Origin of the sequence: Vreelandella aquamarina (genome assembly GCF_900110265.1) — a bacterium.
In the GTDB taxonomy this organism is placed as follows: domain Bacteria; phylum Pseudomonadota; class Gammaproteobacteria; order Pseudomonadales; family Halomonadaceae; genus Vreelandella; species Vreelandella aquamarina.
Window position 1 is genome coordinate 1 of record NZ_FODB01000024.1, and the last position, 50,307, is coordinate 50,307.

The 50,307-nt window shown below is 57.4% G+C and carries 49 protein-coding genes and 1 pseudogene; 33 read left to right on the top strand and 17 right to left on the bottom strand.

Annotated elements, in window-relative coordinates; genetic code table 11:
• From BMY49_RS08250 to BMY49_RS08255, 3 genes and pseudogenes are all read left to right on the top strand, one after another.
• Positions 1–167 (top strand): zinc ribbon domain-containing protein (locus BMY49_RS08250; RefSeq protein WP_143058118.1); only part of this gene is annotated, 167 nt, incomplete at its 5' end.
• A 149-nt stretch (positions 168–316) separates the two neighbouring features.
• Positions 317–460, top strand: a pseudogene (locus tag BMY49_RS17810) (CNNM domain-containing protein); the annotation flags it as partial.
• Positions 461–565: 105 nt separating this feature from the next.
• The gene (locus tag BMY49_RS08255; RefSeq protein WP_062374024.1) at positions 566–1,216 is read left to right on the top strand and encodes a peroxiredoxin; all 651 of its coding nucleotides are present in this window, start codon (positions 566–568) and stop codon (positions 1,214–1,216) included.
• 59 nt (positions 1,217–1,275) lie between these two features.
• Here the strand turns inward: BMY49_RS08255 and BMY49_RS08260 are convergent, their stop codons facing one another.
• Complete coding sequence (locus BMY49_RS08260; protein WP_082051476.1) at positions 1,276–1,545, bottom strand: sigma factor; 270 nt, start codon at positions 1,543–1,545, stop codon at positions 1,276–1,278.
• Between the two features lie 56 nt (positions 1,546–1,601).
• Between BMY49_RS08260 and BMY49_RS08265 the strand changes: the two genes are divergently transcribed.
• Positions 1,602–2,378 (top strand): ZIP family metal transporter, encoded by a 777-nt coding sequence (locus tag BMY49_RS08265; RefSeq protein WP_044630269.1) that lies wholly within the window; start codon positions 1,602–1,604, stop codon positions 2,376–2,378.
• A 2-nt stretch (positions 2,379–2,380) separates the two neighbouring features.
• On the opposite strand, the gene BMY49_RS08270 is transcribed toward BMY49_RS08265, so the two are convergent.
• Complete coding sequence (locus tag BMY49_RS08270; RefSeq protein WP_074210197.1) at positions 2,381–3,394, bottom strand: isocitrate dehydrogenase; 1,014 nt, start codon at positions 3,392–3,394, stop codon at positions 2,381–2,383.
• A 502-nt stretch (positions 3,395–3,896) separates the two neighbouring features.
• On the opposite strand from BMY49_RS08270, the gene BMY49_RS08275 reads away from it, so the two are divergent.
• The 3 genes from BMY49_RS08275 to cfa all read left to right on the top strand — a co-directional run bounded on the left by BMY49_RS08275 (position 3,897) and on the right by cfa (position 7,576).
• Positions 3,897–5,387: a SulP family inorganic anion transporter gene (locus tag BMY49_RS08275; protein WP_089675374.1), complete on the top strand. Its 1,491-nt coding sequence runs from the start codon at positions 3,897–3,899 to the stop codon at positions 5,385–5,387.
• 19 nt (positions 5,388–5,406) lie between these two features.
• Positions 5,407–6,264, top strand: a complete 858-nt coding sequence (locus BMY49_RS08280; RefSeq protein WP_058577479.1) for a universal stress protein — start codon at positions 5,407–5,409, stop codon at positions 6,262–6,264.
• Positions 6,265–6,421: 157 nt separating this feature from the next.
• Positions 6,422–7,576, top strand: coding sequence for a cyclopropane fatty acyl phospholipid synthase (gene cfa, locus BMY49_RS08285; RefSeq protein ID WP_054641161.1), 1,155 nt, complete (start codon positions 6,422–6,424; stop codon positions 7,574–7,576).
• Between the two features lie 93 nt (positions 7,577–7,669).
• On the opposite strand, the gene crcB (BMY49_RS08290) is transcribed toward cfa, so the two are convergent.
• Together crcB (BMY49_RS08290) and crcB (BMY49_RS08295) are read right to left on the bottom strand one after the other, a co-directional pair.
• Positions 7,670–8,065: a fluoride efflux transporter CrcB gene (gene crcB, locus BMY49_RS08290; RefSeq protein ID WP_089675375.1), complete on the bottom strand. Its 396-nt coding sequence runs from the start codon at positions 8,063–8,065 to the stop codon at positions 7,670–7,672.
• A 13-nt stretch (positions 8,066–8,078) separates the two neighbouring features.
• Positions 8,079–8,456: a fluoride efflux transporter CrcB gene (gene crcB / locus BMY49_RS08295; protein ID WP_058577481.1), complete on the bottom strand. Its 378-nt coding sequence runs from the start codon at positions 8,454–8,456 to the stop codon at positions 8,079–8,081.
• 177 nt (positions 8,457–8,633) lie between these two features.
• On the opposite strand from crcB (BMY49_RS08295), the gene BMY49_RS08300 reads away from it, so the two are divergent.
• Entirely contained in the window at positions 8,634–9,488 is an 855-nt protein-coding gene (locus tag BMY49_RS08300) for a universal stress protein (RefSeq protein ID WP_058577482.1), read from the top strand.
• A gap of 56 nt (positions 9,489–9,544) precedes the next feature.
• Here the strand turns inward: BMY49_RS08300 and BMY49_RS08305 are convergent, their stop codons facing one another.
• The gene (locus tag BMY49_RS08305; RefSeq protein WP_089675376.1) at positions 9,545–11,230 is read right to left on the bottom strand and encodes a 2-isopropylmalate synthase; all 1,686 of its coding nucleotides are present in this window, start codon (positions 11,228–11,230) and stop codon (positions 9,545–9,547) included.
• 197 nt (positions 11,231–11,427) lie between these two features.
• Here BMY49_RS08305 and BMY49_RS08310 point away from each other — a divergent pair, with 197 nt between their 5' ends.
• Both BMY49_RS08310 and BMY49_RS08315 read left to right on the top strand, forming a co-directional pair.
• Positions 11,428–11,904 (top strand): Lrp/AsnC family transcriptional regulator, encoded by a 477-nt coding sequence (locus BMY49_RS08310; protein ID WP_044630259.1) that lies wholly within the window; start codon positions 11,428–11,430, stop codon positions 11,902–11,904.
• 81 nt (positions 11,905–11,985) lie between these two features.
• Positions 11,986–12,345, top strand: coding sequence for a RidA family protein (locus BMY49_RS08315; protein ID WP_044630258.1), 360 nt, complete (start codon positions 11,986–11,988; stop codon positions 12,343–12,345).
• Positions 12,346–12,358: 13 nt separating this feature from the next.
• Here BMY49_RS08315 and BMY49_RS08320 read toward each other — a convergent pair whose 3' ends face one another.
• The 4 genes from BMY49_RS08320 to BMY49_RS08335 all read right to left on the bottom strand — a co-directional run bounded on the left by BMY49_RS08320 (position 12,359) and on the right by BMY49_RS08335 (position 19,036).
• Entirely contained in the window at positions 12,359–13,222 is an 864-nt protein-coding gene (locus tag BMY49_RS08320) for a MurR/RpiR family transcriptional regulator (RefSeq protein WP_054641164.1), read from the bottom strand.
• Entirely contained in the window at positions 13,212–14,981 is a 1,770-nt protein-coding gene (locus BMY49_RS08325; RefSeq protein ID WP_089675377.1) for a GGDEF/EAL domain-containing response regulator, read from the bottom strand. Before BMY49_RS08325 ends, BMY49_RS08320 begins: the two co-directional genes overlap by 11 nt.
• A complete protein-coding gene (locus BMY49_RS08330; RefSeq protein ID WP_089675378.1) occupies positions 14,978–17,608 on the bottom strand; it encodes a GAF domain-containing protein in 2,631 nt (876 codons plus the stop codon). The genes BMY49_RS08325 and BMY49_RS08330 overlap by 4 nt, the downstream gene beginning before the upstream one ends.
• A gap of 72 nt (positions 17,609–17,680) precedes the next feature.
• Positions 17,681–19,036 carry an aldehyde dehydrogenase family protein gene (locus BMY49_RS08335; RefSeq protein ID WP_058577486.1) on the bottom strand — a complete coding sequence of 452 codons (1,356 nt, stop codon included), beginning with the start codon at positions 19,034–19,036 and terminating at the stop codon, positions 17,681–17,683.
• Positions 19,037–19,207: 171 nt separating this feature from the next.
• On the opposite strand from BMY49_RS08335, the gene BMY49_RS08340 reads away from it, so the two are divergent.
• The 12 genes from BMY49_RS08340 (at position 19,208) to lpxL (ending at position 29,822) form a co-directional block, all read left to right on the top strand.
• The gene (locus tag BMY49_RS08340; RefSeq protein WP_089675379.1) at positions 19,208–20,356 is read left to right on the top strand and encodes a GNAT family N-acetyltransferase; all 1,149 of its coding nucleotides are present in this window, start codon (positions 19,208–19,210) and stop codon (positions 20,354–20,356) included.
• An 82-nt stretch (positions 20,357–20,438) separates the two neighbouring features.
• A complete protein-coding gene (gene ftsB, locus BMY49_RS08345) occupies positions 20,439–20,801 on the top strand; it encodes a cell division protein FtsB (RefSeq protein ID WP_044630252.1) in 363 nt (120 codons plus the stop codon).
• Positions 20,798–21,508: a 2-C-methyl-D-erythritol 4-phosphate cytidylyltransferase gene (gene ispD / locus BMY49_RS08350; protein WP_089675380.1), complete on the top strand. Its 711-nt coding sequence runs from the start codon at positions 20,798–20,800 to the stop codon at positions 21,506–21,508. Before ftsB ends, ispD begins: the two co-directional genes overlap by 4 nt.
• Entirely contained in the window at positions 21,508–21,996 is a 489-nt protein-coding gene (gene ispF / locus BMY49_RS08355; protein ID WP_054641165.1) for a 2-C-methyl-D-erythritol 2,4-cyclodiphosphate synthase, read from the top strand. The genes ispD and ispF overlap by 1 nt, the downstream gene beginning before the upstream one ends.
• On the top strand, positions 21,989–23,029 hold the full coding sequence (gene truD / locus BMY49_RS08360) for a tRNA pseudouridine(13) synthase TruD (protein ID WP_074210203.1): 1,041 nt from the start codon (positions 21,989–21,991) through the stop codon (positions 23,027–23,029). Before ispF ends, truD begins: the two co-directional genes overlap by 8 nt.
• Before the next feature lie 21 nt (positions 23,030–23,050).
• Entirely contained in the window at positions 23,051–23,797 is a 747-nt protein-coding gene (gene surE / locus BMY49_RS08365; protein WP_058577490.1) for a 5'/3'-nucleotidase SurE, read from the top strand.
• On the top strand, positions 23,784–24,461 hold the full coding sequence (locus BMY49_RS08370; protein WP_062360988.1) for a protein-L-isoaspartate(D-aspartate) O-methyltransferase: 678 nt from the start codon (positions 23,784–23,786) through the stop codon (positions 24,459–24,461). The genes surE and BMY49_RS08370 overlap by 14 nt, the downstream gene beginning before the upstream one ends.
• Positions 24,458–25,423 (top strand): DUF368 domain-containing protein, encoded by a 966-nt coding sequence (locus BMY49_RS08375; protein ID WP_089675381.1) that lies wholly within the window; start codon positions 24,458–24,460, stop codon positions 25,421–25,423. Before BMY49_RS08370 ends, BMY49_RS08375 begins: the two co-directional genes overlap by 4 nt.
• A gap of 28 nt (positions 25,424–25,451) precedes the next feature.
• The gene (locus BMY49_RS08380; protein WP_062360994.1) at positions 25,452–26,486 is read left to right on the top strand and encodes a peptidoglycan DD-metalloendopeptidase family protein; all 1,035 of its coding nucleotides are present in this window, start codon (positions 25,452–25,454) and stop codon (positions 26,484–26,486) included.
• A gap of 153 nt (positions 26,487–26,639) precedes the next feature.
• Complete coding sequence (rpoS, locus tag BMY49_RS08385; protein WP_044630278.1) at positions 26,640–27,614, top strand: RNA polymerase sigma factor RpoS; 975 nt, start codon at positions 26,640–26,642, stop codon at positions 27,612–27,614.
• A gap of 180 nt (positions 27,615–27,794) precedes the next feature.
• Positions 27,795–28,895 carry an alanine racemase gene (alr, locus tag BMY49_RS08390; protein ID WP_058577492.1) on the top strand — a complete coding sequence of 367 codons (1,101 nt, stop codon included), beginning with the start codon at positions 27,795–27,797 and terminating at the stop codon, positions 28,893–28,895.
• Positions 28,896–28,907: 12 nt separating this feature from the next.
• Positions 28,908–29,822 (top strand): LpxL/LpxP family Kdo(2)-lipid IV(A) lauroyl/palmitoleoyl acyltransferase, encoded by a 915-nt coding sequence (gene lpxL / locus BMY49_RS08395; RefSeq protein WP_054641168.1) that lies wholly within the window; start codon positions 28,908–28,910, stop codon positions 29,820–29,822.
• A 78-nt stretch (positions 29,823–29,900) separates the two neighbouring features.
• Here lpxL and speD read toward each other — a convergent pair whose 3' ends face one another.
• The 4 genes from speD to BMY49_RS08415 all read right to left on the bottom strand — a co-directional run bounded on the left by speD (position 29,901) and on the right by BMY49_RS08415 (position 33,106).
• The gene (gene speD / locus BMY49_RS08400; RefSeq protein ID WP_062373986.1) at positions 29,901–30,695 is read right to left on the bottom strand and encodes an adenosylmethionine decarboxylase; all 795 of its coding nucleotides are present in this window, start codon (positions 30,693–30,695) and stop codon (positions 29,901–29,903) included.
• 227 nt (positions 30,696–30,922) lie between these two features.
• Positions 30,923–31,342, bottom strand: coding sequence for an OsmC family protein (locus BMY49_RS08405; protein ID WP_054641169.1), 420 nt, complete (start codon positions 31,340–31,342; stop codon positions 30,923–30,925).
• Between the two features lie 94 nt (positions 31,343–31,436).
• The gene (murU, locus tag BMY49_RS08410; protein WP_062361000.1) at positions 31,437–32,099 is read right to left on the bottom strand and encodes an N-acetylmuramate alpha-1-phosphate uridylyltransferase MurU; all 663 of its coding nucleotides are present in this window, start codon (positions 32,097–32,099) and stop codon (positions 31,437–31,439) included.
• Positions 32,096–33,106 carry an aminoglycoside phosphotransferase family protein gene (locus tag BMY49_RS08415; RefSeq protein WP_089675382.1) on the bottom strand — a complete coding sequence of 337 codons (1,011 nt, stop codon included), beginning with the start codon at positions 33,104–33,106 and terminating at the stop codon, positions 32,096–32,098. The genes murU and BMY49_RS08415 overlap by 4 nt, the downstream gene beginning before the upstream one ends.
• Positions 33,107–33,176: 70 nt before the next feature.
• Between BMY49_RS08415 and BMY49_RS08420 the strand changes: the two genes are divergently transcribed.
• The 7 genes from BMY49_RS08420 to BMY49_RS08450 are packed head-to-tail and all read left to right on the top strand — an operon-like array spanning position 33,177 to position 40,960.
• Positions 33,177–35,624: an LPS-assembly protein LptD gene (locus BMY49_RS08420; protein ID WP_074210209.1), complete on the top strand. Its 2,448-nt coding sequence runs from the start codon at positions 33,177–33,179 to the stop codon at positions 35,622–35,624.
• 37 nt (positions 35,625–35,661) lie between these two features.
• Positions 35,662–36,702 carry a peptidylprolyl isomerase gene (locus BMY49_RS08425; RefSeq protein WP_054641172.1) on the top strand — a complete coding sequence of 347 codons (1,041 nt, stop codon included), beginning with the start codon at positions 35,662–35,664 and terminating at the stop codon, positions 36,700–36,702.
• Positions 36,702–37,745: a 4-hydroxythreonine-4-phosphate dehydrogenase PdxA gene (gene pdxA, locus BMY49_RS08430; protein WP_058577497.1), complete on the top strand. Its 1,044-nt coding sequence runs from the start codon at positions 36,702–36,704 to the stop codon at positions 37,743–37,745. Before BMY49_RS08425 ends, pdxA begins: the two co-directional genes overlap by 1 nt.
• 26 nt (positions 37,746–37,771) lie before the next feature.
• The gene (rsmA, locus tag BMY49_RS08435; RefSeq protein WP_054645097.1) at positions 37,772–38,620 is read left to right on the top strand and encodes a 16S rRNA (adenine(1518)-N(6)/adenine(1519)-N(6))-dimethyltransferase RsmA; all 849 of its coding nucleotides are present in this window, start codon (positions 37,772–37,774) and stop codon (positions 38,618–38,620) included.
• On the top strand, positions 38,617–38,994 hold the full coding sequence (gene apaG / locus BMY49_RS08440; RefSeq protein ID WP_058577498.1) for a Co2+/Mg2+ efflux protein ApaG: 378 nt from the start codon (positions 38,617–38,619) through the stop codon (positions 38,992–38,994). The genes rsmA and apaG overlap by 4 nt, the downstream gene beginning before the upstream one ends.
• Positions 38,995–39,016: 22 nt before the next feature.
• The gene (locus BMY49_RS08445) at positions 39,017–39,832 is read left to right on the top strand and encodes a symmetrical bis(5'-nucleosyl)-tetraphosphatase (protein WP_089675383.1); all 816 of its coding nucleotides are present in this window, start codon (positions 39,017–39,019) and stop codon (positions 39,830–39,832) included.
• The gene (locus tag BMY49_RS08450; protein WP_089675384.1) at positions 39,833–40,960 is read left to right on the top strand and encodes a polynucleotide adenylyltransferase; all 1,128 of its coding nucleotides are present in this window, start codon (positions 39,833–39,835) and stop codon (positions 40,958–40,960) included.
• A gap of 5 nt (positions 40,961–40,965) precedes the next feature.
• On the opposite strand, the gene folK is transcribed toward BMY49_RS08450, so the two are convergent.
• Both folK and folB read right to left on the bottom strand, forming a co-directional pair.
• Complete coding sequence (folK, locus tag BMY49_RS08455) at positions 40,966–41,511, bottom strand: 2-amino-4-hydroxy-6-hydroxymethyldihydropteridine diphosphokinase (protein ID WP_044629668.1); 546 nt, start codon at positions 41,509–41,511, stop codon at positions 40,966–40,968.
• Positions 41,508–41,888 carry a dihydroneopterin aldolase gene (gene folB, locus BMY49_RS08460; protein ID WP_044629667.1) on the bottom strand — a complete coding sequence of 127 codons (381 nt, stop codon included), beginning with the start codon at positions 41,886–41,888 and terminating at the stop codon, positions 41,508–41,510. Before folB ends, folK begins: the two co-directional genes overlap by 4 nt.
• 101 nt (positions 41,889–41,989) lie before the next feature.
• Between folB and plsY the strand changes: the two genes are divergently transcribed.
• The gene (gene plsY / locus BMY49_RS08465) at positions 41,990–42,559 is read left to right on the top strand and encodes a glycerol-3-phosphate 1-O-acyltransferase PlsY (protein ID WP_044629666.1); all 570 of its coding nucleotides are present in this window, start codon (positions 41,990–41,992) and stop codon (positions 42,557–42,559) included.
• Between the two features lie 37 nt (positions 42,560–42,596).
• Here the strand turns inward: plsY and tsaD are convergent, their stop codons facing one another.
• Positions 42,597–43,640: a tRNA (adenosine(37)-N6)-threonylcarbamoyltransferase complex transferase subunit TsaD gene (gene tsaD, locus BMY49_RS08470; protein ID WP_089675385.1), complete on the bottom strand. Its 1,044-nt coding sequence runs from the start codon at positions 43,638–43,640 to the stop codon at positions 42,597–42,599.
• A gap of 200 nt (positions 43,641–43,840) precedes the next feature.
• Between tsaD and rpsU the strand changes: the two genes are divergently transcribed.
• The 3 genes from rpsU to rpoD all read left to right on the top strand — a co-directional run bounded on the left by rpsU (position 43,841) and on the right by rpoD (position 48,187).
• Positions 43,841–44,056, top strand: a complete 216-nt coding sequence (gene rpsU, locus BMY49_RS08475; RefSeq protein WP_016416934.1) for a 30S ribosomal protein S21 — start codon at positions 43,841–43,843, stop codon at positions 44,054–44,056.
• 187 nt (positions 44,057–44,243) lie between these two features.
• On the top strand, positions 44,244–46,121 hold the full coding sequence (gene dnaG, locus BMY49_RS08480) for a DNA primase (protein WP_089675386.1): 1,878 nt from the start codon (positions 44,244–44,246) through the stop codon (positions 46,119–46,121).
• A 209-nt stretch (positions 46,122–46,330) separates the two neighbouring features.
• On the top strand, positions 46,331–48,187 hold the full coding sequence (gene rpoD, locus BMY49_RS08485) for an RNA polymerase sigma factor RpoD (RefSeq protein WP_044629663.1): 1,857 nt from the start codon (positions 46,331–46,333) through the stop codon (positions 48,185–48,187).
• Between the two features lie 109 nt (positions 48,188–48,296).
• Here the strand turns inward: rpoD and BMY49_RS08490 are convergent, their stop codons facing one another.
• Positions 48,297–49,868, bottom strand: a complete 1,572-nt coding sequence (locus BMY49_RS08490) for an AbgT family transporter (protein ID WP_089675387.1) — start codon at positions 49,866–49,868, stop codon at positions 48,297–48,299.
• Between the last annotated feature and the right edge of the window lie 439 nt (positions 49,869–50,307).

Below are 50,307 nucleotides of genomic sequence, written 5' to 3' on the forward strand. Positions count from 1 at the left end.
CGCTCAATGTCCGCACTTGGGATTGCCCACACTGTGGCACCCAAGGCATCGACCGCGATGTGAACGCTGCCCGCAACATTTTGCAATCGGGCAAAGCCATTCTGGCTGGTGCTGACAAGCTCCGTCAGCATGAAAAGACGACTACCGTGGGGCTCACGGGAGGTTAAGCCTGTGGAGCTTGTGTAAGACCTGAGGTGCCATCACCAAGGGCAACGGGCTGTGAAGCAGGAACCCGGAAGGCAACAACCGGGAATCCCCTTCCTTTCCGCCGCAGGCGGCAGCTTCCTAAGAAGCTGAGGAAGGGGAGGAGGTCAACACGCTGGAAGATATTATTGAGACCATTCTCGGCCAAGATATCGTCGATGAAACTGACAGCGTGGCGAACCTGCGCCACTATGCGAAACAGCGTTGGATCAAACGTATTAAACGCGAAGATAAGAATGTGAAACCAGCAGAGTGAACGCTGCCATAACCTCATTGTCTTAGCGCTAAACGTTCTTCTATAGTGAAGGCGTTGAAAGTCATATAAGGTATGAGAGCCACTTCACTTTAACGAGGAGCAACGATGTCATTACGTATCAATGCAGTCGTGCCTGATTTCGAAGCAGAGACGAGCCACGGTCCGATCCGTTTTCACGATTGGATTGGCGACAGCTGGGCGATTCTGTTCTCACACCCAAAAGATTTCACGCCGGTATGCACCACGGAGTTCGGCGCCGTCGCAACGCTGAGTGCCGAGTGGGAGAAGCGTGGCACCAAGGTCATCGGTGTGTCCGTCGATGGTGTAGAGGAACACAAGCGCTGGGCTGGCGACATTGAAACCGTGAGCGGTAGCAGCGTCGGCTTCCCGATCATTGCGGATGAAGACCTCAAAGTCTCCAAGCTGTTCGATATGCTGCCGGAAGATGCTTACCTGCCCGATGGCCGCACGCCAGCGGACAGCGCCACCGTGCGTTCGGTCTTCATCATCGGCCCGGATAAGCAGCTAAAGCTCTCCATGACCTACCCGATGACCGTAGGCCGTAACTTTGCTGAAATTTTGCGTGCGCTGGATGCGCTGCAAACTACGGCAAAGCATGGCATTGCCACCCCGGCGGATTGGACAGTCGGCCAGGATGTCATCATCCCGCCCAGCGTCTCAGACGAGGACGCCAAGCAGAAATTTGGTGAGTTTGACACCGTGCTGCCCTACCTGCGCAAGACCAAGCTGCGTTAATCGCGCGCAAGCAGTCGATCGGAAGCCCCGCCAGTGCCACTGTCGGGGCTTTTTTTATGCTAGGCGGGTTCTTCTAGTGGCTGCCAGCGCCCCTGTTTTTTCTGGTGGCGTAACTGATCTAGAATCTTGAATTTCAAGATGCCAAATACCCAGGTTTCAAACTCTGAGCGGCCTTCAAACGTCGTGCTTTTTTCAAAGGCGGTCAGTAAAGTTTCTTGAACGGCATCTTCGGCGGCGGCTGAGTCCCTTAGCTGTAAGCGCGCAAAGGCAAGTAGGCGAGGGCGCATGTAGCTGAAATGCGTGGCGGCCAGTGAAGCGGTGATGGTCACAGTGTCCCCTTGTCGTTGCTGGTTCCTTCTCATCGCACATCGAGTTTACGATATTCATGGAAAATACGCTGTTATTAGGATTTTTAGGCAGTTTGGTGGCTGGGCTATTGACCGCCGTGGGGGCGTTGCCCGTGCTGCTGGGCAAAACGCCAAGTCGGGGGTTTCGTGATTTAGCGCTGGGCTTTGCGGCCGGGGTGATGCTGGCGGCTTCGTTTTTTTCCCTGATCATTCCTGCCCTGGAGGCCGCAGAAATCTATTACGCCGGCGGGCCGGTGCCCGCAGCGCTGGTATGCACTGCGATTTTGCTCGGCATGGGGGCCATTGCGCTGCTCAACGAAGGTTTGCCGCACGAACACTTCCAGCAGGGGAGAGAGGGGCCGGAAGCCGCTTCGCTGCGTCGGGTATGGCTGTTTGTGTTTGCCATTGCAATTCACAACCTGCCGGAAGGCTTGGCGGTCGGCGTTGGCTTTGGTGCCAATGGCTTAGAGGGCGGAATGCCGCTGGCAATTGGGATTGGCTTGCAGAATATGCCGGAAGGGTTAGCGGTAGCCGTGGCGCTGATGGGGGAAGGCTACTCCAAGTGGCGCTCCTGGTCGATTGCGGCGCTGACCGGGCTCATTGAGCCGATTGGCGGGCTGTTTGGCGCCAGCGTCGTCACCGTTTCTCAAGTGCTGTTGCCCTGGGGCCTGGCATTTGCCGCAGGTGCCATGCTCTACGTGATTAGCCACGAAATCATTCCCGAAACCCATCGCTGTGGCCACCAGAAGAAAGCGACGTTTGGCCTAGCGATGGGCTTGGTGATCATGCTGTTTCTCGATGTATGGCTGGGCTAGGCTCACCCTTTTAAGTGCTCTACCAGCGCCTGAGCAAAGGTATCGGTGGTGCCGGTGCCGCCCATGTCGGGCGTGACCATATCGCGGCGGTTCTCTAGCACGGCGCGAATTCCTTGGCGAATTGCGTCACCCTTGGCGGTCATGCCGAGGTGGTCGAGCATCTGGGCGGCGGCTAACAGCAGCGCGCAAGGGTTGGCGATTTTCTTGCCTGCAATGTCGGGTGCCGAACCGTGTACTGCTTCGAAAATCGCCGCTTTTTCACCGATGTTCGCCCCTGGGGCCAAGCCCAAACCGCCCACGAGGCCCGCGCACAGGTCGGAGAGGATATCGCCGAACAGGTTAGTGGTGACGACCACATCGAATTGGTGAGGGTTCATAACCAGCTGCATACAGGCGTTATCCACGATCATCTCTTGGAATTCGATCTCGGGATACTCGCTGGCCACTTCACGGGCAACGTCTAAAAACAGGCCGGAGCTGGTCTTGATGATGTTGGCTTTGTGAACGGCGGTGACCTTCTTGCGACCATTCTGTTTGGCTAGCTCAAAGGCGTAACGCACGATGCGCTCGGAGCCTTTGCGGGTCACTTTGATCACCGAGATGCCGGTATTGCCGTCGTCGAGCATCTCTTGGCCATCGGAGAGGTAAGCCCCTTCGGTGTTTTCCCGCACGGTGATCATGTCGATATCATCGTAGCGGGAGCGGGTGCCCGGAAAGCTGATGGCGGGGCGCACGTTGGCATAGAGGTCAAAATGGCGGCGTAACTGCACGTTGATGGATGAAAAGCCCTTACCAATCGGCGTGGTGAGCGGGCCTTTCAGGGCAATGCCGTGCTTTTCAATGGCATCCAACGAGGCTTGTGGAATCAGCGTGCCGTGCTTTTCAAGCGCTACCAGACCTGCGTCGATAAACTCGTAGTTCAGCCCGCACTCAAGGGCGTCTAACACTTGCAGGGTGGCGTCCATTATCTCAGGGCCGATGCCATCGCCTTTAATCACTGCGACTGTCTGGCTCATGTGCGGTTCCTCTCGTTGGTAGGGTAGAAAGTGGCGAGGAAAGGGCGGTGGGGCCGCCGTTTGAGTGCCATGGTAAGCCAAGCTTAGAGGGAAGGTCATCGTCTAAACGTCTAGGGTGGCGGGTGCGAATTGGCCTGTTTGCTGGTAGAATGCCGCGCTCAAGGCGACTGGAACGCACTTAGCTGCCGCCATCTCGCCTGAATAACGATGTTAAAACAGCAAGGTTTATCTGTAATGATCAATGCAATGGCAGCCGTTGCTCTGCCGACACCAGGGCTGATGACTCCACCCTAGGTTCTCCCTCCTTAATTAGCGCCATAACGCTCTTCGCGTTATATCGGTGCTATGGCACCCCGTTGCCGCTATTTGGCTATCGGCGCGTTTGCGTCTTCGATTGGTAGCATTCATCCGACAATCTATTACTAACGTGCGCTCTTGTGCTGCCTTTGTGTGCGGCTGCGGCGCGCAATGTCTTTAACCCCCTAACCATTGGACTCCCTGAATGGCACTTTTCAGTAAGCATGAGTGGTTCTCTAACATTAAGGGCGACACGCTCTCAGGTATTGTCGTCGCGCTGGCGCTAATTCCTGAAGCGATCGCCTTTTCAATTATCGCGGGCGTGGACCCGAAAGTGGGGCTTTACGCCTCGTTCTGTATCGCGGTGATTATCGCCTTTACCGGTGGCCGCCCAGGTATGATCTCTGCGGCCACAGGGGCGATGGCGCTGCTGATGGTGACACTGGTGAAAGAGCATGGCCTGGAGTACTTGCTGGCCGCCACGTTGCTGACCGGCGTGCTGCAAATTATCGCGGGCTACCTGCGGCTGGCGGAGCTGATGCGCTTTGTCTCCCGCTCGGTAGTCACCGGGTTTGTGAATGCGCTGGCGATCCTGATTTTTATGGCGCAACTGCCGGAGCTCACTAACGTGACGTGGCATGTGTATGCCATGACACTGGCCGGCCTGGGAATTATCTACCTGTTCCCTTATTTGCCGAAGATTGGCAAGTCGGTTCCTTCTCCGCTGGTGTGCATCGTGGTGCTGACCGTGGTGTATATGGTGAGCGGTATGGATATTCGCACCGTGGGCGATATGGGCGAGCTGCCGGATACGCTGCCGGTTTTCCTATGGCCGAACGTGCCGTTAAATCTTGAAACCCTGACGATTATTTTTCCCTACGCCGTGATGCTGGCAGTGGTGGGCCTGCTTGAGTCGATGATGACCGCCACGATTGTGGATGATCTTACTGATACACCCAGCGATAAAAACCGCGAGTGTAAAGGCCAAGGGGTGGCTAATATTGGCGCTGGTTTAATGGGCGGTATGGCTGGTTGCGCGATGATTGGTCAGTCGGTGATCAACATTAAATCGGGTGGCCGGACGCGTTTATCGACGCTGATTGCGGGCGTGGTGCTGCTGTTGATGGTGGTGTTCTTGTCAGACTGGGTATCGCAAATTCCCATGGCGGCGCTGGTCGCGGTGATGATTATGGTCTCGATTGGTACCTTTAGCTGGGAGTCCATTCGCGATCTGAAAAAGCATCCGATGAGCACCAATGTCGTCATGCTGGCGACCGTCGCGGTGACCGTCGGTACCCATAACTTAGCGATGGGGGTTTTTGTCGGCGTGCTGCTGGCGGCGCTGTTCTTCGCCAATAAAGTTAGCAACATCATGTACGTCGGCTCAAAAGAAATAGAGGCCGGTAAAGAGCGCGAATACCAAGTGGTTGGACAGGTGTTTTTTGCCTCGTCTGAGCGCTTTATGGCCGCGTTTGATTTCAAAGAGAGCATCGATAAGGTGACCATTAACCTATCGAAGGCGCACTTCTGGGATGTGACCGCCGTTCAGGCGCTTGACCGCGTGGTGATTAAATTCCGCCGCGAAGGCACCGAGGTTGAACTGGTAGGCCTAAATGAAGCAAGCGCCACCGTGGTGGACCGCTACGCCGTTCATAACGACCCGGAAGCCGTTGAAAAACTGATGGGCGGCCACTAAGCCAGGCAAGGAGAACAGCATGACTGAACACGTACTCGCCGCCATTGACGGCTCCCAATTTGCCGAAGGCGTTTGCGACTATGCCGCCTGGGCAAGCCTGGCCCTGGGTGCACCGCTAAGCTTTGTGCACGTTGTAGATAATCACTCTTGGGCACCCGAAGAGCAAAACTTATCCGGCAGCCTGCGCTTCGGTGCCCGCGAAAAGCTGATGGAAGAACTCTCAGCGCTTGATGAGCAGCGTGCCAGGGTAAATCGTGAGCAAGGCAAGCTGATGCTCGAAGCGGCCAAGGCCAGGGCGGTGGAAGATGGGGTAAGTAGCCCCACGACCCGCCAGTTAAACGGCACGCTAGTGGAAACACTGGTAGAGCTGGAAAAAGACGTGCGCCTGCTAGTGGTAGGCAAGCGCGGCGAAACCGCCCACCAGGCAAGTGGGCACCTGGGCGCTAACCTAGAGCGGGTGGTGCGGGAAATGCACCGCCCGATTTTGATGGTGCCGAAAGCCTTTCAGCGGCCGGAAAAGGTGCTGATTGCCTTTGATGGCAGCCAAACCGCCCGCAAAGGGGTGGAGATGCTGGCCCGCTCGCCGCTATTTGCGGGGGCAACCTGCCATGTACTGATTGTAGGAGCAGAAACAGCCGAGCACCGCAGTGAGCTGGCGTGGGCGCTAAACACTTTGCGTGAAGCAGGGCATCATGCAGAAGGCGCGATTCGCGCGGGTGAAGTGGATGACGCTTTGCAAGCTTACGAGCAGGAAAGCGGTATTGATCTACTGGTGATGGGAGCCTACGGGCACTCGCGCATTCGTCATTTGCTAGTAGGCAGTACCACCACGGCCATGCTGCGAAGCAGCCGGATACCTGTGTTAATACTGCGTTAACCGCTTATCAACATCGCTTAAGCCGGGCTGCTCGTAAGAGCAGCCCGGCTTTTTTGTGGGAGGTTGTTGATGCTGCAGTGCAATACTGTGCTATTCGATACTATGCTGTTAGGCAGGTTGTTACCTATCCACTCTCTGGAATAGCGAGGAGCCTGCCGTGCCAACGTTGGAAAAATCGCCTATTGGCTTTGATGCAACCTCACCCTCTCACCGTTTTATTGCCGAGCTATTGCGCGAGGCTGACATTCAACTGGATGGGAGCCGCCCTTGGGATATACAGCTGTACGCACCCGGCGTTATCGATAGTGCTCTTTCGCGAGGTAATCTGGGACTTGGCGAAAGCTACATGCGAGGGGAGTGGGATGCCATACGGCTAGATGAGCTGTTTTACCGCATCATGCGTGCCCAGCTTGGCCAACGCATTAAGCCCACCCAGCTGATTTACCACTCGCTACGTTCACGCCTGCTCAACCGCCAAACAGCGAAGCGGGCGTGGGAAGTAGGGGAGAAGCACTACAATCTCGGCAACGACTTTTATGCCGCGATGCTCGACCAGCGGATGACCTACACCTGTGGCTACTGGAAACATGCCCAAACGCTGGATGAAGCCCAGGAAGCCAAGCTTGATCTTATTTGTCGTAAGCTCCAGCTAAAACCAGGGATGCGTGTTCTGGATATCGGCTGCGGCTGGGGCAGTTTTATGGGCTACGCTGCCGAGCATTATGGGGTGGAGTGTGTGGGCCTGACCATTTCTAAGGAGCAGGCTGAATTTGGGCAGCGGCTGCTAAGAAAAGGCTTACCGGTAGAGTTTCGCCTGCAGGATTATCGTGATGAAAGCGAGACGTTTGACCGCGTAGTGAGTATCGGTATGTTTGAGCACGTAGGTCATAAAAATTATCGCGAGTATATGAGTGTTGTTCACCGCTGCTTAAAAGATGATGGACTATTTTTGCTGCATACCATTGGTAAAAACTTAAGCAATACCGTGACCGACCCTTGGATTGATAAGTATATTTTCCCCAATGGTGAGCTGCCTACCTTAGGGCAAATCACAGACGCCGCCGAAGCACTGTTTGTTATTGAAGATCTACATAACTTCGGGGCTGACTATGATCGCACCTTAATGGCTTGGCACCATAACTTCGAAACCCACTGGCCGCGATTTAAAGAGCAGTATGGCGAGCGCTTTTACCGCATGTGGCGCTATTACCTGCTGGTGTGTGCAGGGGCTTTTCGCGCCCGGCAAATTCAGCTCTGGCAACTAGTGATGAGCAAGCAAGGGATACTTGGTGGATACTCCCGTGTTAGCTAACCACTCGCCCCGGCAGCAGTTTGTGGCAGCCAGAGGATCAAGGAGAGATAAACCTAGGGCTGCTGCTGTTCGAGCGACCCGCGTATCAAAAGGTTAGGCCGCTGGTGGGTGTGAAAAGGCCAAACGCTCGCCCATCCAGGCGGAGAATACACAGAGGGGCAGGCTGCCTATGCCGTACAGCAGCGCCAGCCCCATACTGCCCTGCTGTGCCAAGTGCAGCGTTTCCAGGCTGAAGAGCGAAAAGGTAGTGAAGCCGCCGCAAAACCCTGCCACTAACAGCGGCTGCCAGTGCGCCAGTTTGCCATGTGGCGCGCGAGACGCTGTCGCGGCTAACCAGCCGATGAGGCAGGAGCCCAGCACGTTTACCAATAGCGTTCCCCAGGGAAAGTGGGTACCCAGCATGACCATTGAAGCCAGCGAAACGCTATAGCGAAGAACGCTTCCCATAGCGCTGCCAAGGCCGACGGCTAGATAGGCGTTGATACTCATCAAGGACTCCTTGCTAACCCTGGGCCAACCACCAGCCTAGCGCTGTCATGGCGATGCCTAATAGTAACGTAGCGACCATATTGAGCGCGGCGCGAATTGCCTGGCCGCGCTGCCACAGCTCAAGGGTCTGCAAGCTAAACGACGACACCGTGGTATAGCCGCCTAACAGGCCCGCTACCGCAAATAGCCAAAGCGACTGCGTATTAGCCACGCCGTAAACGCCTAGTAGCCAACCTGCTAATAGCGCTCCGCTAGCATTGACGCAGAGTGTTCCCCAGGGGAAGGCTTTACCCAGCGCATGAGCCATCGCGTTGGAAATGGCAAAGCGCCCGATACCCCCCAGTGCGCCGCCCAGTGCCACGAGTAATACGCTGGTGATGCCATGTCCCATGCTGCTCCTCGCCCTATGATGAATCTATTGATAGGCGGCTAATTGTAGCATCTGTATCCATCAAGGGCGGAGCGCCTAAAAACGTGCCGCTGACGGTGTTGCTGTCCAACGTCTTCGTGTACAACAGAGTCAGAATAACGACAACGTTTGGTGCACCCTCTTCAAGGAGAAGCCAGTATGTCTGATTACGTGTTAGCAGCCATTGATGGGTCCCACTATGCAGAAAGTGTGTGTGACTATGCGGTTTGGGCAGCCACGGCGCTTTCGGCACCGCTGCGTTTTCTTCACACCGTTGATAACCACACGCAGGTGGCGGAGCCCGACTTAACCGGCCATCTAGGCCTGGGCACGCGGGAACATCTTCTGGAGCAGCTCTCGGATATTGAAGAGCAGCGCGGCAAGCTTGCTCGCCAGCAGGGGCGCTTGATATTGGATGCCGCAAAAGCGCGGGTAGAAGCGGCTGGGTTTGCAGAGCCGCCCTGTATGCAGCGCAATGGCACCCTGGTGGATACCTTGGCCGAGCATGAAAAAGAGATCCGCTTGCTAGTGCTAGGAAAGCGAGGGGAAACGGCCCACCAAGCCAGCGGCCACTTGGGCTCTAACCTTGAGCGCGTGGTACGTGAGCTTCACCGTCCCATCTTGATGGTGCCGAAGGCGTTTACGCTGCCCAAACGCGTGCTGATGGCCTTCGATGGCAGCAAAACAGCGCGAAAAGGCGTTGAAATGCTGGCGAAAAGCCCCTTGTTTGATGACGCATCGTGCCATGTGGTGATTGTGGGCGCAGAGACTGCAGAGAATCACTCGCAGCTGCAGTGGGCTATGGATACCCTCCAGGCCGCAGGCCACCAAACCGAAGGCGCTATTCGCGCCGGTGAGGTGGAAGAGACGCTGCGCGCTTATAAGCAAGAAAAGGACATTGACCTGCTCGTGATGGGGGCTTACGGCCACTCGCGCATTCGCCATCTGCTGGTGGGCAGCACCACCACGGCAATGCTGCGTAACGCGCATTTACCGGTGTTGATACTGCGCTGAATTGCGGTTGACGCTAAACCCTGGCCGCCGCTACCCCTTAGCGGCGGCCAGGCGGCTTACGCGAGGCTGGTGGCGGCCTCTGGCTGAGTGGTGCGGGTTGGTTGCGCTGCGTTAATCCCCGATAGCACCGCTTTAAGCGAGGCGCTGACCGTGTCGCTATCTTCCGCCACGGCACAGATGCGCTGCCCATCAATATTAAGCTGCACGAAGGCAATGGCGTTGGCCTCGCTGTCGCCGCCTAGCGAGTGCTCGCTGTAATCGAGGATGGCCACATGGGTGCCGGTATGTTTCTTCCAGGCGTCGGTGAATGATGACATCGCGCCATTTCCCGTGCCGGATAAGCGCAGCGTTTCGGCACCCTGCCACAGCGTCATATCGATACCTTCCTGCTGCCCCTTCGAGAGCCGGTAGTCGGCCAGCGCTAGGGGGGCGTCATGGGAGAAGTTATCGAACATCACTTGGCGAATCATCTCGCTAGAGAGCTCGCTGTTACGTCGCTCGCTCTCTTTCTGTACGTAGGGGGCCAGCGCTAGCATCATCCAGCGGGGCAGGTTAATGCCGTAGTCGCGCTCTAGCAGGAAGGCCATGCCGCCCTTGCCCGACTGGCTGTTGACCCGAATAACGGCTTGGTAGTCCCGCCCAATATCATGAGGGTCGATCGGCAGGTAGGCCACTTGCCATGGCTCGTCGGGCTTCTGGTGTTTGAGCGATTTGCGAATCGCATCCTGGTGGCTGCCTGAGAAGGCGGTGTAGACCATTTCGCCTACCCAGGGGTGGCGGGGGTGCATCGTAATGCCGGTACATTCGTGAACCACTTGAATGATCTCGTCTGGATTGGAAAGATCCAGCTCGGGGTCAATCCCCTGGCTGTAGAGGTTCATCGCCAGCGTGACAATATCCATATTGCCGGTGCGTTCGCCGTTACCCAGCAAGGTGCCCTCTACCCGGTCGGCACCCGCTAACAGTGCAAGCTCAGCCGAGGCCACGGCACCGCCGCGGTCGTTATGGGTATGCACTGAAATAATCACGCTGTCGCGGCGGCTAATGTGCTGGCAGAAATACTCGATTTGGTCGGCGTGATGATGCGGGCCAGCCACTTCTACTGTGGTGGGCAGGTTAAGAATGCACTTGTTGTCTGGGGTGGGCTGCCAGACATCCATCACCGCTTCGCAAATAGCCAGTGAGAAGTCGATTTCCGTGCTGGAGAAGCTCTCCGGCGAGTACTGGAAGCGCCAATCAACGTCTGGATATTGCGCGGCATAGGTTTTCACCCAGGTCGCCCCTTGCACGGCGATATCGGTAATACCATCGCGGTCCATCTCGAACACCCGCTCTCGCTGAATGGTCGAGGTGGAGTTGTACAGATGGATAATGGCGCGTTTAGCGCCCACCAGCGAAGCAAACGTTTTTTCGATCAGGTGTTCGCGGCACTGTACCAGCACGGCAATGGTGACGTCCTCAGGGATTTGGTCCTCTTCGATCAACCAGCGCACGAAGTCGTAATCCGGCTGGCTGGCGGAGGGGAAGCCCACCATGACTTCCTTAATGCCCACTTTAATAATCTGGTGCCAAAAGCGCTGCTTCTGCTCAACTGTCATGGGCTCCAGTAGGGCTTGGTTACCATCGCGTAGGTCTTCGCTTACCCAGATAGGAGCGTGGGTAAGCTCCCGGTCGGGCCACTGGCGGTTAAAGGCGGGCACCCGCGGAGCAGGGCGATATTTGCGATGATCAAAAGCAGCCATGGTAAGTTTCCTGAAAACGTTGAGTTGTTTGGGGCGGCCGCTTGTGGCGTCAGCCGCTTTTAAGACGATCCTGCTTGTGACAGTCACACCAGTTTACTCAACTTGCCTTGAAAGGTTATTGCGAAAAAATGGCATTATTGAGAGTAAGTGGCAGAATGTATCAATATATGCTTTTTTATTGGTAGGAGCTGTCGGCTATGACGGTATCACCCTTGACGCTGGATCGTTTTGATCGGCGTATTCTGGATGTGCTGCAGGTGGAAGGGCGCATTAGTAACCAGGAGTTGGCCGAGCGTATTGGCCTTTCGCCATCGCCCTGCTTACGCCGGGTGCGGGCGCTGGAGGAGCATGGGCTGATTACCCAGTACCGTGCGGTGGTGGATGCGCGCCCGCTGGGGTTTCAGCTGATGGCATTGCTGCACATCTCGATGGACCAGCACACCCCTGAGCGGTTTGATAACTTCGAGCGACATATTCGCACTATCCCCAACGTGGTGGAGTGTTTGATCATTACCGGGCAAGCAGCGGATTTTCAGCTCAAAATTCTGGTGAAGGATATGGATGATTACCAGCACCTGCTGCTGCACGTCATCAACCGAATTGAAGGGGTTACCGGGGCCCATACGAGCTTCGTTTTGCGCCGCGTGTTTGAACATCGTCCCGTGCCCACCTAATGCGCGTTGGCTAACGAAGCATAGGCAGTGGCTTGGTGGCGGTTTACACTAGTTTTTTTCATCTTCTTAGGAGATTAATCTATGAGCATTCAGCGTCATGATACAAAAGCTCGTATGAGCCGCGCCGTGATTCACCAGGGCGTTGCCTATTTATGCGGTCAGGTGGCGGGTCCTGAGGCGCGCCATGGCGACATCAAAGCGCAAACTGAGAGCATGCTGGCGCGGGTAGATGCGCTGCTAAAAGAGATTGGCTCCAGCCGCGAGCAGCTGCTAAGTGCCACTATCTACCTGAAAGATGGTGGCGATTTCGCAGCGATGAACGAAGTATGGGATGCCTGGGTGCCAGATGGCTATGCACCGGCACGCACCTGCGTATGCGCGCCAATGCCTGCCGACGAGTTAAAAGTGGAAATTACCGTCACCACCGCTGTGGACGCGTAACCACTAGCGACGCTTATTTAGTGGGCTTTTCCGCTGGAAAGCGGGTATCGCGCAGGCTGTCTTTGATCTTTTTCAGGTGCGGCAGAAAATCTTCGCCGCGCCTAAGCGTTACCCCGGTGGCGAGCGCATCAATTAAGGTGAGCTGAATAACTCGTGAGGTCATCGGCATATAGTGGTCGGTGTCCTCTGGAGTGGCGACTTCAAGCGTGGCGGTGCACTCCTGTGAGAGCGGAGAGTTCGGTGCGGTAATGCCGAGTACGACGGCGCCTGCTTCCCTGGCCACTTTGGCGATATCCACCAGCTCCCTGGTGCGTCCGGTATAAGAGATGATCACCACCACATCGCCGGTGTGGCAGGCGGCGGCTACCATGCGCTGCATCAGCACGTCTACATAGGCCATGACCGGCAGGTTAAAGCGGAAAAACTTATGCTGCGCATCTTGCGCCACGGCACCTGACGCACCCAGCCCAAAAAAGTGAATCTGCTTGGCCTGCGTCAGATAATCCACCATCCGCTCGACGGCGGCCATATCCACTTCACGCTGGGCTTCGTCCAGCGCGGCAATGGTGGCCCCAAAGATTTTATGGGTGTACTGCGTGGCAGTATCGCCGGGCTCAACGGCGCGGGTGACGTAGGGCGTGCCCCCCGCCAAGCTTTGGGCCAGCTTGATTTTAAAATCCGGGTAGCCTTTGGCGCCAAAGTTACGGCAGAAACGGTTAACGGTCGGCTCGCTGACACTAGCTGCCTGGGCAAGGCTTGCGATGCTCAGGCTGGTGGCCGCGGCGGGGTCTTCCAAAATTACGTTCGCGACTTTGCGCTCTGAGCGGTTCAACTCTTCTAAGCGTTCCCGTAAGCGGTCTAGCAGGTCATGCGCCATTAACAGACTCCGTGGCAGGCGTTAAGTTTGGGTGAGGTTTCCAATTCGTGCACCAGCGATAAAATTCATCGGCGGGCAACGGACGAGCATAGTAATACCCCTGTGCAGCTTCGCAACCAATAGAACGTAAGTAGTCTGCTTGAGCTGCGGTTTCGATGCCTTCAGCCACCACATTACAGCCTACTGCATGGGCTAACTGGGTGATGGTCAGAGCCAGTTGGCGATCCACCGTGTCTTTTTCCAAGTCCAGCACAAAGGCGCGGTCAATCTTTAGGGTTGAAAAAGGTAGTGTCTTTACATAAGCCAGCGAGGAGTGCCCGGTACCAAAATCATCGATGGCAACAGCAATCTTTGCTTCGGTCAATTGAGCTAACTGGATGCGCGCGTTGTGCATATCGCTGAGCAGGCCGGATTCGGTGACCTCTAAAGCAAAAAAGCGCTCAGGAATGTTGTGCTTAGCTAAGCGTGTTAGTAGGTTTTGAGCAAAATCCTTACGTGCCAGCTGGCGGGCTGCCACGTTAACCGCAATATGGAAGCGGTCATTAAGAAGCCCTTGCTGGCGCCACTGCACAATATAGCGCATGGCCTCTTCTAGCACCCACTCACCAATGGAGAGAATATCACCGCTTGCCTCGGCAAGGGGGATGAAATCTGCAGGTGACACATGACCAAGTTCTGGATGGTACCAGCGGAGCAGGGCTTCCGCGCCGATGACTTGCTGGGTGGCGAGCGATAGCTTGGGCTGAAACGCCAGTGACATTTCCCCCCGTTGGGTTGCCCCGCGAACCGCCTGTTGCAGGTGTAGGCGATGACGCTGCTGGGTTTCCAGAGTTTCGTTGTAGTTTTGGATACGTAAAGAGCCGTTTTGGGGCAGGGCTAGGGCGGCCATGTGCACAAGTCGCTCGGTTTCAAAATGGCCATGGGACCAGCTAATACCCATGCGGGCGTTGAGCGGTAGCAGTAAATCGCCCAGCGTCTGGTCATGGTCGAAACAGCTTAGTAGACGAGAGGCTAACTGCCGTAGCCCGGTGAGCTCAGCACTTTGGGTGATCACCAGTAGCTCGCTGCCGCCCCAGAGTCCTAATGTACATTTAGGGGATAATTGGGCGTTTAAGCGGTGGCTGATATGCATTATTAACTGGTCTGCAATACCGTAGCCATGGAGTCGAACCGCATCGTCCAAGTGATCCAAAGCAATAAACAGCAGCCCAGTGCCGTGCCCTCGTTGAGCGGCTTCTTGCAATAGCTGTGTCAGTGCCCGCCGGTTGGGTAGCTGTGTGATGGGGTCGGTGCGTGACTGGTGATCAAGCTCTTCTGTCCGCTTGGCAACCATTTGCTCCAGGGTTTCTGCTTGTTTATCGCGAACCTGGTAGCGATGCTCGACATCAAGCGTATTACGAATGCGTTGTAGCACTTCATCGTGCTTAAACGGTTTGGTAAGGAAGTCACGAATGCCCATTTTAAGCGCCCGGTGGCGGGTGTCGTCGTCAATTTGGGCGGTCAGTACAATGACAGGGGGCGTCTGGTCTGCAAAATGTTCCTGCAGTTGCTCCATCACCGCGTAGCCATCTATATGAGGCATGCGGATATCGAGCAAAATCAAATCGGGCAACTGCTGCTGACAGTAGGCAAGTACGTGACGCGGGTCGCTTAGCCCATGCACATTGTCAAACCCATGATCGTCTAATAGGTCGAGAAGCAGCTCAATATTCACGCTGTTGTCGTCAACAACAAGCAGGTGTTTGTTCATCAATGTCATGGAGCCTTCCTTGGTGCGTCTGTTGCCGGTGCAGCGGAAAAATAGGTGCTGAGCGTTGCCGATAGCTTGTCGATATCGATAGGTTTGGTCAGGTAATCAGCAAAACCAGCGGCTAAGCCGTGGGTTAAATCACGTTCCATCGCATTGGCAGAGAGCGCAACTACATTAATATGCTTCAGTTGCGTATCGTTTTGTATGGCAGCGAGGGCTTGGTAGCCGTTCATCCCCGGCAGGTGGATATCCATAAGTACAAGATCAGGCGGTGAGTGACGCATAATCTCAAGCCCGAGTTCAGCGCTATTAACGGTTTGAAGGTCCACGTGGGGGAAGTCATCAATAATGTCTTCCATCAGGCGTTGGTTGGTGGGGTTATCCTCAATATAAAGCAGTCGATAATCGCGCTGAGCTTTTTCCGCATCGGCCAAGGTGCGTGTTGCGGTCTGTTCTGTTAGTGGGGCAACGTTGGCAACAGGGAGCGTAAACCAGAAAGTAGATCCTTCGCCCGGCTGGCTGTCCACGCCAATACACCCCGACATGCGCTCAACCAGTTCTCGAGTGATTGCTAGCCCAATACCCGTGCCTTCGATGGTACCGTACTCAGCGTCTAGGCGATTAAACGGCTCAAAGAGTTCCTCTTGCCGCTCGGGGGCAATACCCGGTCCTGTGTCACTAATGCTGAAGCGTAGTTCAGAATCTTGCTGCGTTACCCCAATGGTAATGGCGCCGTGCTCGCGGTTGTACTTGATGGCATTAGATAACAGGTTGAGCAGTATCTGTTTCGTGCGGGTGTAGTCAGCAGAGACAGACCAGGTACTGTTTATTGGGTAGCGAATTAACTGAATGCCAGTGGCATTCATATTAGCTTCTAACGTGTTGCAAGCATCTTCAATGACGCCTTCGATAGAGATCGGTTCTATGGAGAGGGTCATATGCCCAGCTTCAATTTTCGCTAGATCAAGCACTTCGTTAATTAAGCTCAACAAGTGTTGGCCGCTCTTGTCAATTTGGCCGACCTGGCGCTGTTGCTTCTCGCTAAGAGGGTCGCGTCGCCCTTTACTGAGTAACTGGGCAAAACCAATGATGGCATTTAGCGGGGTACGTAGCTCGTGGCTCATGGAAGAGAGGAATTCACTCTTCGCCTTATTCGCTTTCTCTGCCTGATCCCGTGCGGCCGCTAAGTCTTTGGTGACTTGTTCGCGCTCGGCCATTTGGCGATAGAGATTAATCAGTAGGGCGCAGGTGTCGGTAAACGGCTGTAGCCAGTCCAGCAGCGCTTGGCTAAGAGGCTGCTGGCTGTTGGCAATAGCGAACATGCCAATCAGCTGGTCGCCGTTGAAAATAGGCGCGCCCAAATAGTTATTGATCCGTGGGTGGCCCGGTGGGAAACCGCCACGCTTGGCATGGCTATACACATCATCGGTAATCACCACGTTGCCATAGGCATAAACCTGCCCTAGTAAGGAGTTAGGGTTGGTAAGCATCATATCGCCACTGCGCAGCTTCTCCATCAGCTCGCGGGACTCTTTGTTCCACGAGAGATCGGTAATGGCGTGTATTTTCAGCGCGTTGGTGGTCTCAGTTGGTAGTACTTCACCAATCAGCGCGTAGTCGCTGTCGGTTAGCTCACGCAGTGCTTCCATCAGAAAGGTCCAAAGCCGCTCGCCGGACATTAGTGCCTGGTAGTCGGTAATGCCCTGATGAAGCACTTGTAATAAGCGGCGTTCCCGGTTTACGCGATGTTTTGCTTTATTAATATCTGAAAGGTCAGTGAGTATCGCCAGAAACTCAACAAATTCCTGACGGTCATTGTGGATGGCATTTACTACCAAGTGTACGGGAATCTGATGCCCTTGCTTGTGGCGCACCACGGTTTCGCGCCCTTTTCCAACGCTCTGTTCATTAGCATCAGAAGAGAAGTAGCGGCTAATTAAATAATTGTATTTCTCCGCGGTCTCTGGGAAGGCGAGCATTCCCACATTGTTGCCGACAACTTCTTCAGCTTGGTAGCCCAATAAGTTGAGTGCAAATGGATTAATGGCGATGACATTTCCCGCCCGATCGACGCGTAGTTTACCTGTCGCACTTTTGGTAAAGAGTGCTTCAAGCTGTTTTGCCGTACGTGAAAGCCGCTCCTTAAGCTCATGTTGGCGGAGCAATTCATCTACCTGCTTGGCTAAATTGTGCAGGATGCGATGATCACGCTCAGTAAAGGTGCGTGGTTGTTCACCAATTAAGCACAGCGTACCAACGGGTAACTGGTCATCGCTGGGGCAAAGCGGGTGGCCTGCATAAAAACGGATATGAGGCTGCTCTAATACCAATGGGTTATCAGCGAAGCGCGGGTCGTTTTTGGTATCTTCAATGACTAAGGGGCGATTAGCTGCTACGGCATGAGCACAAAATGAGATATCACGGTTGGTTTCATAGGCCTCAAGCCCGCTGTGAGCTTTAAACCATTGGCGCTCTTTATCAACCAACGATACTAAAGCAATCGGCACATCAAACAGTTCGCAGGCCAGCTCAGTGATGCGATCAAAGGCTGTGTCGGCAGGTGTATCGAGAACATTGAGTGCATGCAAGGCCGTCAGGCGCTGTGTTTCATTATTAGGTAGGTCGGCGGCTTGCATAATGTTTCCTAAACGTAGTGGCCTGTAACTATAAGGCGTATTCAGTGAATATCGGACATTAGCTTAATAGCTTTAGTCAAGCCCGAGTAATTTCAGCAACCAACGTCGATAAGGGGGGCTTAACCACCGGCTGGTGGGGCGCTGGGATTGATAAAAGACGCCGCGCAAATGGCTAAAACGTTCAAAACCGTGACGGCCGTGGTAAGCCCCCATGCCGCTTTCACCAACGCCTCCAAAGGGTAAAGAGGAAACGGCGTGGTGCAGCAGCGTCTCATTAAACACCAGCGCACCAGAGCGGGTGGTATGACGAAGGGATTCCTGGAGCGCCTTGTTACGGGTGAACGCGTAGAGAACGAGTGGGTGAGGGCGAGCATTAATAAAACGAATGGCGTCGTCCATTTGCTTAACGCTAATAAGCGGCAGGATGCGGCCAAAAATCTCCTCCTGCATTAGCGCTAAACCCTGGTGCGGGTCGATGACGAGCGCGGGGGAATGGGTGCCTTGGTCAATTACACGGCAGCCGTGGTCGCGTGCTTCATCCAATAGCTGCTTGATGCGCGCTTGGTGGACATCGCTCACATAGCCGGTGGCCTCTTTTGCGTTTGGCCGCTGATGTTGGATGGCTCGCTCTAAAGCGTGAGTAAGGGCGTCAAGGTGGCGGCTCTCAACCAGTACATAGTCCGGCGCTATGCAGGATTGTCCCCCATTCATGCCTTTGCCAAAGATAATCGCGGCGGCCGCCTGTTCTAAATCAGCGTCACCCGCGACAAGCGCAGGTGATTTGCCACCCAGCTCCAGCGTGACGGGGGTGAGGTGGGTTGCCGCGGCAGCGGCTACTTGGCGGCCCGTTGCGCTTGAGCCGGTAAAGAGCAAGTGATCAAACGGCAGCGCGCTAAATGCTGTGGCGATATCAGCGCCACCTTCCACCACGCCAAACTCTTCGTCGGTGAAGTATTGAGGCACCAGTTTGGCCAATAGAGCGCTGGTATGTGGCGCCTGCTCACTGGGCTTTACCAGTACCGTATTACCTGCGGCGAACGCATCTACCACCGGCATCAAAGCAAGATGCCAAGGGTAGTTCCAGGAGGACATCACTCCCACAATGCCAAGGGGCTGAGGGGCAACGTGAGCACGAGCGGGCCACATTTTCCAAGGTACGCCTGCTCGGCGAGGGCGCATCCAGTGCCATAAGTGGCGGCGTGCATGGCGAATTGCTTGCAGCACAGCGCTAATTTCAACAAGGTGTATTTCTACGTCGCTACGCTGGCCAAAGTCGGTTTGGATTGCTCGCACGATCTCTTGCTGATGGCGCTTCGTCATTTTGGCTAAGCGGGCCAAACGTTCTCGGCGCACCCCTAACGTTGGAAATGGCGCTTGGCCAGCCGTATGACGCTGAGCATTAAACATACTCGTCAGGTCGCGCTTCATAGCCTCTCCTTGGAATCATCCGTTATTGACAGTGCTGGTTTCATTGCGCGTGGGTGCAGTGTTTATCGGTCCAAAAGATCGTAAGCAAAACAAGGTGGTTGGTACGCTGTCATGGCCTTGATGGTACAGTAAACGATTCACAACCTATGCCAGTGTGCCATGGGAGATGTTATGCGTTCACACTCGCTGTCCCTTACCATTCTACCTGCGATTGATACCGTTGCGGCAAGCCAGTGGGATGCGCTGGTGAGTGAAGAGCAGCCCTTTTTACGCCATGCCTTTTTGGCTGCACTTGAAGCGAGCGGTTCGGTGGGTGCAGCTACTGGCTGGGTGCCTTGCCATTTATGCGTTTGGCAAGATTCCCGATTGGTCGGGGCGCTGCCCATGTACCGCAAGGACCACTCCTATGGCGAATATGTGTTTGATTGGGGGTGGGCGGAGGCGCTGGAGCGGGCAGGTGGCGACTACTACCCCAAAGGGCTAAGCGCTATTCCTTTTACGCCCGCGCCTGGCCCCCGAGCACTGATAGCCGCGAATACCGATACTGCCGCTGTCCGTGAGCAGTTAGCCATCGGTTGGAAACAGCAGTGCGATGAGGTGGGGCTTTCCAGTTGGCACTTGCTGTTTGCCGAGGAGCCAGAGGTCGAGGCGTGGCAGCGCCAGTGTCCTGAGCTAATTGCGCGAGAAGGGGTACAGTTTCAGTGGCGAGACCGAGGTGTCGGCGATTTTGACGGCTTTTTAGCTAGTCTGACCTCAAAGCGTCGCAAAATGATAAAGCGTGAGCGGCGGTTAGTCGCTGATCAGGGCCTTACGCTGCATCGTCTGGAAGGTGCTGCGATTAGTGATGTCGATATGGCGCACTTCTATCGCTGCTACACCATTACATATCATGAGCGTGGCCGACCACCCTATCTTAATCACGTCTTCTTTGAACGCTTACGCCAAGTAATGCCCGAGGCGCTGATGTTGGTGCAGGTGCGTTTGGAGGGCAGGCCCGTGGCCGCTGCGCTCTATTTTCGCGGTGCACACACTCTTTATGGACGCTACTGGGGCAGTGAAATCATCGCGGACTGCCTGCATTTCGAAGCCTGCTACTACCAAGGTATCGACTACTGCCTAGCCAAGGGGCTAACCCTATTTGACCCTGGCACCCAGGGCGAGCATAAACTGGTAAGGGGCTTTGCACCGCAGCGGGTTCGCTCGCTGCACTATGTGGCCCATCCAGGGCTTGCCGCAGGGGTCGCGCAGTTTTGCCAAGAAGAGGCTGCCCATATCATGGCCTATCGCCGTGCCGCCGAAGATGCCTTACCGTTTAAATAATTCCCACAGCGCTGCGGCTCGCTGCCTATCGCCCTTAATGGCATAATGCGCGCCGTTCTCGCTTTCACAAAGGATCTCTGTGATGCACAAATGGCTTGTGGTGATACTGCTTGCCGCTCTGGGATTGCTGCAGTACCAGCTGTGGCTGGGAAACGGCGGCTGGCAAGACCTCCAGGAGGTAGAGCAACGCGTTGCCGTGCAGGAAGCCGATAACGTGCCAATGCGTGAGCGCAATGCAAGGCTCGCAGCGGAAGTCACTGACTTAAAAACGGGACTCGATGCCATTGAAGAGCGCGCCCGTAGCGATATGGGAATGGTGCGCACCGATGAACAATTTTATTGGGTGCCCGGTGTTGCCATCAAAAACGAGCTAGTGGGAATCAATGCGGGGCTGGTTTCCCTGCCTGGAGCTATACCACCGAGCAGTGAAGGCGCCGCAGAATGAGTAACACACTATGGCTCGTCGTTCCTGCAGCGGGGCAGGGCAGACGTATGGGGGCCGATAAGCCTAAACAGTATTTGACGTTGAACAATCAGCCCATTCTGGCCCACACCTTGGCAAGGCTTCACGCCGCTTTTCCGCAGGCGCGGTTGGTACTTTGCCTAGACAGCGACGACCGCTGGTTCGACCCCACCTGGGTGCCTTTTGCGCAGTGGCAGCGTGTGTCAGGCGGTGCTGAGCGTATGCATAGCGTATTAAACGCTTTGCAAGCGATGACCGCCGAGGACTCAGACCTCGTGATGGTGCACGATGTCGCGCGTCCGTGCATTACTCGTGATGATCTCCACGCGCTCTATCAAGCAGCGCAGACACACTCAGGCGGTGCGCTTCTGGCAATGCCGGTGGCGGATACCATGAAGCGCGATAACGGTGACCAGCTCAGCCAAATTACCGAACCGCGGGATGGCCTATGGCACGCGCTGACGCCACAGAGTTTCCGTTACTCGCTGCTACGCCATGCGCTTGAGCAGGCTCAGCAAACCGGCACGGTGGTCACTGATGAAGCCTCGGCGGTAGAAGCGCTGGGCGAGGCGCCACGGCTAGTGAGCGGACGCCGAGATAATCTAAAAGTGACCCACCCTGACGACTTAGCCCTGGCGGCTGCCATTCTGGCCGCCCAGTCGGCAACCGCCAGCAACAGGAGTTCCTAATGCGAATTGGCCACGGTTTTGACGTACACCGCTTTGGGCCGGGTGACCATTTAATGATTGGCGGCGTTAAGCTGCCGTTTGACCACGGTTTTGTGGCCCACTCTGATGGCGACGTACTGCTCCACGCGATCAGCGATGCGCTACTGGGTGCCTGTGCGCTGGGGGATATCGGCCGTCACTTTCCGGATGCCGACCCCGCCTGGGCCGGTGCTGACAGCCGTGGCCTGCTGCGCCATGTGGTAACCCTGGTGCGTAGCGAGGGGTATCGCGTGGTGAATCTGGATGCAACGTTAATGGCCCAGGCGCCCAAAATGGCTCCCCATATTGACGCTATGCGCGCCGTCATCGCTGAAGATTTAGGAATTAGTCTTGGCCAGGTAAACGTCAAAGCCACCACTACTGAGCGCCTTGGCTTCACCGGGCGCGGTGAAGGCATTGCCGCAGAGGCGGTGGTACTGCTGACGGCCCCAGAGGCGCTGAATGCTTAACCTACCCCCATGGCAGCGTAGCCTAACGCCCGCTTTCGGCGTGCCCGCGCCAGGGCAGTACCGTGCTCAGCCGGAAGACTTTATCGTCGATGAGCAGCTTGATTTTACCCCGGAAGCTCATGGTGAACACCTGTGGCTGCGGCTTGAAAAGCGTAACCAAACCACGTTAGATATGGTGAAACAGCTAAGCCGACTGTGTGGCGTCACGCCTAGAGATATTGGCTATTCCGGCATGAAAGATCGGGTCGCGGTGGCTCGCCAATGGTTAAGCGTCCATTTGCCAGGGCGCGATGCCCCGGCGGATTTGTCGGCTTCTTTGGCAGCGCTGGGGGTTACGGTACTTGAGCAGGCACGCCACCCACGTAAGCTAAAGCGGGGCGTGCATCGCACTAACCACTTTACGCTACGCCTGAGCGGTGAGGCCGTTCAGTCGGCCGATTTTTTGCCGCGCTGGGAAACGCTCTGCGCCCAGGGCGTGCCCAACTATTTCGGCCATCAGCGCTTTGGCGCAGGGGCGCGCAACTTACAGCGTGCCGCCGCCGTGCTGGCGAAAGGCTGGCGCAAGCGCGACGACCGGCAGGGCATGATGCTCTCCACCGCTCGCAGCTTTTTATTCAATGAGCTGCTTAGCGCGCGGCTGCAGGATGGTAACTGGTGCCAGCCCATCGCTGGGGATGCTCTCATGCTTGATGGCACCCAAAGTGTGTTTGGCATTGAGGCGGTGGAGGAGAGTTTGGTGGAGCGCGCCGCTGCGCTAGACGTTCACCCAACCGGCGTGCTGTGGGGCGTTGGCCGCTCGGCTGAAGGAGATGCTGGGGCTTATGAAGCGCAGCTCGCCGCTCAGCACCCTGCACTGTGTGAAGGGCTTGAAAAGAGCGGCGTCAAGCGCGGGCAGCGTGCGCTACGTGCCCGGCTTATTGCGCCGCAAATAACCTTCGATGCAGACGCCGTGCTACTCTCGTTTGCCCTGCCGCGAGGCAGCTTTGCCACGGCGGTCATTGGCGAGTTAATTCATCATCCCGACACGGCTTAACGCTGAGGTGAGGAGATTCTGATGCGGCGACTGCTGCTTTCCAACGATGACGGTGTTCACGCCCCCGGCCTTAGAGCGCTTTACGAGGCACTAACACCCCACGCTAACCTACGCGTGGTTGCCCCTGACCGTGACCGCAGCGGGGCCAGTAATTCGCTGACGCTATCGCGTCCGCTTGCGCTGACGGCGTTAGACAACGGCTTTTATAGTGTGGACGGCACTCCGGCCGACTGCGTCTATTTAGGCGTGAATGGGGTGTGGGACGAGCGTCCTGATTTGGTCATTTCAGGGATTAACCATGGCAGTAACCTCGGTGATGACGTGCTTTATTCAGGCACGGTCGCCGCCGCGATGGAGGGGCGTAATCTAGGTATGACGGCGATTGCCATGTCGCTGTGCGGCGCCCACCATTTTGCGACGGCAGCCCAGTTTGCCGCGAGCCTCATCGGTGCCGCTGATCAACTCTCACTGCCGCCTCGTACGCTGCTGAATGTGAACGTCCCTGACCTGCCCTGGGAAAAAATCAAAGGTGTTAAAGTTACCCGCTTGGGCTACCGCGGCCCAGCCGAAAAGCCTGTGCCGGTGCAAGACCCCCGGGGCCGTACCCGCTACTGGATTGCCCCGGTGGCGGCTAACGCTGACGACGGTGAAGATACCGACTTTGCGGCCATCGAAGCAGGTTATGTATCGATTACGCCACTGCAAACTGATTTAACGCGCCACCCCGCGCGTCGTGATGTGCAGGACTGGTTGGATGCCTTTGCCTGAGCTATCTCCTGGTGAGCGGCGCGGCCGTGGAATGACTTCCCAGCGCACCCGTGACCGTATGATCAAGCGCCTGATTCAACAAGGCGTGCGTAACCAGTGCGTGTTAGACGTGATGGCCAGCGAGCCGCGTCATCTGTTTGTCGATGAAGCGCTCGCTCATCGCGCCTATGAAGATACCGCTCTACCCATTGGCTTCGGCCAAACGCTGTCGCAGCCGCTAACCGTCGCGCGCATGACGGAGTTAGTGCTGCGCGCGTCGCCCCAGCGCGTGCTGGAAGTGGGGACTGGTTCAGGTTATCAAACGCTGATTTTGTCGCGCCTAGTAGAAACGCTTTACTCCGTGGAGCGAATCTATACGCTGCACGAGCGAGCAGCAGAGCGGCTATGGCGGCTAGGTGCCCCAGCGACATTAGCTGTGGCCGACGGCAGCGAAGGCTGGCCGGAAGCTGCGCCCTTTGACGTTATTTTGCTCACGGCCTGCGCGCAAACGCTGCCGGAAGTATTACTTGAACAGCTGAGTTATGACGGTGTGCTTATTGCACCGCTGGAAGAGTCAGATGGCAGTCAGTGGCTTACCCAAATTAAGCGTATTGGCTCTGCCTTTGAAAAACGCAGGCTTGACCCCGTGCGTTTTGTACCCCTATTGCAAGGAGTGGTGGATTGAAGCGTCGACCCATAGGACTGTTTTTAAAAGGCGCCGGGATGGGCGCTGCCGATGCAGTACCTGGCGTATCGGGAGGCACGATTGCCTTTATTACCGGTATTTATGAAGAGTTAATTAACACTATTAAACAGTTTGGGCCTAGCGCCTTTGGCGCTTGGCGTCGCGGGGGCTGGGTGGGCTTAAGTCGGCACCTGAACTTGGCGTTTCTAATACCGCTACTGCTGGGTGTTGCGGTCAGTTTGGTGAGCGTGGCTCACTTAGCGCTGTGGCTAATGGAGGCGCAACCGCTGCTATTGGAGGGGTTCTTTTTCGGGCTTGTAGCGGCCTCGGCACTGGTGGTCGGGCAGGCTGGAGAACGATGGAAAATTTGGTACTTGCTGCCGCTGGCGATTGGGTTAATGTTAGCCAAACTGCTTCCCGGCATGATGCCGCTGGTGCTGATGATTGGCAATGAAGCGCTGGTAGTCATAGTAGCTGGCGCTATCGCGATTAGTGCGATGCTGCTGCCTGGTGTATCCGGCAGCTTTTTATTGCTCACGATGGGGCTCTACGGCACCATCATGGGGGCTATTCGCAGCTTCGATCTTGGCATTATCATGCTGTTTGGAGTGGGGTGCATCATCGGGTTGGCGCTCTTTTCACGACTGCTTTCGTGGCTATTGCGGCGCTACCATGGCGCGACACTACAGCTATTGTTGGGCTTTATTGTTGGCTCGCTACCGGTTCTCTGGCCCTGGCGTGAGCTGTTACGCTACCAGCTAGGCCCCGATGGGCAAATGATTCCGCTGGATTATCGCTATCTATTACCCAGCGATTACGCCGTGTTGACAGGAGCGTCGGCACAGGTAACTGGCGTGATAACGTTGATGGTCGTCGGTGCGCTACTCGTCGTAGCGCTCAACCGTCGTGCGGCCACTCATGCCCAGCATCACTCGACAGATAATCGTTCCATTGATCGTTAGCACGGCGTTGAACAGGAGTAGGGTTTCCATGCGTAAGGTTTTTATGATGACGGTGCTTGCACTGGCGGTGAGTGGCTGTGCCAGTCAGCAGTCCAACACTCCCCAGGTGCGCGATTTGAGCGACGCACGCCGTGCGGTGGAAAACTCACCACAGTACACCGTCAAAGCAGGCGATACGCTCTATGGCATCGCGTGGCAGCACAATCTGGACTATCGCCAGCTCGCCGCCATCAACAATATCGATGCGCCTTACCAAATTTATCCTGGTCAAACCATCGCTTTGCGTGAAGGCGCGGGAGGTATGTCGACTTCGTCTGGCGGCAACGCGTCACCCGCTTCGACCAGCGGTGCCGTTGCTACGGGGCTGCAACCACAAGCCACTGCCGTGGCAAGCAATGACCAGGAGCTCGACTGGCTGCTGCCGGACGAGAGTGCCATCGAGCGCAACCAGCGCCTAACCGCCGAGCGGGCTGAGCGCACGGCGGTGGAAGCATCCCAGCAGGTAGCTGCCGCTGCTAATGCCCCGGTTGAATCCACTAATCAACAGCCGCCAGCCCAGCCCGCGCAGGAGCCAGCGCCCACGCCTGAACCGACCCCAGAACCGGAACCTGCCGCTGAGCCGGAACCTGCCGCTCAGCCCACTCAAACCGTCCGCACCGATCGCTCGTCGCGTACCTTTACGCCTGCCGAAAACATCGATTGGCAATGGCCAACCGATGGTCAGGTCATCGGTGAGTTTGGGCAGGGAGGCAGCATTACAGCAGGGATTGATATCGCTGGGCAAAAGGGGCAACCTATTCGTGCAGCAGGCCCTGGTATTGTGGTCTATGCCGGTAGCGGTGTACGTGGCTACGGTAACCTAATACTACTGAAACATAACGATCAGTTTCTCAGCGCGTATGCACATAATGATAGTTTAAGCGTCAAAGAGAATGATGTCGTCGAGGCAGGTGAAGTGATTGCCACGATGGGCAATAGCGATGCAGATGCCATCAAACTGCATTTTGAGGTGCGCCGCGATGGTCAGCCGCAAAATCCGTTGGACTATCTGCCATCGCGCTAGTCATTACCTAGCAGGTGTAACGTGTCAAGCCTGCTAGGGCAACCCGCATAGCTGAATTAGAGCGTCATATAACAATAAGGTGTATGCGCACAGGGAGTGCGACCACCCTTACTTTTCTAAATGGCGGTTAGGCGAGACAACGGGGGTATGAACATGAGTATGCTGGAGAAGGACCTACAGGAGATTGACCTGGATGAGGTTGAAGAGGCGTTAGATGACGCCGACGACGACGCCACGGCAGAGGAGGAAGCGTTTGAAAAAGCGCTGGGCCGTGAAGACCGTCAATCGACTCAAAGCTTGGATGCGACACAGATCTACCTTAACGAAATTGGCTTTTCTCCGCTGCTGACGCCGGAAGAAGAAGTTTACTATGGCCGCCTAGCGCGTAAAGGCGATGCGCTTGGCCGCTCAAGGATGATTGAGTCTAACCTGCGTCTAGTGGTCAAGATTGCCAGACGCTACCTGAACCGAGGCTTAACGCTGCTCGATTTAATCGAGGAAGGTAATCTTGGTTTGATTCGGGCGGTGGAGAAGTTTGACCCCGAACGGGGCTTCCGCTTCTCTACTTACGCCACGTGGTGGATTCGCCAAACGATAGAGCGTGCGCTGATGAACCAGACGCGTACTATTCGTCTGCCGATTCACGTGGTGAAAGAGCTCAACATTTATCTGCGTGCTGCCCGTGAGCTGACTCAAAAGCTGGATCACGAAGCTACCGCCGAAGAGATCGCTGAGCATCTTGATAAACCGGTCGAGACAGTTAAGAAAATGCTGGGGCTTAACGAGCGGGTGTCGTCGGTGGATTCTCCCATGGGCGGCGACAGCGATAAGCCGCTGATTGATACGCTCACCGACGATGAGGTGCTGGGGCCGGAAGCGTGCTTGGTGGATGGCGACGTGCGCGAACACGTAGACCACTGGCTGGATGAGCTAAGCGAAAAACAGCGCGAAGTCGTGGTACGCCGTTTCGGTTTACGCGGTCACGAGGCAGCAACGCTGGAAGAAGTGGGTGCCGAGATTGGCCTAACGCGGGAGCGCGTTCGACAAATTCAGGTAGAAGCGTTAAAGAAGCTGCGCCGCTCCCTGGAAAAACAGGGGCTTTCCCTCGACGCGATTTTCGAGAGTTAATTCCGGGTCGAGAGTTAAACCAGCTGCTTCCGACAAGCCCAACGGAAGTATTAAATAGCGCACCGAGTTATCTGCTCGGTGCGCTGTTTTTAGGGCGAACCATTTTCATTCATACATTACTGAGTGACTCCGCTCAGTCCGGCAAGTACGCCGGTCAGTGACCTAGTAAGTGAGAGAGCCATGCGCCCGTTAGTGGCCCATATTGATTTGGACGCGCTGCGTCACAACTATCAACTGGCGTGCCGCTGCGCCCCGCAAAGTCGCTCAGTTGCCGTCATTAAAGCCGATGCCTACGGCCACGGTGCACTGGCTTGTGCCCGTGCCTTAGAAACTGACGTTCCGGCATTTGCAGTGGCCTGCATCGAAGAGGCGCTGAGCCTGCGCGAAGGAGGCATCAAAGCGCCCATTGTGCTGCTAGAGGGTATTTTCAGTGCCGATGAGCTGGCGCTGGTCGATCAGCACCGTTTATGGATCAGTGTGCACAGTGCGTGGCAGGTCGAAGCGCTGCTGGCGTATTCGCCACGGCAGCCTATTCCTGTTTGGTTAAAGGTGGATTCGGGGATGCATCGTTTGGGGTTCTCGCCGGAGGAAGCGACCAGTGTTTGGCAGCGTTTGGTGGATGCGCCGCAGGTAACGGCGCTGCATCTGATGAGCCACTTTGCCACCGCCGATGCGAAAGATCCTAGCTACTTCAACCGCCAGATGAATACGCTAAAAGCGCTGGCTGCCAAGCTGAAGGCACCGCTGTGTCTGGCCAACTCCCCGGCGACGCTGGCATGGCCTGCCGCACATGGCGACTGGAATCGCCCCGGCGTGATGCTCTATGGCAGCGACCCGCTGGAAGTGCCCAACGAGATCGCCCAGCAGCTACGCCCGGTGATGACATTACGCTCAGAAATTATTGCGTTGCGCGAGTTGGCGGAGGGGGATCAGGTGGGCTATAGCGGCCGCTGGAAGGCCAAGCGACCCTCTAAAATTGCCGTGGTCGCCGCAGGTTATGGCGATGGCTATGATCGCCACGCGGTCGACGGCACGCCGGTGCTAGTCAATGGGCAGCGCTGCCCCATTGCCGGTAAGGTCTCGATGGATATGCTGACGGTGGACGTTACCGACGTGCCTGATGCCGCGATTGGCAGTGAAGTGGTGCTATGGGGAGCAGCTAGCAATGGCAGTGTGCTGCCGGTGGACGAGGTGGCCCGCTACTGCGATACCATCAGCTATACGCTGCTGACCGGTGTGCTTCCCAGGGCTCCTCGGCGCTATCATGGGGCTCACGTTTAAACGGTTATCTGTATGTCAAAAGCGTCTTATCCGCGCTCCTTTGCGCACCCTCGCTACTGGCCGACATGGCTGGCGATTGGCCTAATGTATGTGGCCGCGTGGCTCCCCTGGCGGTTGAAGCTATGGGTAGGTAAAGCGATTGGCCTGCTGGCGTGGCGCTTCGTGAAGCGTCGTCGGCACATCACCGCCACGAACATCGCGCTCTGCTTTCCAGAAAAAAGCGCCGACGAGCAGCGTCAACTGGTCAAAGAGACATTCATTGCCAACGGGATCGGTTTGGTTGAAACCGCAACTGGCTGGTGTCGTGATGCCGAAGGGCTGCGTCATCGAGTGGCCTATCACGGCCAAGAGCACCTTGCACGCGCTAAAGCCCAGGGCAAAGGCGTGCTGGTGGTGGGTATCCACTTTTCGACGCTGGACTTAGGCGGGGCGTTGCACTCGCTGTTCTTCCCGGCAGATGTGGTTTACCGCCCCCATAACAACCCGCTGTTCGAGCGATTTATGACCCGCGCCCGTTCGCGTATTTTCGGCCAAGCCATTGATCGCCATGACCTGCGCGGCGTGGTGCGCCGTATCAAAGCAGGGCACATCGTGTGGTACTCACCGGATCAGGATTTCGGCCGCGATGTCAGCGTCTTTGCGCCGCTATTTGGTCAGCAAGCGGCGACGATTCGTCTTACGGCCAAAATTGCCCGCATGACGGGCGCCCCCGTCGTTCCGCTGATGTTCCACCGTAATCCGGATAATCGCACCTACACCATTGAGTGTTTGCCGGCGTTCGAGGATTTCCCCTGCGGCGATGAACTGGCCGATGCTACGCGGGTAAATGCCTTCATCGAGCGAGCGATACGCAAACATCCCGAGCAGTATCTATGGCTGCATCGGCGCTTTAAAACCCGTCCTGAGGGCGAGGCAGGTTTTTACTAGCCGTATCAACAAAGCGCATAAAAAAAGCTGCCCGCGGGCAGCTTTTCGGTGGCTTCATAGCTTGCTTAAGGCAACGCCTTAATCGAGATTACGGGAGTAGAAGATCTCCAGCATCTCTTTACGTAGGCGGCTTTCGATATCCCGCGCTTCTTCGAAGGTGATGTCGCGGCGCGACGTGCCGAACAGGTAGTTATCCAGCTCGAAGTCTTTCAGCAGCATCTTGGTGTGGAACATGTTTTCCTGATACACGTTCACGTCGATCATCTGATAGGCCTGCTTGGTGTCTTCCGCCAAGTAGTCCTGGATCGAGGTGATGTCGTGGTCAATAAACAGCTTTTTGCCATCCACATCCCGCGTAAAGCCGCGCACGCGGTAATCCATGGTCACGATATCGGAATCAAAACTATGGATCAGGTAGTTCAGCGCTTTCAGCGGGCTGATATGCCCACAGGTCGAGACATCGATATCCAGACGGAAGGTACTGATGCCGTTGTCAGGGTGCGACTCCGGGTAGCTGTGTACCGTCACATGGCTCTTATCCAGGTGGGCCACCACGGTTTCCGGTAGCGGGCCTGGGCCTGGTTCGATTTGCCCTGCGGTTGGCTCATCCAGCTCGTGTTCGGCGATCAGGATGGTCACACTCGCGCCATGCGGCTCATAATCCTGACGCGAGATGTTCAGTACATGAGCGCCAATGATGTTGGTGACGTCTTTCAGGATCTGCGTCAAACGTTCGGCGTTGTAAAGCTCATCGATATAGTCGATATAAGCCGCACGCTGCTCTTCGGTTTTGGCGTAACAGATGTCGTAAATATTGAAGCTCAAAGAGCTGGTCAGGTTGTTGAACCCGTGGAGTCGGAGATTATCTGACACTTCCGAACCTCCCTATGGCAGATGAGGACACCCCGACGAGCCAGCGCCGGAACCGATAAACACTTGTCACCGTGCTAACGCAGCCGCCGTGAAGACGACCCCGCACTACGCAGTAAAGGGAAAAACAAGCGGGCGTATTATGCCCGCCCAGGGCGTGGCTTGCATCCAGTCACGCCATTTTTTTGATGCTGCAGCGTCACCCGCGTGGCCAGCCGACCCATGACGGCTCAAGCTTCGCGGATCTCATAGGAGTGAGTGATCTCAACGCCGCCTTTGACCAGCATGATAGAAGCGCTGCAGTATTTCTCTGCCGATAGCTCCACAGCCCGCTGAACCTGCTTCTCTTTTAAGCCACGACCAGTGACCACAAAGTGGACGTGGATCTTGGTGAACACGGACGGCACTTCATCGGCGCGCTCGGCGTCCAGCTCGGCAACGCAGTCGGTGACCTCTGCGCGGGCCTTATCAAGAATGTTCAAGATATCAAAGGCGGTGCAACTGCCCATGCCCATCAACAGCATTTCCATCGGCCGAGGGCCGGTGTTGCGACCGCCGTGGTCGGGTGGGCCATCAATCACAACGCTGTGTCCGCTACCGGATTCCGCTACAAACTGGCGGCCATCGGTCCATTTTACCCGTGCTTTCACGTTGCTCTCCTCATCTTGGCGACGAAAGGTAAGTCGCGCAGCATAACATTTCTAGAAGGCAACGCACGGCTTCATCGTGCGCTGCCAGCTGGTATCAGGCTGATTGAAGGTGCCTATCAAGCTCGGCCAGTCGTTCAGGCGTGCCCACATCGACCCAGTGGCCCGCAAAGTGCTCGCCGCTAACGCGGTGCTCTGCCATGGCCCGTTTCAGTAGTGGGGCCAGGGCGAAGGCGCCGGCAGGTTCAAAGGCGACCAGTTCAGGGCGTATCAAACTGATGCCTGCAAAGGTGAAGCGAGCCTCCCCGTGTGGTGAAACGCGCCCCTGGCGAAGTGAAAAATCGCCTTCAGGGTGATGGGCAGGGTTATCCACCAATACCAGATGCGCCAAATCACCTGCTGCCAGCGTGGAAGCACTCGGTAGGTAGTCACACCACACATCACCATTGACCAGTAAGAACGGCGCATCGCCCAGCAGCGGTAGTGCCTGTTGAATACCACCGCCGGTCTCAAGCGGGCTAGCCTCCTGGCTCCAGTGAATGCGCATTTGGTAGGCCGAGCCATCGCCCAGTGCAGAGATAATTTGCTCGGCACGGTAGCTCACGTTAATGACCACTTCATTAATGCCTGCACGCTTTAAACGCTCCAAGTGGTGCACGATCAGCGGTTTGCCCGCCACGGGCAGCAATGGTTTAGGGCAGTGGTCGGTGAGTGGGCGCATCCGTTTGCCCAGGCCTGCCGCCAAAATCATCGCCTTCATGGAGCGTCCTCTTCCAGGCGCTGCATGATCGCCGGGCGCAGCACGCCCGTTACCCAGTCGGCAAACTCGCGGTGTTGGGGCAGGGCCGCTAGGCTATCTTCCAGGTGCGCCAAAAAGTGGGGCAGGCGGGCTAAATAGCCTTCTTTGCTGTCGCGCAGCGTCAACCGACAAAAGATGCCCAGCACTTTCAGCGAGCGCTGTGCGGCCATGGCGTGGCACTGCGCTAAAAAAGTTTCCTCGCTGACCGAGCGGGTCAAACGACCTTCTTGCCGCGCCTGCTGATAGAAAGCGCCGACGAAGGAGGCAAACTGGTCAGCGCTAAAACGGCAGTAGCGGCCCCGCAGTAGCGAAATAACGTCGTAGCTGAGCGGGCCTGCCACGGCGTCCTGGAAGTCGATCATGTAAAGCGTTTGATCGTGCAGCATCAGGTTCATGGCATCGAAATCGCGGTGGACGCTCACCACCGGCTGCGCTAATGCATGCTCTATCAATTTATCGCGTACTGCCTCCCAGCTATCGGGAACTGATAGCGACAGCCAGCGCCCCAGGCACCACTCGGGAAATAGGTCCAGCTCCCGGCCAAGCAGGGCGGCATCGTAATCAGGCAGGGCGGCCGGGTTAGTGCGGTTTTGCAACTGGGCAATGAGAGCGAGTGCGTCTAAATGGCTCTGCTCTGTGCGTGCTGGATCGGTGAAGGTAGCCTGCAGCGGTGTGTCGCCCAAGTCATCAAGCAGCAAAAAACCAGCGTCTAAGTCGCTGGCGTGAATGTAAGGCACAGGCAGCCCGGCGGCGTGCCAGCGCTGGCCGATAGCCACAAACGGCGCCGAGTCCTCCTGTGCCGGAGGTGCATCCATTACGATTTGGGTGTTGCCATCCGGTAGCGTTAGTCGAAAATAGCGCCTAAAACTGGCGTCACCGCCCGCAGCAGAGAGGCGAATGGTGGCGCTATCAAGGCCGTGGTGTTGCGCCGCCCACTGAGTGAGGGCGTCAATCCGAGAAGAGGACATGCAAGCTCCTTGCTGGTCGGGCATCATGCGGGCTGTATAATACCGATTCTGGATGCCAAGGATAACGAACATGGGCAAGCGAATCTCGCGCACCGTACCGGTTGCGCATACGCTGCTGGGCAGTTTTCTCGCTGGCGCCTCGTTTTCAGCGGTGGCGCAGGACCAAACCCTGCCCGCAGAAGCGCTGGACTGGCAGGCCTGGAGCCAAGACGAAGCGCCGCAACAGCTATGTCGGGGGCGCTATGTGATGCCCGCCTACCGCTTGCCAGCGGAAGAGAACCCGGAAACGCTCTCGGTAGAAACCCGGGAAGTGGATTACGCCGCAGACGGTGAAGCCCTGCTGCGTGGCGACGTGGTACTACGCCGGGGCGATACCGAACTGCAGGCAGAGCGCGTCTTTCTACCCGCAGACCGTCAGCAGGTGGATGCTGAGGGCAACCTGGCTATCCGCGATGGACAAGCCCTGGTGCGTGGCGAGCAAGCCACCCTCATGCTGAACGAAGACCGCGCCTCGCTGCGTAACAGCCACTATGTGCTCTACGACCAGCACCTGCGCGGCCAGGCCAGCCAGCTAGAGCAGACCGGCGAAAATCAGTACCGCCTTCAGGAGGCCACGTTTACCACCTGTGACCCCGGCGCCAATAGCTGGCAGTTGGTAGGTAGTGATATTCGCCTCGATCAAGCCTCGGGGTTTGGCACTGCCCGCCATGCGCGCCTGGAAGTTAAAGATGTGCCGGTATTTTACTGGCCGTGGCTGCGCTTCCCCATTGATGACCGCCGCCATACCGGGCTGCTCTCGCCGTCAGTGAGCTTCTCAAGCGATGGCTTTGATTATACCCAGCCTTTCTACTGGAACATTGCACCGAACCAGGATGCCACCATTACCCCGCGCTGGATGTCTGACCGAGGACTGCTGCTCAACGGCGAGTACCGCTACCTGCTGGAAGAGAGCCAAGGCTTGGTCGAGGGCGGTTATCTCGATAGCGACGGCGGCACCAATAGAGGTGACAACCGCTTTGAAGGCGACGACCGCTGGTACATTGATGCCCAGCACGCGGGCACGTTAACGCCCCGCAGTGATTACCGGCTCCGTTACGGCGCCGCCAGCGATGGGCGCTATTTCGACGACTTTGGCGGCGAGTTCGGCAACAGCGACCGCGTCAGTATGGAGCGCCTGGCGCAGGTGGACTACCGCGGCGAGCGCTGGCAGTTAGACGCCCGTGCCCAGGGCTTCCAACGTTTGGAAGACCCGCTCAGCGATACCGACCGTCCGTTCTACCGCCTGCCGAGTTTGACCGCCAATGCCAACTGGCAGCTAGACAACGGCCTGTATACCCAGTGGCGCTCGAACGCGACCTATTTCTGGCGCGACGTGGATGAGCGGCGAGTTCCGGAGCGCGAGGCGGCCATCGGTTCGCGCCTTCACCTGACGCCTGCGGTGGGCTGGCGCTATGAGCAGCCCTGGGGCTATATCGAGCCACGCACCGAGCTTTGGCACACTGCTTACGAGCTGGATTATGGCGACCGAGTGACCGATCGCACGACCTCACCGACGCGCAGCGTGGCGATCACTTCCATCGACAGCGGCCTGGTATTTGAGCGTGAGCTTGAGCTAGGCGGGCGCGGTTATCGCCAGACGCTTGAACCCCGCGTTAACTATGCCTACGTGCCGCGTACCGACCAGACCCAGCTGCCGTACTTCGATAGCCGTGAACGGGTATTCTCCTGGGATCAGCTCTGGTCCCCGCACCGCTTCTCGGGGGCTGACCGGGTCGGTGATCTGAATCGCGTCTCGTTGGGCGTACAGTCACGCTTGATCGAAGATAGCGCTGGTCGGGACCGACTCACCTTCGGCGTCGGTCAAAGCTACTACTTCTCCGAGCGGCGCATCGATAGCGAAGGCGACCCGGACACGCTGCCGCCGCGCCCCAGCGAAGACCCTTCCGTGAATCCGGAAAGCCGCTATCAGGCCACCCGTGACCGCTCTCCGCTGGTCACTCGCCTGGATTGGCAAATATCGGATCGCTGGAGTACCGGCTACGAATGGCTCTACGATGACGAGCGTGAACAGACCGAGCGCTCCAGTGTGGATGTACGCTATCGCCACCCGGAAGGGCACGTAGTGAACCTTGGCTACCGTTGGGAGATCGAAGGGTTCGATCCGAGCGTGATACCCGGCGACTATGGCTTCCGTGACTACAGTCGCGAAGAGTGGGATCTTTCGCTGGCGTGGAAAGCGAACCCAAGGATTGATTTGATTGGCCGCTACCTGCACGATCAAACCAACAACCGTCCCCTGGAACAGCTCGCGGGCCTGCAGTGGAACGACTGCTGCTATGGCGTACAGCTGGTATGGCGTGAATGGATCGACGATAACGATACGGCGCGGGTTGGCGATGACTTCAACGACCGCGGGCTATTTTTGCGCTTTGTGTTTCGTGGTCTAGGTGGCGTGGGTCAAGAGGCCGACGGCTACTTTGAGCAGGCGATTCCTGGCTACCGTCCCACGCCCTTATGAACGACCACTTTAAAATAGCGACTGAAAGAGACTTTTTATGATGATCAGAAAGACCTTGCTGAGCTGCGCGCTGAAGAAACGAGCCACCCAGCTGTCCGCAGGCAGCCTGATGGTGCTCTGCCTGAGCACGGGTGCGGCGCTGGTTCCGCTGACCGTGCATGCGCAAAATTTCGAGTCGGCCCAGCGTCAGCAGTTGGATAGCGTCGTCGCAGTCGTCAATGATGGCGTCATCATGCGCAGCGAGTTGGATGACCGCATTGCCCAGGTGGAGCAGCAAGCAGCGGCTCAGGGCGGCAATTTGCCGCCGCGTAACCAGCTGGCCCAGCAAGTGTTGGAGCGTATGGTCATGGATGAAATCCAGCTGCAAATGGCCCGCCGAGCCAATCTGAGTGTGGATGACACCGAACTCAACCGCCAGCTACGCAGCATTGCCGAATCCAACAACATGACGCTGGATCAGTTTGCCGATGCGGTAGAAGCCGACGGCATTACTCTGGCCGACGTGCGCGAAGACGTACGCCGTGAAATGTTGATGCGTCAAGTACAGCAGCGCCAGATCAGTCAGCGCGTCACGGTCTCCGATCGCGATGTGGAGCGTTTCTTGAGCCAGCAGCCAAGCCAGCAGCAGGGGCAAGCCTTTATCGAAGAGACCCGTGCCCGCCATATCCTGGTGGAACTGACGCCTACGCGTAACGAGAACCAAGCCCGCGCCCGCGCAGAAGAGGCTCGCCAGCGTTTACAGCAGGGCGCAGACTTCGCGTCGGTGGCCCGTGAGTACAGCGACGATCGTGGTAGCGCCATGAACGGCGGCGACCTGGGCTGGGTGCGCCCTGGCCAAACGGTCCCTGCGTTCGAAGAAGCCATGACGTCTCTCAGCCCGAACCAGCTCTCCGAGCCTGTGCGCTCGCAGTTCGGCTATCACGTCATCGAAGTGCTGGAGCGTCGCCGTCAGGACGTGACCGAAGAGAGCCGTCGTGAGCAGGTGCGCCAAGCGATTTTCCAGCGTCGTGCCAACGAAGAGCTGCAAACCTGGCAGCGTGAAATCCGTGAACAGGCCTTCGTGGATATTCGTCTCTAATGACGCGGCCGCTGCTGTTGACCACCGGTGAGCCTGCGGGCATCGGGCCAGAGCTTGCGCTGATGCTGGCCGCTCGTGGGCAATTAGCCAACACGGTGGCGGTGGGTGACCCGCAGATGCTGCGCCAGCGCGCCGCGCTGCTCGGGCTGGCCGTAGAGGTCGTCGAGGCCGCGCCGGGTGGCTTGGATATATCCTCTCCAGGGCGTTTGGTGGTGTGGCCCGCCACACTGCGAGCGCCTGCCACGCCTGGGGTGCTCGATCCCGCCAATGCCCGCTACGTGTTGGAGACACTGCAAATTGCCGTAGACGCCTGCCAAGCAGGGCAGGCTGCGGCAATGGTCACCGCGCCGCTGCATAAAGGGGTCATCATCGAAGGGGGCTTTCCCCACTTCACCGGCCATACCGAGTGGTTGCGCGACGCCTGTGGCGTCGATGAGGTGGTGATGCTGCTGGCGACCGATGCCGCGCTGCATGCCAAGAACCCGCTTTGGCAAGGCAGCGGCGATTTGCGCGTGGCGCTGGTGACGACTCATCTGCCGCTGCGTGACGTGGCCGATGCCATCACGTTCGAGCGGGTCACCCAGATTAGCCGCTTACTGGCCGCTGACCTGCGGCGCCAATTTGGCATCTTGAATCCGCGCATTGCGGTGTGCGGCCTCAACCCCCATGCCGGGGAAGAAGGGCATTTGGGGCGCGAAGAGCTGGACACGATCATTCCGGCCCTCGACGCGCTGCGTGCCGACGGGTTGGATATCCAAGGGCCGCTGCCCGCCGATACGCTGTTCACTCCACGCCACCTAGCCGGAGTCGATGCGGTGCTGGCGATGTATCACGACCAGGGCTTGGCAGTGCTAAAATACGCAGGCTTTGGGCAAGCTGCGAATATTACCCTCGGCCTACCGCTGGTACGTACTTCAGTGGACCACGGCACCGCGCTGGATTTGGCGGGCCGCGGCACTGCCGACCCCAACAGCCTGGGCGTCGCGCTATCGCTTGCACAGCGGCTTGCTGCCCAGCGTGCCAGCACCCTGGCCGCTCCATGAATCAACCCTCCAAGGAACACTGTTAGATGTCTCAAGTGCCTCAGCAGCACCGCGCTCGTAAACGTTTCGGTCAAAACTTTCTGCGGGATCTCGGTATTATTTCTCGTATCGTCCGCGCCATTGGGCCACGTGAAGGTGACCGACTCGTTGAAATCGGCCCTGGGCAAGGGGCACTGACGGCGCCGCTGTTAGAGGCGACTGGCAAGCTGGAAGTAATCGAACTCGACCGCGACCTGATTCCTGGCCTACGGGTGCAGTTTTTCAACTACCCCGAGTTCGTGATTCACGAAGGCGACGCGCTGAAGTTCGATTTTGCCGAGCTGAAGGGCGATGGCCCGGCGCTGAGGGTAGTGGGTAACCTGCCTTACAACATCTCCACGCCTTTGATCGTGCATTTGCTGAGTATGGGCAGCGCCATCGCCGATATGCACTTCATGCTGCAAAAAGAGGTAGTGGAGCGCTTGGCCGCCGAGCCAGGCAGCACCGACTGGGGCCGTCTTTCCGTCATGGCGCAGTACTACTGCCAGGTAGACCATCTGTTCATCGTGCCGCCGGAAGCCTTTGTACCGCGTCCGAAGGTAGATTCCGCGATTGTGCGCTTAACGCCCCACGAACACCTGCCCCACACCGCCGATGACCCGACGCTGCTGTTCGAGCTGGTGAAGCTGGCCTTTGGCCAGCGGCGTAAAACCCTGCGGAATAACCTGAAAGGGCGGGTGAGTGCCGACACGTTGGAAGCGCTAGGCATTGACCCTGCACGGCGGCCGCAAACTCTAACCGTGGCGGAGTACGTGGCAATTGCCAACCAAGTAGCCGCCGATGAGGCGGCCAGCGCAGTGGCTAACGGTGATACTAAGGGGAGTGATGAGGCTTGAGCGGTTTAGACATTGAGGTGAGCGTCACGCCGGAGTTTCGTGACGCAGAGTCTAGCGACAGTGAATCCCGCTACGTGTTTAGCTACACGGTGACGGTTCATAACCAAAGCCCGCACAGCGTACGGCTAATGGCGCGTTACTGGAAAATCACCCAGGGCAGCGGCGACAGCCAAGAGGTGCGTGGCAAGGGCGTGGTGGGCCAGCAGCCGCTGATTGGCCCTGGCCAGCGTTTTCGTTATACCAGCCGGGCGATTTTGCAAACGCCGGTCGGTGTGATGGAGGGTGCCTACACCCTGCTTAATACGTATACCCAGCGGGCTTTTGATGTGCCCGTTTCGCCTTTTCGTCTAGCGGTGCCCCGTCAACTGCACTGAACTCTGTTAGCCGGGAATGCCCATGAGTATCTATGTCATTGGCGACCTGCACGGCTGCCATGTTGAATTTATTAGCCTGCTGGAAGCAATAGACTTTAACCCGACCCACGATACGCTCTGGCTGGTTGGGGATTTGATTAACCGTGGCCCAGGGTCGCTTGCCTGCCTGCAGGAAGCTAAAGCGCTGGGCAGTGCCGTGCGCTGTGTGCTCGGTAACCACGATTTTCACCTGCTGGTGGTCGCCCGCGGGGGCGGCAGGTTGAAGAAAAACGATACGCTGGACGATATTCTCGCCTCGCCCCAGCGGGAAGCGCTGCTGGATTGGCTGCAGAGCCAGCCTTTGGCGGTTCAAGAAGGCAATACGTTAATGACCCACGCCGGAGTGTTGCCGAGCTGGAGTGCTGAGCAGGCTCTGGCGCTGAGCGGTGAAGTTCAGGCGGCGCTACACAGTGAAAGCGCGGGTGCGTTTCTGACCCAGTTGTTTGGTAATCAGCCTGACCGTTTCCGGGAGGACTTGGAAGGCGTGGATCGCCTGCGCTGCATCGTTAACGTGTTTACCCGCATGCGCTTCATTGATGCGCAGGAGCGCCTCGATTTTGCCGCCAAGGAGGGGCTCGATAGCGCACCGGCAGGCTTTGCCCCCTGGTTTCAATTTGCTCGTCAGGATGATCTGCACATTCTGTTTGGCCACTGGGCGGCACTGGAAGGGCGCACGCCGAATGCGAAGATCAACGTTCAAGGGCTAGATACCGGCTGCGTGTGGGGTGGCTCGCTCACCGCGATGAACCTGGACACCGGTGAGCGTACTAGCGTGCCGAGCCTGCAAGGAGGCCGTTAAGTGTTTCAACAGGATGCATTGACCCAAGGGCTTGACGTTTACCGGGTAGGCGGCGCGGTGCGGGATGCGCTGCTTGACTGGCCAGTAGTGGACCACGACTGGGTGGTGGTGGGTGCCACACCGGAAGCGATGCGTCAGCGGGGCTTTAAACCCGTTGGCCGAGATTTTCCGGTGTTTTTGCACCCGCACACCGCGGAAGAGTATGCGCTGGCGCGCACCGAGCGTAAGTCCGGCCATGGCTACAGTGGTTTCGAGGTGTATGCCAGCCCCGATGTAACACTGGAAGAGGATCTCTCCCGGCGTGACCTAACGATCAATGCCATTGCCCAAGGGCCAGGCGGCCAACTGACAGACCCCTTTCACGGCCAGCAGGATATAGAGCAGCGCCTGCTGCGCCATGTATCGCCTGCGTTTAGCGAAGACCCGCTGCGGGTGCTGCGTACTGCGCGCTTTTTAGCCCGCTATGCTCACTTGGGTTTTACCATTGCCCCAGATACCCACACGCTGATGCGTGAAGTGAGCCAAAGCGGTGAGCTTGGCCACTTAGCCGCAGAGCGGGTGTGGATAGAAACCGAGAAAGCATTGGGTGAACCCAATCCTGAACAATATTTCACCACGCTAAACGAGTGCCAGGCGCTTGCCACTTGGTGGCCTGAGCTTGCCGAGGGCGAGACGTTGACTGCCGCGCTCGCTGAAATACCAAGCGCGCCTGAGACCTCGTCACCCGCGCTGGCCCACTGGCGCTATGCGCTATTGGTATCGGTGCTTAGTGATGAGCAGCGCGACGCGCTAGCGAGCAGGCTGCGGCTGCCCAACTCAGTAGCGCAGTTGGCTCGCCATACCGCGCTGACTAAAGCGTTGCTCAATGAACCGTTAAACGGCGAGCGAGTGTTGCACTGGCTGGAGCGGCTGGATGGCTGGCGTAAACCTGCCCAGGTAGCGGCGCAGCTGGCGCTTGTTAGTCGTCTGGCACCTGAGCGCCAAGCTGTGCTGCGCGCTGCGTGGCAGGCAGCGCAAGCGGTAAGCCCGCAAGCGCTGCTGAGCGAGGGGTATCGGGGAGCGGCATTAGGAGAAGCGCTGCGCCAGCATCGGCAGAAGGCGGTGGCAGGCGCGTTAGGCGAGGGGTAGTCGCGCTAGCGCGGCATCGCCGCACGAGGCTGCGGATCTGCTTGGGAAATCCAACGGCCCCGCCAGTGAAAATCAATCGCCCACAGGCGCTGGTCACCTAATGTGAAGCGCTTCCAGAGTGTAGCGTAGGATGTTTGGCAGGCGGGGTGGCGCTCGTTGGGTAACAGTTCAGCGAGTGGCTGGAGCACAAAGGCATTGCGGGTGATTTCCGCGCGGGGCAGGGCGACGCCATCAATCGTATCGCAGACACTGCCGACGGTCAGCAGGTCGATATCCAGAGCACGGGGGCTGTATTTAGCCATGTTGGGGGTGCGGCCATGATCAATCTCAAGCTGCTTAGACCACGCCTGGAGCTCACCCACCGACCAGTCGCTATCAAACGCCACCACTAAGTTGTAAAAGTTGCGGCTGTCCTTGAAACCTACGGGCTCGCTTTCAAAAATGCGCGATATCTGTAGGCGGCCAAACGTAGCTTCTAGAGCATCCAGGCAGAGGCGAATATGCGTGTCGGGATCAATGTTGCTGCCTAGACTGAGAGTTACCAGGCTCATAAGTTCGGGTCCTTGGTAGCCTCCGGCAGCGTACCGCGAGTGATTTCAAGACCAACGCTTGCCGCTTGAGGCACCGCGCCCGGCTTTCGGACGGTCATGCGCAGCCAGCTAATCGGGAATTCATGTTGCAAGCAGGCGGCGAGACGTTCAGCGAAGGTTTCTACCAAGGCGAACTGATGCTCGTCGGCGAACTGCTGGATTCGCTGGCATATCGCGGCATAATCAAGCGTTAAGCGTAAATCATCCGTAGCGGCCGCTGGCCGAATATCCGTTGCCAGCGATAGATCCAGGCTCAGCGATTGCGTTATCGTGCGTTCCCAGTCGTAGACACCGATGACGGTGTCTACGGTGAGTGCTTCGATCAAAATGCGGTCCACAGGCCTTCCCCAGGGTCAACAAGCGGGCGATTGTACTTGAGGATGACCAGAAACGACAGTAAGGCAGCGGCGTTGGCCGCTAATGCCAGGGTGGGCAGGCCATGATATGGATAGTGATCGGCTATTTAAGCGGCAGTTGGCTGGCGGCAGTGAGCGTATGTCGGTGGGCCGGTGTGACGGATCCACGGTTTTGCGGCTCTTACAACCCAGGATTTTCGAACGTGCTCCGCCTGTATGGTCCAAGGCTCGCCGCGGCCACGCTGCTGCTCGATGCGTTAAAAGGGGTGCCTGCAGTGCTGGCTGCCAAGCTGCTGGCGCTGCCGGTATGGCTGCAGGGGCTTGTCGGCTTGGCTGTGCTGCTGGGACACAGCTACCCGATTTGGTTTAGCTTCCGTGGTGGAAAGTCGGTCTCCAGTGCGTTTGGCGTGTTGCTGGTATTGGTGCCCAGCGTGGCGCTGATCACGGCGCTTTGCTGGGCGCTACTCGCGTGGCGGTTGCGCACGGCGGCGGCGGCATCGCTTATTAGCGCGCTACTGGCCCCGCTGCTGTGTCTCTGGCTAGCCCCCGGCTACGTCAGCGTTGTAGGGGGCTTTAGCCTGCTCGTATTGGCCCGCCATGGCCTCAATATTCGCCGCTTACGCCGTGGGGAAGAGCCGCCCCTACGCGGATAGCCCTACGCGGATAGCCCTACGCGGATAGGCGCGAGAGCTACCGTGGTGCTGTAAGCGTATCGAGCGGCCAGCGAGGGGTCGCCTGCATTATGCCGTTGTCATCACGCTCGCCGGCTGCCAAGCGCTGCGCACCGACATAGGCAATCATGGCGCCGTTGTCGGTACAAAAGCGCCCGCGAGGGTAATAAGCACGGGCTTGGCGCTTTTGGGTCTCCAGCGCTAGCCGTTCACGCAAGCGCGTATTGGCGCTGACGCCGCCTGCCATCACGATGCGTTTTAGGCCGGTTTGGTCAAGGGCGCGGCGGCATTTGATCACCAGTGTATCGACGACGGCTTCTTCGAAGGCTCGCGCAACGTCGGCCTTCGCCTGATCATCCAGTTCGTCTGCCGCTTCTAGCTGTCGAATGGCCGTTAGGGTGTGGGTTTTAAGGCCTGAGAAACTGAAGTCCAGCCCCGGACGATCAGTCATTGGGCGCGGAAAACGAAAGCGCTTTGGGTCGCCCTGTTCGGCAAGCTTTGCGACCAGCGGGCCGCCTGGATAAGCAAGGCCGAGCATTTTGGCGGCCTTGTCGAAAGCCTCCCCGGCGGCGTCATCCACCGACTCCCCCAGCAGTTGGTAGTGCCCTAACCCCTGTACTTCGACTAGCTGAGTGTGGCCGCCCGAGACCAGAAGGGCCACGAACGGGAACTCCGGCGCGTCATCTTCCAGCATCGGGGCGAGCAGGTGGCCCTCCATGTGGTGAACGCCCAGCACCGGTATGTTCAGAGCTTTGGCCATGCCGTGAGCGGTGCTAGCGCCCACCATCAAGGCACCAACCAGGCCCGGTCCGGCAGTGTAGGCGATACCGTCCAGGTCGTTTCTTGTCAGATTCGCGTCCTGTAGTACCTGCTCGATCAAAGGCAGCAGTTTACGGGTGTGATCCCGAGAGGCCAGCTCAGGCACGACGCCGCCATACTCCGCATGCATGGCGATTTGGCTATACAGCGCATCGGCCAACAGGCCGCGCCCGCCGGTGAACGCGGTATCGTAAATAGCGACGCCAGTTTCATCGCAAGACGTTTCAATGCCCAGTACGCGCATGGCAAAAGAACTCGTGTAGGTGGTAAGGCAGAGGTTACAAACCGGCTAGTCTAGCATTATGGCAGTAGAGGGGCGTAAGCATTTGCAAAGATCGCCAACCGCGACTAGACTACTGTGCGCTGTAAAACTGGGTCGTACACCGTTGTGTTCGGTGTGCGAACTATCCGAACTCAAGACTCCTTAAGGTAGGTGAGTGCTTAATGCCTTCTGTAAAAGTACGTGATAACGAGCCGTTTGACGTCGCCCTGCGTCGCTTCAAGCGTTCTTGCGAAAAAGCTGGCGTTCTGTCTGAAGTACGTCGTCGCGAGCACTACGAGAAGCCGACTGCTGAGCGCAAGCGCAAAGCGGCAGCTGCCGTAAAACGTCACGCCAAGAAGTTGCAGCGTGAGCGTAAGCGTTTCGAACGGCTCTATTGATCCGTACCTGGAGAGAGCCAGAGCAGTTGGCTGGTTGTCTCAAGAGGGATGCCAAGCGGCCGCCACTAGGTGGCCGTTTGTTTTTCGTTCTGTGATGTGTGTTTTGCGCGGTTTAAGGTGATCAGGCGCGCTGTCTGATGACGTTAGACTCGCCCATTAGCGCTTCGCGCGAGGATGCCCGCAGTTCATGGCAGGCCAAATTCCACAGCGTTTCATTGACGATCTGCTCGGCCGCGTTGACGTGGTGGAGGTTGTCGGCGAGCGCGTGCAGCTCAAGAAAGCGGGTCGTAACTTCTCCGGTTTGTGCCCTTTCCATCAGGAAAAAACACCGTCGTTTACGGTGAGTGCCGATAAACAGTTCTACCACTGTTTTGGCTGTGGCGCTCATGGCAACGCGCTGCGCTTTTTGATGGAGTACGACAAGCTGCCGTTCCCCGAGGCGGTAGAGCAACTGGCTGGACGTTTAGGGCTCGAAGTACCCCGCGAGGGGGCGGATGACCCGCGTGCTCAGCAGCGTGAGAAGAAGCGTAAAGAGGGCGTTAACCTGTTGGAAGTGGCTGCCAGTTTCTACCGCGAGCGGCTAAAGATGCAGGAGGGCCAGAGTGCCCAGCGCTACTTGCAGGGCCGTGGACTGTCGCCAGAGGTCATCGACACCTATGGTATTGGTTATGCACCGGGTGGCTGGGAGGCGCTCAAACAGCACTTGTCTGCAAAAGGTATCGGCGAGTCGGTACAGGTAGAGTACGGCCTGCTGATTCACCGGGAAGATACCGGCCGCACCTATGACCGCTTTCGTGACCGGGTGATGTTTCCCATCCGCGATCTGCGTGGCCGAACCATCGCCTTTGGTGGCCGTGTTATGGGGGATGAGCAGCCTAAATACCTGAACTCTCCAGAAACCCCTGTCTTTCATAAGGGGCGCGAGCTGTATGGTTTGTATGAGGCGCGCCAAGCGTCCAGCAAACTCGAGCAGCTGGTGATGGTCGAAGGCTATATGGACGTGGTGGCATTGGCCCAGTACGGCATTCATAACGCCGTCGCCACCTTGGGAACTGCCACCACGGAAGACCACTTAAGCCGCCTGTTTCGTTTGGTGAGCCGAGTAGTGTTTTGCTTTGACGGTGACCGTGCTGGCCGTCAGGCGGCAAGTCGCGCGTTGGAAACCGCACTCCCGCAGATGATCGATGGGCGCGAGGCGCGTTTCCTATTTCTGCCCGATGGCGATGACCCTGATTCACTGGTGCGTCGCGAGGGTAGCGAAGCATTTCAGGATCGTGTGACCTGTGCGATGCCGCTCTCGGAGTTTCTCTTCGAGCAGGCCGCCCAGGGGCGCGATTTGAATACCGTGGAAGGGCGCGAGCGATTTGCGAGTCAAGTGCTAGAGGCGCTGAACAAGGTGCCTGACGGTATGCTGAAATCGCTACTGCTCGAGTCACTGGCCAAACGCAGCGGACTGGCCCAGTCGCAGCTTCAGGCGCTGCTGGATAAGCGCACCGCTGCCGGCAGCGCATCGCCGCAGTGGGAGCCAGTGGATGACGCGCCGCTCGAGCCGGTAGTGGCGGACGAGGCTTCACACCCTGCTGTCCTCCGCCGTCAGGGAGCGAAGCTGCAGGCGCTATCGATGGTGGCTCGGATCGTACAGCTACTGCTTCACGAACCACGCTTGGTGACGGTGCTGCCCGAGACATTGGAGTGGCTACCCGACCACAGCGAAGAGGCATCGCTGTGTCGCGATTTGATCGCGCTGCTGCGCGCCGGGCGCTACCGGAGTCCGCAGGTGGTGCTGGCGCATTTTCAGGGTAGCCATGAGGGTCGGGTGTTGGCCGAGCTCGCCCAGCGTGAGCTGCTGATTCCGAAAAGCACTCGGGAGGCGGAGCTCAATGGTTTGGTCGAGCATTTGCTAGAAAAGCAGCGCAAGCGCTCGCCTCAGGAAGAGTACGATGCGCTGCTGGCGCTTGAGCGCTCTGGACAGAAACTGGATAAGGAGCAGCGTCAGCGATTGGCAAGTCTGATGATGGAGCTGGTTCAGCGCTCAGGAGACAGACCAGCCAAGAGCAATACATAGCTAGGGGTTGAATTACGACGCTTCAACACCACATACAGGGTTAGTCGCCAGGCGCTGGCCTAACCGAACAACCTAACACACCTGAATGATCGCGCAAATACGTTTCGCTGGAAAAAATCCCGTTATTTACGCTATACTGTTCGGCTTGTTGAGTTTAATCGATTCAGCGCCCCAGGTGTTTCATTCTTCTTCGTCGAGATAGGGTTTCTATGGCTGGAAATGCGCAGCAGCAGTCACGTCTGAAGGAGTTGATCGCGCGCGGCAAGGAGCAGGGCTACCTGACCTATGCCGAGGTCAACGACCATCTACCCGAGGATATCGCCGACCCGGATCAAGTGGAAGACATCATTGGCATGATCAACGACATGGGTATTAGTGTCGTTGAGGAAGCGCCAGATGAAGACACTTTGATGATGTCGGATCACTCCACGGACGAGTCCGCTGCGGAAGAGGCCGTTGCGGCACTCGCCGCCGTGGAAAGCGACGTAGGTCGCACCACCGACCCCGTGCGCATGTACATGCGTGAAATGGGAACGGTTGAGCTTTTGACCCGTGAAGGCGAAATCGAAATCGCCAAGCGGATCGAAGAAGGCACGCGGGAAGTGATGTCCGCACTGGCTTATTTGCCGGGTGCAGTTGCCTCTATTCTCGAAGCCTACGACGCTACCCAGGATGAAGAAGCACCTGGGCGCCTATCTGACCTGTTCTCTGGCTTTATCGACCCCGACGAAGGTATTCCGGGTGTTGCTGAAGCGGAAGTGCCGGAGCCTGTCGTTGAGACTGAGCTGAGCGATGATGACGATATCGACAGCGACGATGACGACGAAGAGGACGACACTACCGCCAGTGAAGGTGGCCCGGACCCCGAAGAGGCGAAGGCACGTTTTGAGCAGATTCGTGAGCAAAATGCTGCCGTTGAAGCAGTGCTGGCCAAGCATGGTCGGGGTAGCGCTGAGCTCAAGGCTGAACAAGCCCGCCTAGCGGAGCTGTTCTCGCCGATTAAGCTGGTGCCTAAACACTTTGAGCGTTTGGTCGGTCAGATACGTATCAGCGTTGAACAGGTGCGTGCCCAAGAAAAAGCGGTCATGCAGCTGTGCGTCAAGAAAGCCAAGGTGCCGCGCAAGACGTTCATCAAGTCGTTCCCGGGCCACGAGTCGGATCCGACGTGGCTGGACGCCTTCCAAGAAGCGCATCCCAAGTACGCTGACCGCTTAGAGCCACTGCGTGCCGATATCGCCCGCGCTCAGCGTAAGATTGCCTTCGAAGAGGACATGGTGCAGCTCTCGGTTGCCGACCTCAAAGAGGTGAATCGCAAGCTGTCGATTGGTGAAGCAAAAGCTCGTCGCGCCAAGAAAGAGATGGTTGAGGCGAACTTGCGCTTGGTAATCTCGATTGCCAAGAAGTACACCAACCGTGGCCTGCAGTTCCTGGACCTGATCCAGGAAGGCAACATCGGCTTGATGAAGGCGGTAGACAAGTTCGAATACCGTCGTGGCTACAAGTTCTCGACCTACGCGACATGGTGGATTCGTCAGGCCATCACTCGCTCGATTGCCGATCAGGCGCGGACCATTCGTATTCCGGTCCACATGATCGAGACGATCAACAAGCTCAACCGCGTCTCCCGTCAAATGCTGCAAGAGATGGGGCGCGAGCCGACGCCGGAAGAGCTGGGCGAGCGTCTGGAAATGCCCGAAGACAAGGTACGTAAGGTGCTTAAAATTGCCAAAGAGCCGATCTCCATGGAGACGCCGATTGGTGATGACGACGATTCGCACCTGGGTGACTTTATCGAAGACGGCACCATGTTGCTGCCGATCGATATGGCCACCGGCGAAGGCTTGATCGAAGCAACCCGCAACGTGCTGGGTGGCTTGACTGCCCGCGAAGCGAAAGTCCTGCGTATGCGTTTCGGTATCGACATGAATACCGACCACACGTTGGAAGAGGTGGGCAAACAGTTTGACGTCACCCGTGAGCGGATTCGTCAGATCGAGGCCAAAGCGCTGCGCAAGCTGCGTCACCCCAGCCGCTCAGAACCGCTTCGTTCGTTCCTAGACGAGTAAAGCCGCGAGTAGTGAAGAGTGAGTGGTGAAATAGAGTCGCCACGAAGACCGAAAAGCCCGCCGTTCTCTGAACGGCGGGCTTTTCGGTTTATGTTATGCCGTTTAAAGCTTAGAGCGTGTAGTAAGTGGCAGAGCCTGGACCAACCGGCAAGCCAAGAATAAACACCCAGATAAAGAACAGCACGCTCCAACCGATCAGCATGAACAGCGTGTAAGGCAGCATGAGAGCGACCAGCGTGCCGATGCCCATGTCGTTACGATAACGGGTCGCCACTGCGAGAATCAGGCCAAAGTAGCTCATCATGGGCGTAATCAGGTTGGTGACGGAATCGCCGATCCTATACGCCGCCTGAATGACTTCGGGCGCGTAACCCATGAGCATCAGCATGGGGACGAAGATAGGGGCAGTGACCGCCCACTGCGCCGACGCGCTACCCAGCGACAGGTTCACGAAGGCGCACATGAGGATGAACAGCGCAAACAGGCCAGGGCCGCGCAAGCCAAGGGAGTCCAGCAGGTCAGCGCCCGCCACGGCAGTCACGGTGCCAAAATTACTCCAGTTGAACAGCGCCACGAACTGAGCGGCAAAGAACACCAGTACAATATAGAGCCCCAGGCTGCTCATGCTTTTGGCCATGGCATCGACGATATCGCGATCGTTTTGCATGGTGCCCGCGAGTCGACCATAGACAAAGCCCAGTACGGTGAAGGCAATGGCGACGATAACCACAATACCGCGCAGGAAGGGTGAGCCGCTCACAAGGCCCGTCTCCGGGTTCCGCAGAATGCCACTCTCCGGGACTACCATGACGGCCACTAACGCTACCAGCGCCAGGGCGACCAAGCCCGTACCTTTGAGTGCCCGTTTCTCTGTAGCGGTCAGACCCTCCATACGGTGCTGGTCGATATCGCTATCGGCATAGGCTGAATCGAATTTGCCAAGCTTAGGTTCCACAATGCGTTCGGTGACCAAGCCGCCAATGAGAGTCACAAAGAAGGTGCTGGCAAACATAAAGAACCAGTTGGCTTCAGCCCCGACTGAATAGGTAGGGTCGAGCAACCGTGCCGCTTCCTGGGTAATGCCAGAGAGCAGCGGGTCGACGGTGCCAATCAATAAGTTGGCGCTGTAGCCGCCGGAGACGCCACAAAACGCCGCCGCCAGGCCCGCTAGCGGGTGCCGACCTAAGGAATGAAAGATCATCGCTGCTAGCGGAATCAGTACCACATAGCCAAGCTCGGAGGCCATGTTCGACATGATTCCGGCAAACACCACTGCATAGGTGACGATGCGTGGTGAACGGTTAAGCACTAGTGCGCGCATGCTAGCGGACAACAAGCCAGAGTGTTCGGCAACTCCCACCCCTAGCATGGCCACTAGTACCGTGCCCAGGGGCGCAAAGCTGGTGAAGTTAGTCACCATTTCGGTAACCAGGCGGCGTAGACCTTCCGCGTTTAAGAGTGAGTTCACTGCAATCCACTCGCCCTCATTGGCGGGGCGCGGGTCAGCGACTGAAACGCCAAGCGCTGCCGCAATGCCGCTCGCCACAACGACCAGTACACACAGAATGGCAAACAGTGTGACCGGGTGCGGTAATAGATTTCCCAGCCACTCGACGCTATCGAGAAAGCGGGTAAATGCTCCGCGTTTTAGGTTTTCTTCGCGATTTTGTGGGTTTGTCATAAGATTTATATCGTTGATAGGTTATTTTTCAGCAAAAATGCCCATGTAGGTTTGGTGGCTGACACTACGTTGATAATGCAAGCGGCGCAAATGGCTTTACGTATAGGGAGATGTAAAAATCGGGTAGGGGCCGGGGTCACCCCCGGCGCCCTCCCACACCACCGGGCATACGGTTCCGTACCACGGCGGTTCATGAAGAACGACTAAGCCATCTTACCGTATCGAGTACCGAGATCAGACCCAGACGGTCGAACCACTTCCGTGGCAGGGCCTGATTCATGTGCGACGCTCCGGCGTTCCACCAAGGGCCTCGACCATTTCCCGCTGACTTCCAGGCACGTTGCTCGTCCAGACCCAGTGCCAGGAGTTTCCGGCGCCGGGTTTGTGGGCGCTTCCATTGCCGCCAGATCACGCAACGTAGTCGGCGTCGCATCCATTG

Bases quoted from the DNA above. Each gene is read 5' to 3' on its own strand.
- tsaD (WP_089675385.1), bottom strand. From the start codon at position 43,640: ATGCGCGTACTGGGCATTGAAACGTCTTGCGATGAAACTGGCGTCGCT.
- surE (WP_058577490.1), top strand. From the start codon at position 23,051: ATGCGGCGACTGCTGCTTTCCAACGATGACGGTGTTCACGCCCCCGGC.
- murU (WP_062361000.1), bottom strand. From the start codon at position 32,099: ATGAAGGCGATGATTTTGGCGGCAGGCCTGGGCAAACGGATGCGCCCA.
- truD (WP_074210203.1), top strand. From the start codon at position 21,989: ATGCTTAACCTACCCCCATGGCAGCGTAGCCTAACGCCCGCTTTCGGC.
- BMY49_RS08320 (WP_054641164.1), bottom strand. From the start codon at position 13,222: ATGGCGCATGACCTGCTAGACCGCTTACGGGAACGCTTAGAAGAGTTG.
- ispD (WP_089675380.1), top strand. From the start codon at position 20,798: ATGAGTAACACACTATGGCTCGTCGTTCCTGCAGCGGGGCAGGGCAGA.
- rpoD (WP_044629663.1), top strand. From the start codon at position 46,331: ATGGCTGGAAATGCGCAGCAGCAGTCACGTCTGAAGGAGTTGATCGCG.
- BMY49_RS08280 (WP_058577479.1), top strand. From the start codon at position 5,407: ATGACTGAACACGTACTCGCCGCCATTGACGGCTCCCAATTTGCCGAA.
- BMY49_RS08340 (WP_089675379.1), top strand. From the start codon at position 19,208: ATGCGTTCACACTCGCTGTCCCTTACCATTCTACCTGCGATTGATACC.
- BMY49_RS08445 (WP_089675383.1), top strand. From the start codon at position 39,017: ATGAGTATCTATGTCATTGGCGACCTGCACGGCTGCCATGTTGAATTT.
- BMY49_RS08380 (WP_062360994.1), top strand. From the start codon at position 25,452: ATGCGTAAGGTTTTTATGATGACGGTGCTTGCACTGGCGGTGAGTGGC.
- BMY49_RS08255 (WP_062374024.1), top strand. From the start codon at position 566: ATGTCATTACGTATCAATGCAGTCGTGCCTGATTTCGAAGCAGAGACG.
- lpxL (WP_054641168.1), top strand. From the start codon at position 28,908: ATGTCAAAAGCGTCTTATCCGCGCTCCTTTGCGCACCCTCGCTACTGG.
- rsmA (WP_054645097.1), top strand. From the start codon at position 37,772: ATGTCTCAAGTGCCTCAGCAGCACCGCGCTCGTAAACGTTTCGGTCAA.
- BMY49_RS08490 (WP_089675387.1), bottom strand. From the start codon at position 49,868: ATGACAAACCCACAAAATCGCGAAGAAAACCTAAAACGCGGAGCATTT.
- rpsU (WP_016416934.1), top strand. From the start codon at position 43,841: ATGCCTTCTGTAAAAGTACGTGATAACGAGCCGTTTGACGTCGCCCTG.
- pdxA (WP_058577497.1), top strand. From the start codon at position 36,702: ATGACGCGGCCGCTGCTGTTGACCACCGGTGAGCCTGCGGGCATCGGG.
- ftsB (WP_044630252.1), top strand. From the start codon at position 20,439: ATGCACAAATGGCTTGTGGTGATACTGCTTGCCGCTCTGGGATTGCTG.
- BMY49_RS08270 (WP_074210197.1), bottom strand. From the start codon at position 3,394: ATGAGCCAGACAGTCGCAGTGATTAAAGGCGATGGCATCGGCCCTGAG.
- BMY49_RS08420 (WP_074210209.1), top strand. From the start codon at position 33,177: ATGGGCAAGCGAATCTCGCGCACCGTACCGGTTGCGCATACGCTGCTG.
- BMY49_RS08300 (WP_058577482.1), top strand. From the start codon at position 8,634: ATGTCTGATTACGTGTTAGCAGCCATTGATGGGTCCCACTATGCAGAA.
- BMY49_RS08330 (WP_089675378.1), bottom strand. From the start codon at position 17,608: ATGCAAGCCGCCGACCTACCTAATAATGAAACACAGCGCCTGACGGCC.
- BMY49_RS08265 (WP_044630269.1), top strand. From the start codon at position 1,602: ATGGAAAATACGCTGTTATTAGGATTTTTAGGCAGTTTGGTGGCTGGG.
- BMY49_RS08415 (WP_089675382.1), bottom strand. From the start codon at position 33,106: ATGTCCTCTTCTCGGATTGACGCCCTCACTCAGTGGGCGGCGCAACAC.
- rpoS (WP_044630278.1), top strand. From the start codon at position 26,640: ATGAGTATGCTGGAGAAGGACCTACAGGAGATTGACCTGGATGAGGTT.
- BMY49_RS08370 (WP_062360988.1), top strand. From the start codon at position 23,784: ATGCCTTTGCCTGAGCTATCTCCTGGTGAGCGGCGCGGCCGTGGAATG.
- BMY49_RS08325 (WP_089675377.1), bottom strand. From the start codon at position 14,981: ATGACATTGATGAACAAACACCTGCTTGTTGTTGACGACAACAGCGTG.
- BMY49_RS08315 (WP_044630258.1), top strand. From the start codon at position 11,986: ATGAGCATTCAGCGTCATGATACAAAAGCTCGTATGAGCCGCGCCGTG.
- BMY49_RS08275 (WP_089675374.1), top strand. From the start codon at position 3,897: ATGGCACTTTTCAGTAAGCATGAGTGGTTCTCTAACATTAAGGGCGAC.
- plsY (WP_044629666.1), top strand. From the start codon at position 41,990: ATGATATGGATAGTGATCGGCTATTTAAGCGGCAGTTGGCTGGCGGCA.
- crcB (WP_058577481.1), bottom strand. From the start codon at position 8,456: ATGGGACATGGCATCACCAGCGTATTACTCGTGGCACTGGGCGGCGCA.
- BMY49_RS08335 (WP_058577486.1), bottom strand. From the start codon at position 19,036: ATGAAGCGCGACCTGACGAGTATGTTTAATGCTCAGCGTCATACGGCT.
- dnaG (WP_089675386.1), top strand. From the start codon at position 44,244: ATGGCAGGCCAAATTCCACAGCGTTTCATTGACGATCTGCTCGGCCGC.
- BMY49_RS08310 (WP_044630259.1), top strand. From the start codon at position 11,428: ATGACGGTATCACCCTTGACGCTGGATCGTTTTGATCGGCGTATTCTG.
- crcB (WP_089675375.1), bottom strand. From the start codon at position 8,065: ATGAGTATCAACGCCTATCTAGCCGTCGGCCTTGGCAGCGCTATGGGA.
- alr (WP_058577492.1), top strand. From the start codon at position 27,795: ATGCGCCCGTTAGTGGCCCATATTGATTTGGACGCGCTGCGTCACAAC.
- BMY49_RS08305 (WP_089675376.1), bottom strand. From the start codon at position 11,230: ATGGCTGCTTTTGATCATCGCAAATATCGCCCTGCTCCGCGGGTGCCC.
- ispF (WP_054641165.1), top strand. From the start codon at position 21,508: ATGCGAATTGGCCACGGTTTTGACGTACACCGCTTTGGGCCGGGTGAC.
- BMY49_RS08425 (WP_054641172.1), top strand. From the start codon at position 35,662: ATGATGATCAGAAAGACCTTGCTGAGCTGCGCGCTGAAGAAACGAGCC.
- folK (WP_044629668.1), bottom strand. From the start codon at position 41,511: ATGAGCCTGGTAACTCTCAGTCTAGGCAGCAACATTGATCCCGACACG.